Here is a 55,254-nt window from a genome sequence, read left to right on the forward strand (position 1 = left end):
CAATAGTTGTTGTCCTAGCTCTCCTTTATTAAAATTTATCCTCTTAAAGAATCAACCTCTAAAGTTCATCTGAGACATTTGCTAAATCATCCCAAAACCCTTTAAGGTCCGCTATCAATTAATCATTCATTCAAAGAACGTGTTAGTAATTTGCCCTTCACAAGGCTGCTACTAAATGTGGTTTTAAAAGCTGTTTATTTTAGAACCAAGTTTTCAATTTTTGTGCCCCGTTCCTTCTGAATGGGACGGCAAAAGTAGGAGAAGAGGTTGGACTGTGCAAGTGCTGTCAAGAAATATTTCAATATTTCTTTAAAAAGTTTTCCACATTGTCATAATGTGCTGATAATCATGAGGGGAAAAGTGAAGAAATAACTAAAAAAATTTAACCGAAAAGGTTGGTTAGTGAATAGATGGGATAAAGTATCTGGTGTGTTGGGGAAATTGCCTGGATCAGGGTGGGTGGGATTTTAGGATTGACAGGATCCGCTAACGACAAGAATATCATAGCCGTAGTTATTGGTGAATGATCTGGCACAATTGGATTGTGTTGCCAGTTTAAGAATGCCTTTTATAATACGAAAGGAATTAGTTCATGAAGACATAAAACAAGATGGCGGAAACTTTGAGCACATTGTCTGAATCAGGATGAATCGGATTTTAGGATGGGCAGGATGAGGTATTAGAAAATATCAAAAGGATGATAATGGTAATCGGTGAATAAGTATGTGAATTGATAACATGCTGCTGCGTGAGGGATAGCAGCGGAAAGTCTGCTTTAATAAACTTTTCAATCGACTACAATATGTAATGGCAGACTTGCAGCGTATAGCCCGACCCGTTGCGTGGTTTGTGTGCAGGCAGGGGCACGCCCGGATCAGGATCAGGATTAACAAGATTTTAGGATTAACAGGATTAGTGAGGGTCTAGTTTATTTAAAACGTAAAAGAAACTATACACTCATCGTCTGGATCAGGATGGGCAGGATGTAAGGATTAACAGGATTAGTGAGTGTTTAGCTTGTTTACAGCGTACAAGAAACTACTCACTCATCGCCTTGATCAGGATGGGCCGGATGTGAGGATTAACAGGATGTGTTAAATACAAAAGTATTTACCAAACTTATTATCGATGAATGGTTTCTGTGCGGTCAGGGCCTGTTGAAACTAAGGTGATGGGTACATTCAGTTCTTTTTCAAGGAAATGAATGTAGTCATTTAGCTCTTTGGGCATGTCTTGCTTTAGGATACCCTTGACGTTGCAAGCCCATCCTTTCATCTCTGTATAGATGGGTGTGATCTGCTCGTTAACCAGTTCGTATGGAAGTGTATCGGAGATGCTGCCATCTCTAAGTTTGTAGTGTGTACAAATTTTTATGGTTGAGAAGATGCTAAGTACGTCTGCTTTCATCATGAGTAGCTGCGTGACGCCATTAATCATGATGGAATATTTTAATGATGGCAGGTCGATCCAACCACAACGTCTTGGGCGGCCTGTCGTAGAACCAAATTCATTTCCTTCTTTACGCATGCGTTCACCCTCTTCGTCCATAAGTTCTGTAGGAAAGGGGCCGCTGCCAACGCGTGTGCTATACGCTTTGAAGATACCGTAAACTTCGCCAATCTTGCTTGGTGCCACACCTAAGCCTGTGCAGGCGCCTGCTGAAACGGTGTTGGAACTTGTGACAAAGGGATAAGAACCAAAATCAATATCGAGTAAAGAGCCTTGTGCTCCTTCTGCCAGAATTGTTTTACCAGCATTGAGTTCGTTGTTGATTACGTATTCACTTTCGATGAGCTTGAATTGCTTTATGAACTCAACTGCTTCGAAGAAGCTGGCTTCGAGTTCCTGCCAGTTATACTCGATACTATGTTCTTTAAGAATGGCAAAGTGTATGTCGGCAAGTTTCTTAAATTTTTCCTTGAATTTATCGGAAAGTATATCGCCTACCCTAAGCCCCTGACGACCGATCTTATCCTGATAAGTAGGGCCGATGCCCTTAAGTGTTGAACCTATCTTATCTACGCCTTTTGCTGTTTCATAGGCCTGATCTAACAGCCGGTGGGTTGGGATAATAAGTTGCGCCTTTTTGGAGATATATAAATTCTCTTTGAGGTTGAGATTGAACTTAGCGGTAACACCTTCAATTTCTCTTTTGAGGACAATAGGGTCTAAGACCACACCATTGCCTATGATGTTCTTAGTTTTTTCGCGAAAAATGCCAGAAGGGATTTGGTGCAGTACATGTTTTTTGCCGTCAAACTCAAGGGTGTGACCTGCATTAGGACCACCCTGGAAACGTGCGACTACATCGTACTTAGGTGCTAACACATCTACAATTTTACCTTTACCTTCATCGCCCCATTGGAGACCTAAAAGAACATCTACTTTTGTCATTTGCCTCACCCCCAGCCCCTCACCTTCAGAAAGGGGAGTTAGGGAATTTAAATTAATACTAGTGAATCTATTATAAACCTTATCGTCATTGATCAAACAAAGACTAAAGAAACTATTTAATTTCTGCTTCTGATTGAATGATGGTGAAAATTGCATTCAATTTTGTGATCACCAACAGCTTTTGAACGCTGTCGGAGGGCTTCATTAAATACAGTTCACCACTTTTGTTTCTGAATTTTGTCAGCAGCGTAATTAACACACCTATACCACTACTATTGATATAGCGCAGGTCTGAAATATCGACCAAACACTTTTTTATTCCATTTGCAATTGATTGGTTGGCCACTTCAAGTATAGCGGTGCCCCCAGTTTCGCCAATCAAGTCACCTGAAAGGTTAAGGGTTAATAAATCGCTTTTCTGTGTATGTGTAAAATTGATCATGATGCTTTTCGGTTTTCGCAGTTCTCTTTTTTGCAGGCTGCATACAGAATTAAAGAATGGTGCATAACCTGGAACTGTAGTAAATCTTGTACTGTGTTTTGAATATTTTGTATGCGTGGATCGCAAAATTCTATAACCTTGTGGCAATCGGTACAAATCAGGTGATCGTGTTGCTTGTAACCATACGATTTTTCGTATTGCGCCAGGTTTTGACCAAACTGGTGCTTACTAACTAGATCGCACTCTACTAAAAGGTCCAAGGTATTATAAACTGTGGCGCGACTTACACGATAGTTTTTATTTTTCATGCTGATGTAGAGTGATTCTACATCAAAATGACCATCGCGTGTATAGATTTCTTCGAGTATAGCGTAGCGTTCGGGCGTCTTGCGAAGCTCTTTGCTTTCCACATAGGCTGTGAAAATTTTCTTTACTTCCTCATAAATCTTTGGATTTAGCGCCATAAGAGGTGGCAAATGTAATGACAATTTGAAGATTCGAAAATATGAGTGCTGTATAAACTGTAAAACTTTTGTAAGCCACAGATGTGTGGAGATAGAGTCAACTAAAAGAATCGATTTTAGCTACTAGCTTCTGGCTGCGAGCCCCTAGAAATGTGGGCAACCAGGTTCAATGGCGGTAGCGTTTAGGCTAAAGGGTGACTACAGTTCTCTGGGTTCTGTTTCTTTAGAATCGAAACGACTGACTTTCACAACGCCCTCGACTTGTTCCAGTTTCGCAATAAGGTGCTCTAAATGTCTGGTGTCGTTTACATATAACATGATTTCGCCTTCGAATATACCTGTATCTGTATGTATTGACATGGAGCTCATGTTTACTTTAAGCTCTTCTGAAATAACCTTTGTTACGCCATTAATAAGCCCTACCCTATCTGTACCCTTAATTTTTAAACCAGTTAAGAAGGCTACTTCGTGCTGGGAAGTCCATTTGGCTTTAACCACCCTGTTGCCATGGTTGGCCATAAGTTCCGCTGAGTTGGGACAATTGGTTCTGTGTATTTTAATGCCCTCGTTGACCGTAACAAAGCCAAATACTTCATCGCCCGGAATGGGTGTGCAGCATTTTGCAAGCTTATAATCAACCACATCCATGTCCTCGCCAATAAGGAGCATGTCTTCATACCTGTTTTTGAGTGCTGTTATCTCCTTCTCAATCAGCTTAGCATCGCTGATGGGTGTAGTTGGTTTAGATCTTATGGGTGAAGTCGGTTTAAACTCTGTAAAGCGCTTGATATCAGCTGTTCCGATAATATTGCGCCCCACACGATAATACAGATCAAAGTGTGTTTTAGCATTGAAGTATTCGCGCATGTGCTCGAATGTATCTTGTGAGGCCTCCACCTTAAGCTGCTTAAGCTTGCGCATGATAATCTCCTTACCTTCTTGCGCAGCCTGCTTTTTTTCTTCTTTTAGAGAATCTTTGATATGCCCTTTAGCTTTTGAGCTGACTACAAACCGCAGCCAGTCTTCATTTGGTTTTTGTTTAGATGAAGTCAGTATTTCAACCTGGTCGCCATTTTTTAAAACATGGCTTATGGGTACAAGCCTGTTATTGATTTTGGCTCCAATACATTTGGACCCAATCTGGCTATGGATTTCGTATGCAAAATCGAGCGCGGTTGCCCCAGATGGCAAGGTTTTTAATTCGCCTTTGGGCGTAAAGGCAAAGACTTCTTCTGTAAAAAGATTACCCCTGAAATCGTCAACGAAGTCGAGTGCAGTGTGGTCATTGTGTTCAAGCGTATCGCGCACGCGTGCCAACCATTTCTCGAGGTTAGACTCGTTGATTCCGCTGGATTCTTTATACTTCCAATGAGCGGCATAGCCCTTCTCGGCAATATCATCCATACGTTCAGTGCGAATCTGCACTTCCACCCACTGACCATTTTTAGCCATAACGGTTGTATGTAAAGATTCATATCCGTTTGACTTGGGCGTGCTGATCCAATCGCGCAGGCGATCAGGATTGGGGGTATAAAAATCAGTAACAATAGAATACACTTGCCAGCAAAGTGCTTTTTCTTGTTCCTGTGGAGCATCGATGATAATGCGAATGGCAAACAAATCATAAACCTCTTCAAAAGGTATGTTTTGGCGCTTCATCTTATTCCAAATGCTATAGATGGATTTAGGTCTTCCTTTTACCTCACAGCGAATGTTTTGCTTATTAAGCTCTTCTACAATCGGCTGCATGAAGGCCTTTATGAATTTGTTTCGGGTAGCCCGGGTGTCATCAATTTTAGAAGCGATCGAGTTATAAATCGGACGGTCGGTAAAGCGTAGGTAAAGATCTTCCAATTCCGTTTTAATGGCATTGAGACCTAAACGATGCGCCAGCGGTGCGTAGAGGTAAATTGTTTCGGAAGATATTTTCAGCTGCTTGTTACGCGGCATGCTTTCTAGTGTGCGCATGTTGTGTAAGCGATCTGCAAGTTTGATCAGGATTACACGTACATCTTCCGAAAGGGTGAAGAGCATTTTTCGGAAGTTCTCTGCCTGCTGAGAAGTACCATACTCAAAAACACCCGCAATTTTTGTGAGGCCATCGATAATGCGAGCCACTTTTTTCCCGAATATTTTTTCAATATCGACCAGCTCCATGTCGGTATCCTCTACCACATCGTGCATTAGTGCTGCGAGTATCGAGGTTGTACCCAAGCCTATTTCTTCAACGCATATTTCAGCAACGGCCAATGGGTGTAAAATATAAGGCTCACCCGATTTTCTGCGCATATCCTTATGCGCTTCTGCAGCTATGGTAAATGCTTTTTTTATGAGTTTGGCATCACCATCTTTTAGAACCGGCTTAGCTTTGCGCAGCAGTTTGCGGTAATGATTGATTATTTCTTTCTTCTCCTTTTCTACGTCTATTGCCACCATTAATCGGGAACGATCTAAAAATTGACACTTTGCTTCAATATACTACCTCGTTTTCTAATTTAAGAAGAACTTATCAAGCGCTTTTCGATATTTTAACGGATATATTTTCGTCATCACATTTCTAATTTCGTAATAATTTCTACATTTGCGCTCCCAATTCCAGCCATTGGGGGTGTTGAAGCGCTGAATAAGCTGAGAATCAGCATCTTTTAAAAAATGCGCATGTGGCGTAATTGGTAGCCGTGCCAGACTTAGGATCTGGTGCCGCAAGGCGTGGGGGTTCGAGTCCCTCCATGCGCACAACCGAACCCTTAATGCCCGCAAGAAAAAACGGGTATTGAGGGTTCTTACTTTATAAGCAATAAAGAAAAAATGGAAATCACACTCAACAAACAGAAAGGCACAGAAGGTAGCATCAAAATCAAGCTTGCAGAAGCTGATTACCAGACGCAGGTAGAGAAGAAACTTGGCGATTATGCCAAAAAGGCAAGTATCAAGGGTTTTCGCCCTGGTAAGGTGCCGGCAGGTGTTGTTAAGAAAATGTTTGGTAAGTCAATTCTTGTTGAAGAAATCAACCACATTCTTTCGCACAAGCTTAACGATTATATAAAAGAGCAAAACCTGAAGATTTTAGGTGAGCCTCTGCCCAACTTAGAGAAAAGCCGCTTGATCGACTGGGATAACCAGAAAGATTTTGAATTCGAGTATGAGATTGGCATCGTTGAGGACTTTAAATATGAGTTGTCGGATAAGGTAAAAGTGAAATCTTACCCTATTGAATTAGATAAGAAGATCGTTGATGACACACTTGAAGATTTGCGCAAGCGATTTGGTAAGGTGGAATACCCGGAGACTTCTGCCATTGGCGATAATGTATATGGCGATTTACGTGAGAAGGGCGGAGCATTTAAACGTGAGTATGGTTTTATTGCTACCGATAAAGTTGCCAAAAAAGAACAAAAGACTTTCCTCGGTTTAAAGAAAGAGGATGAGGTAGAATTTGATATCACCAAAATCTTTGATGAGATCTCACTAACTGCCAATTTATTAGGTGTTAGCGAGGATGAGGCCAAGAAAATGAAGGGCACTTTTGTATTGAAAATCAATACCATTAGCCGCACTGAGCCTGCCGAAGTAAATCAGGAGTTGTTTGATCGTGTATTCGGTAAGGATACAGTGAAGAACGAAGAAGAATTCATTAATAAGATTAAAGAAACTGTTGGTGAAAATTACAAGCGCGAAACGCAACATTTCTTAGAGCATCATATTGAAGATTACTACATCAAAAACACTAATATCAATCTACCGGAAGCATTTTTAAAGAAATGGCTGCAGGCAACCAGCGAAGGCAAGGTTACTGAAGAGATGATTGAAAAGGAATTTGATCAGTATAAGCGCAGTATTGTATGGGATTTAGTACGCAATAAAATAGCTGAAGACCATAAAATAGTTGTTGATGGTAATGAGGTGAAGAGCCGTGCGAAGGAGATGATTATTTCTCAGTTTGGAGGCCCTGCGATTGCAGAACAATTGGGAGATCGCCTGGATGCCATTGCTGACAATTACCTGCAGAACGAAAACGGCAAAAACTTTATGAATCTTTACAGTCAGTTACGTAACGATAAGATTATGAAGCTGATACGCGAAACCATCAAAGTTGATGAGAAAAAGGTTAGTGTAGAAGAGTTTAAAAAGGTTGTTGAGGAACACACGCACTAGAAGCTAGAAGCTCGAGGCTCGATGTTAGAGATTCGAGTTTAGCAGTCCTCAAATCTTTTCAACAATAAAGGCTTGATTTTTACGACTATGGTTTTGGTAGGAAATTTATTCCAATCAAAACCATTTTTTATTTACAATGGTTTAATTGAAATTCATGCCGGACTTGTTCCCGTATCTTTTGAGGCGCGGTTCTTAGTCTTGATTACAGAAATAGTTTAAACAAACACCTTTTATGCAAAACAACAATGAATTCAGAAAGTATGCCGTGCATCACCTGGGTATGAGCGGTAACACCGTTGATAGCTATGCTCAAAAAATTGAGAATATGACACAATACGTTATCGAGGAACGCCCCGGTAACTTTCGTGCTATTGACGTATTTACGCGCTTAATCTCAGACCGTATTATCTTTTTAGGCATGGGGGTAGACGACCAAATCGCTAACCTTTTACAAGCGCAGCTTTTGTTTTTGGAGTCTGCCGATCCTAAAAAAGACATCATTATGTACATTAACAGCCCGGGTGGACAAGTGTATGCAGGGTTAGGTATTTATGATACCATGCAATACATCAATCCGGATGTAGCCACCATTTGTACAGGTTTGGCCGCATCGATGGCGGCAGTATTATTGGCAGCTGGTGCCAATAAAAAGCGTTCTGCACTTCCTCACTCCCGCATCATGATTCACCAACCTTCATCCGGTGCGCAAGGAACTTTGAAAGACATGGAAATTTCGTTGAAACAAACCATTGAAATTCGCGAAGACCTGTATAAAATCCTGGCAAAACACACAGGAAAAGACTTTGCCACGATTGAGAGAGACAGCGACAGAGATTATTGGATGCGTGCTTCTGAGGCTAAAGAGTACGGAATGATCGATGAAGTGCTGGAAAGGAAGAAGTAATGCTCAATGTGCCAATTAGCCAATATGCCGGGGGAATTGTATCTTTGTAGGTCTATTGGCTGATTGGCTTATTTACTAATTTATTTATTAACATGGCGGAAGTAACTTGTTCATTTTGCGGGAGAAATAAGAAAGATGTGGACCTGATGATTTCAGGTATACATGCCCATATTTGTGACAAGTGTGTAACACAAGCCACGCAGATTCTTCAGGAAGAGAAAAAAAGCAAAGTTGAATCTGGTACTGCCCCCAACTTTAAGCTGATTAAACCACGTGATATCAAGAAATACCTTGATGAATATGTAATCGGGCAAGATGAGGCTAAAAAAGTACTTTCTGTTGCTGTTTACAATCACTATAAGCGCTTGATGCAACGCAAAGTTGAGAGCGATGTAACCATTGAAAAGTCTAACATTATCATGGCCGGTGAAACCGGTACCGGTAAAACTTACCTAGCCCGTACTTTAGCCAAGCTTTTACAAGTTCCTTTCTGCATTGCAGATGCTACAGTATTAACCGAAGCCGGTTATGTAGGTGAAGATGTTGAAAGTATTTTAACACGTTTATTACAAGCAGCTGATTACAACGTAGAGGCGGCTGAACGTGGTATCGTTTATATTGATGAAATAGATAAGATTGCCCGTAAATCTGATAACCCTTCTATCACGCGCGATGTGAGTGGTGAGGGCGTGCAGCAGGCATTGCTTAAATTGTTAGAAGGTACTTCTGTTAACGTTCCGCCTCAAGGTGGAAGGAAACATCCTGATCAGAAAATGATTACAGTTAACACAGAGAATATTTTATTTATCTGTGGCGGTGCTTTCGAAGGTATTGACAGATTTATTGCCGGCAGGTTAAATACAAGACCTTTGGGTTTTGTTACCAATGTAGATGGCTTGCATCCTGCTGATGTAGAGAAAAATCTATTGCAATTTATCTCTGCTCAGGATTTAAAAAGTTTCGGATTGATTCCTGAATTAATAGGTCGTTTACCCGTTGTTTCTTATCTGAATCCCTTGGATAAAGAAGCGTTGAAGAAAATACTATCTGAGCCTAAGAATGCGCTGATCAAGCAATACAGCAAGTTATTTGAGATGGAAAGTATAGAACTTGAATTTAAAGATGGCGCGCTAGACTTTATTGTTGAAAAAGCAGCTGAATTTAAATTAGGTGCACGTGGTTTGCGCAGCATCTGCGAAGCCATCATTAACGATGCGATGTTTGACCTTCCTTCTGAGAAAACTACAGACCGGTTAGTGATTACACGTGCTTATGCTGAAGAGAAATTTAATGGTTCTCAGTACAGCAAACTCAAGGTTGCTTAATTAGCTTTCTCTGTTAAGTATTTCACCATTAATCTTCCGGCATTGGATGAGGCCGAGCCTATATCCAATATTCTATAGACTTCCTGGTTTCCTGCTAAGACAAAACGTCTTCTTTCAGTATCATTCACCAACTGAGTGAGTTCGGCAGACACCGTCTGTGCTGTACAAAGCTCTTGAATCATTTCTTTAACCACTTCACGATCTGCTATGAGGTTTACCAAAGAAATAAAGGGCACCTGAATAACACGTTTAGCAATAAAATAATTGAGTGCGCTTGTTTTGTACACCACAATCTGAGGCACGTTAAATAAGGTTGTTTCTAAAGTCGCTGTGCCTGATGTAACAATGGCAGCCTTTGCATAGGTGAGCAAATCATAGGTAGCCTCTTCCACAAAGGTTACATTCGGAAATCCTTCAAAAGCTTTATACGATTTACGGTCCAGGTTTGAAACTGTGGCTACTGCAAAATGATAGACTGGATTCATTTTTACCACTTCAGCCATTACAGGAATAATGTATTTCAACTCCTGTGCGCGACTGCCGGGCAAAAGTGCGATAAGTTCTTTACCGGCTGGCCAATTGTATTTGTTTTTAAAATCTGTTGATGGCTTAAAATCTTTTACGGCATCTAAAACCGGATTGCCCACATAATCAACATCCCAGTCGACCTTGCGTTTAAAAAATGCTTTTTCAAAAGGAAGAATGACAAACATTTTATCGATGCTTGCTTTTAACGACCAAGCCCTGTTCTGCCGCCATGCCCAGACCTTGGGTGATATATAATAATAAACTGTGATGCCGTTCTCTTTACAAAATTTACCGATCCGTCTGTTGAAGCCTGCATAATCGATCAGGATTACCACATCGGGTTTCCAGCTTGTAATTTCGGATTTACAATGCTTAATGTAGTTGGCAATAGTATTCAGGTTGGTCAGAAATTCAATAAAGCCCATGAAGGCCATGTCCTTGTAATGAACAGACAAATCAAGTCCGGCTTGCTGCATGTAATCACCACCGAAACCTTTAAAGGCTGCATGCGCATCATGCAGCTTAATGGCTTTGATCAGATTACTTCCATGTAAATCTCCAGAGCGTTCACCGGCTACTATATAATATTTCACTAGGCTTGAATAGATTAGTCCTTCGTACGTAAGATTTACTCACCAAAATATTCAACGTAATTACGAGGTGTCTCGTAAAGTTTAATACTGTGTAATTCACCGTACTTTGTAATAGACGAAAGTTTGGGTGATAATATTTTCCAGAATTCGATAACAAGGTTTTCGGTGCTGGCAAGCTTGTTAGTCATAAAATCCACGTCCACATTCAGGTTTTTATGATCTACCTTATCCACAATCTCTGTACGGATCAGCACGCTTAGTTTTTTAAGGTCGACCACAAAGCCTGTGTCCGGGTCAGGTTTTCCTTTGACTGTTACTATTAATTCAAAATTATGGCCATGCCAATTAGCATTAGCGCAAGGGCCAAAAACCACCTCATTTTTTTCCTTCGACCAGGCAGGATTATAGAGTTTATGCGCAGCATTAAAATGCTCTTTGCGACTTACATACACCATGCTGCAAATATACGATGTGCAAATGGTTTCTCACTTCTGCACTTAATAATGTGCAATTAGGAGTTTTTCAAGTTTGACAGTGCCGTTGGGGTAGGTCATTTTGACAAAATAAAGTCCGTTTGGCAGGTCTTTTACATACACAGGCCTTGTTAAGTCGATATAGCTTATCAATTGTCCGAGATTATTAAGTAAGAGAGCCATCCCCTCTGGCGCCTCTCCAGTAAGGGCATCAATCGAGAAGTATTCGCTAGCCGGATTAGGGAAAATATGATGCGGAGTCAGACTTTCCGTAATTTCAGAAATTAGGTAAGGTGCAGACAAGCGATTACAAGTTTCGTTTGATATTAACACTTCGTACAGACCGGGCTGCAGGTTTTCGCTGAATTCACGTGAGAGTGCATTCTCTACAAGTTGCCTGTTTAAATACCATTGATATTGATTTGTTGAGATCAAGCTCACCAGTTTGCCTGTTGAACTTACTAGAATCTCGTTTGGAGGCAGGTCATTTTCTTTTATCAGTATTTCTTTAGTAAAAGAATGACTTTGCTGATTATTGCTTACAACAAGTGTTACGCTGTATAATCCTATTGTTTCAAAAGTTCGTACTACGCTTTGTGTGTTGAAGTTACTTGTATTGTTTAAAGGATCTGTAAAAGACCATTGCCAGGCAGTTGGATTACCTAGAGAACTATCCGCAAAAGCTGTTAATCCATTAACACAGGTAAAATATGAATCAAAATCGGAGAACAAGACCTCATCGCATGGCAGTGTAAGCCAACGATCAGCATTTTCAACCTGGCTCAGTGGACCTGCATTTACCACTGCTAAACCTGTAGCATCTACGTTGCTAACGTTCAGGTTTTCAAAACAAAGTTTTTTATGTTCTGTAAAGTTAATAGTAGCTCCTTCTTCACTTTTAATCAGGCAGGGTAACAATGCTGAGGTGTTTACCAGCAAAGTGTGAACTTGTGATGTAGTTCCATTGGTGAGTACCCATTGAGCACCATTGTTTAACTGTAGTGTATCAAAGGCAAGCGAGCCGTTGGTAGTTAGACTTCCTGCGCATATTAGTTTTGTTATTCTGCCTTCCCCATTCAGTCGTGCATTGTCACTTGTTATTCGAATCTCTCCATCAAAATTATTGTTGCCCAATGCTAACTGAACATCATTCTCTGAAACCAAAAGCAAGGTTTTAACCGCAGAAAATGTAATTGTAGCTCCAAGATTCATCGCTTCGCGGATACTTAGCTCAACATTTGAGATATCTAAGGTGACCGTGTTTGTTGCATTGAGGCTATTGATATTCGCCTTGGGCATATTACAATGCAGCACACCATTGATAAGCTCAACATCGCCAGCATTAAACGAACCATCTACAGACCATTCACCTGATTGGAAATGAAGATCAGTATCATTCAAAGCAGTGTTACTAAAGTGAATAGCACCTTGCTGACTTGTTGAAAAATTAAAAATACCATCTCCAATGACAACTGTGCTATCTGAAGCAAGCGTTAGCCCTTTACTAATGGCTAGGGTATTACTCTTTAAATCCAAAAAAGCTTTTTTATTACACAGCCACTTTATCTGACCAATATTTGCATTAGTTGTTAAACGTATGGTGTCTTCTCTGTTCATAGACAGTTCGTCAATGATTACTATATCGTTAACAGCAGGCAATTCATTTGCAACACTACCACCAGATGTAAAGGACCAGTTGCTTGCCTCCTGCCAATTACCAGTTCCTCCAGTCCAATAAAATATTTTTGAGTCTGCATTTTGCGATTCATATGAAATTACCAAGGAAAAATCCTGGTAACCTTGTCTGAGCTCACCTTTATGACGAACTAAAATTTTATAGTTTTTATTTAAAGGATTAGCCAATTCAATTTTCTCAATGTTATCTCTATTGTTATCTGCCTGAATGGCTTGTGCTTGTGGCACACTTGGATTTAATGACCAGGGTAATGTAACCAGTCCATCTTCATCGATAAGCCTTACATCAAGGTCATTCACAAGCATTTTATCAAGCGGATCAAGCGAAGCGCTTACAGGGGTTCCTTCGGGATCTGTCCAGCTAAGTGTTATAGTGATTTTTTTATTTGCGCGCGGTTGAATCGTCAATTCGTAGGTTGCATTATTCAACAGTCTTTCCTCAGTAAGTAATTGGTCTGTATTGTTTTCAGCAACCAGGAAATCTGCTCCTGCTTTAACATCCAACAGACCCCATCCAAATTGATAATCGGGGCCAGGCTTTGGTCCTGCTTCTTTTGCCGTATGGATGGCCAAAGCTTTTAGTGTTGCAGCTTTCATGAATTTACCGGCATGCAGTTTTGCATAAAGTTCTTGCAATAACATTAATGAGCCGGTTACACTCGGTGTAGCCATCGAAGTACCTGTTGAAAATTCATATCCATTTACACCATTGGCATTTGTGGAGAATATATCGACCCCGGCTGCAACGATATCTGGTTTTATCCGCCCATCATCGGTAGGCCCCCAACTACTGAAGTGACTCATCTGCACACTGGCTGGCGAGGTGTAGTTTATCACTTTTTGTACTGCACCTACGGTAATAATATTTTTACCAACAGCATCTGAGATGATACAATCATAACCTGTGCCTCTGTTGCAATCTGCCGGGCGCGTACCATTTCCAGTGTCGAAGCGATCGTTACCTGCAGCCCATACAATTGTGTAGTAAGGCGATAGATAAGCGAGTGCGTCAATATTTTTTGTTCGTTGGCTATAAAAGCCATGTCGATAATCTTCCTCAGTGCTGATTTCAGGATTGCCATACCAGGTCCATGTTCCATTACGTAGCGACCAACCAGTAACTGCTCCGTAAGAGTGGTTAGAAAAAAGTAATGGTTTATCAGCATTGGCAGCCACACTCATTTCTGAAAGGTCGTTATTGAAATAGTAAGTGTAGGCGTTTGCCTGGGGAGCCATTCCTTTCGCCAGCGGATTAACACCTGCAGCCAATAGGGTACCCGTTACATGGGTGGCGTGAGATTGAAAATCACTTCCTTCTTTTGAAAGAATTCTGTTTCCAAATTCAATATGTTCTTTTACCAGGCCATCATCCCATACGCCACAATTAATACCCTTGCCTGCCAGCTGAAAAGAACCCAGTGGGTTTATCAAACTGAAAGCACCTGTTGTTCTAGCCGCACCATCGTTTAATGGGGCTCGATAGGAGAATTGAAAATTTTCGTCCATTACTAGCAGCCACTTTTGCTGTTTGATGCTGTCTACTAAAACTGAAGGAATGTTTTCGGCTTGCGCCTTTTTTATTGCCAGGATGTGAAGTGTACTGTCTTCCGCTTTTCGTGCTTTGGCAAAAGTCCTTAGGGAATACTCCTGCGCCAGGCTCAGCGAAGAAGTCAGGATTAAATATAGAAGCAGGAGTTTTTGCATAACTTGTATGCAAAGGTAAAATAAAAGTTCAGTTGATTTAAATGTAAATAATGCCTGCCCATGCTTTGTTCAGGACAGGCATTATTACAATGCCTATTTTGCCTTGATCAGGTGCGATACGCCCTGGTCGGTTGTTATCAGAAATTTTAATCCTTCAACTTTATTAGAAAAATTATAGATTTTACTGTATTGCTTGTCTAAGCTTTCCTTGTGTTCATGCAGCAATTTGTCATTTTGATCTGTGATTCTAACTGTGAAACTTTTCGCCTTTTCGTCAGCAACCGTTAGCAAAAACGATCCTTCTTTTTTCATCCTAATCACATTTGACAATAATGGCGCTTTGCGATCGCTTGTATTTATTTTTTCAACAAACTTCTCAGTGCCATCACTCACCACAACGGTATATTCACCACCTTTCATGGCAGACAAGTCATAGGGTCTTATAAATCCATCTGACTTTCTGATGACCTCCGTGAAAAGAAGCTTGTTTTCTGTATCATAAATAGATACTTCAATCGTTGCTGTTTTTGTGTTTTTGTAAAAGAGCTGAATATGATCTGCATCTTTTTGCATAATAGCAATCTTAGAGGAAGCTTTTGGATTATCAATCCCACCGGCAAGCGCAACACTACTCACAATTGTGAGCATGACGAAAATTGAGAAGGTCTTTTTCATGCGTCTTTGTTATTTATTATGACTTGAAGACGAGGTGCAGCAAGGGATAGTTGCAGAATTCATGTTAAGAATAGTTAAAGAAATCTTAAGGTCTATTAACACATACTACGATCTGGGTTAGGGAATTTGCTTTTTTTAATGCCCTGTATTTTAGTTTCGGCTTATCTCCTTCTCCTTATGAAATGATTAAAGGTTCAAACATTATTGTCTAAAGTTGAATCCCACAAATTGCGTTAGTAAATGCTTGTATTAATACTGTCAATAATTTACCTTCAAGATCTCGTTAAACTAAACACAACCCATGAAACGATTATTAATGAATTCGCTGCTACTCATAATGATAGCAGTTTCACCGCTTCTGGCACAAAAGAAGGGGAAAGAAAAATCAAGTAGTGCCAAAACACCTCCACCCGCAATGGAGCAGGCAAAACCTGCACTTGCGGCTCCTGTTAAGTTTACCTCAGTAGAGGGAATTACTGAATACAGATTAACCAATGGACTGCGTGTATTACTTTTTCCCGATCAATCGAAGCAAACCATTACGGTAAACATAACCTACATGGTTGGTTCTAAACATGAGAACTATGGTGAGACCGGTATGGCTCACTTATTGGAGCACTTAGTGTTTAAAGGAACACCCAAGCATCCAAACATTCCGCAAGAATTAACAGAGCACGGTGCCAGTCCGAATGGAACAACCTGGGTTGATCGCACCAATTATTTTGAAACATTTAATGCCACTGAAGAAAATTTAAAGTGGGCTTTAGATCTGGAAGCTGACCGCATGGTTAACTCTTACATTGCTAAAAAAGATTTGGACAGTGAGATGACCGTTGTAAGAAACGAATTTGAATCAGGTGAGAATGATCCGTTTAGAATTTTACTTGAACGTGTTACTTCCACTGCCTTCTTATGGCATAACTATGGTAAGTCAACTATTGGTTCAAAGGCTGATTTGGAGAATGTTCCTATCGATCGCTTACAAGCTTTCTATAAGCGCTATTACCAGCCTGACAATGCTGTTTTAGTGGTAGCCGGAAAAATTGATGAGGCTAAGACCTTAGAGATGATTAATCAATACTTTGGTGTTATCCCTAAACCGGAACGCGAATTACCAAAGCTATATACACTCGATCCCACACAAGATGGTGAGCGTACTGTTACCTTAAAACGTGTTGGTGATGTACAGGTAGCGATAAGTGCTTATCATATTCCTGCGGGCTCTCATGTGGATTATGCAGCGATTACTATTTTATCACGCATACTTGGAAGTGCCCCTGCCGGTAGATTATACAAAGAATTAGTTGATACAAAAAAGGCAAGCAATGCTGGTGCCTTTGCCAGAGGATATAAGGAACCGTCTTTACTCTTTACATATGCTCAAGTGTTAAAAGAGAAGTCGATGGACGATGCAAAAAATGTAATGCTTAGTGTTACTGACAACTTTACAAAAACACCTCCGACAAAAGAAGATGTTGAACGTGCAAAAAATGAAGTGTTAAAACAAATAGAATTATCATTTAACTCCTCACAAGCTATTTCTCTCCAGCTAACTGAATATATTGGTATGGGCGACTGGCGTTTACTATTTTTATATAGAGACCGTATCAAAGCGGTTACCCCGGAAGACGTTCAGCGTGTGGCGCTGCAATACCTGAAACCCGATAACAGAACGGTGGGTGTATTTGTACCAACTGAAAAACCTGAGCGCGCTGAAATACCAGGTATTCCCGATGTTGATGCTCTTGTGAAGGATTACAAAGGCAACCAGGCAGTAGCTGCGGGCGAAGCTTTTGATCCAGCTCCGGCTAACATTGAATCAAGAACAGCACGCACTGATCTGGCAAATGGTATGAAGCTTGCCATGCTCAGCAAGAAAACAAGGGGCGAAGCCGTTGAAGTAAGATTGACACTTCGTTTTGGAGATGAAAAATCATTGCAAAACAAATCTACTGCTGCACGTTACGCAGCCAGTATGCTGAACAAGGGAACGTCAAAAATGACACGTCAGCAAATCAAAGATGAGTTTGATCGTTTGAAAGCCAATGTATTTATTGGTGGTGGTGCTTCACAGGCTTTTGTTACCATCTCTACTACACGACCAAATCTTGTGGAGACATTAAAGCTTGTTAAAGAAGTTTTACGCGATCCCGCCTTCCCTGTCGATGAGTTCGAGAAAGCCATCAGTGAAGAGATTGCCGGCATTGAATCACAACGCAGCGAGCCACAAGCTATTGCTTTCAACAGGATTCAACAACATACTTCTCCTTATCCGAAAGGAGACCCTCGTTATTCTGAAAGCTTTGATGAGTCTACCGCTTCATTAAAGGCATTGAAAATTGATGAGGTGAAGAAGTTTTATAAAGATTTCTTCGGTGCCAATAATGCCACCATGTCTATTGTTGGGGACTTTGATGCCAATGAAATCAAAACACTTGCTGCAACACTATTTGGTGACTGGAAAAGCAGCATGCCTTATACACGTATTCCTAGTAAAGCAATACCTGTTAAGACTATTAACGAATCTATTGAAGCACCTGATAAGGCTAATGCATTTTTTGTGGCCAGCTATAACTTCGAGATGCGCGATGACAATGCAGATTATCCTGCTTTAGTATTGGGTAATTACATGTTAGGTGGTGGATTCTTAAATTCAAGATTAGCTACACGCATTCGTCAGAAAGACGGACTTAGCTACGGTGTTGGTTCACAATTCAGTGCTGGTTCTTTGGATCCGGTTGGTAGTTTCTTCGCATATGCTATTTATGCACCTGAGAACGTAGAGAAACTGGAAGCAGCTTTCAAAGAAGAAATTCAGAAAGTAATTACTGAAGGGTTTACAGCTGAAGAAATTGCTGCTGCTAAATCTGGTTGGACACAATCCAGAACCGTATCACGCTCGCAAGATGGTGGTTTAGCCGGAACATTAAACAACTACTTATTCATTGGACGCAACATGACTTGGGATGAAGCTTATGAGAAGAAGGTAGCAGAGTTGACTCCAGAGCAGATTAATGCAGCCATGAAGAGACATTTGAAGCCTGAAATGATTAACATTATTAAGGCAGGTGATTTTGCTAAAGCAAAAGCGAAGGCAGAGGGTAAATAATTATTTTTAAATAACTGAAAAGCCACGGATAGTTAAGTATCCGTGGCTTTTTCGTGTGACCATCTACACAGAATCTTAAATGGCTTGTTAAATAATGAATAGAATCGATCGTCTCTTAGGCATTTTAACAACATTACAATCCAGAAAAGTAGTTTCTGCCAATTTTATTGCAAATAAATATGAAATAAGTTTACGCACTGTTTATAGAGATATTAAAGCACTGAATGAAATTGGCATCCCTATTGGTTTTGAGAATCAACAAGGTTATTACATTGTCAAAGGGTTTTTTTTGCCTCCTGTGTCATTCACGTGCGAAGAGGCCAATGCACTAATTCTTTTGGTTTCGCTTTCTGAAAAATTTACTGACAAAAAAATTCAGAGAAGTACCGACAGTGCATTAGATAAAATAAAATCAACTCTTAAATCAGTCGATAAAGAGAAAGCTGATTTTATGCAATCGCAAATAAAAATTTATAATCCTAAAATAGAAGACAGTAGCAAAGATTGGCTTGTTGATATTCAGCATGCGATTATCAATAAACAGATATTGGCTATAGATTATTTAAACAATGAGGGCAAAGAAAGTCAAAGAGAAATAGAGCCAATAGGCCTAACTTTTTACTCTAATCAATGGCATTTGATTGCCTGGTGCTGGATTCGTAAAGCATATAGGGATTTTAAGACCAAGCAAATCACCCAATTGATAAATACTCATAAAAGTTTTAATAAAGCGGCACATCTTGATATTAACGCCTATATAAAATCAATATCATAAAAGTATTTTTGAACTGACTGCCATAGGGTTGTCAGTGGGTAAGCCTCTTTTTGCATAAAAACCTAAAATCATGAAAAAGATTGGCAAAATTTTACTCTTCGGGGTTCTCATCTGGCTTTCCATATTTATTCTGGCGATGCCATTTTTTATGTTTTACGAAAATCAAAGGGCTCTTTTCGAAACAATAATTAGTATTATTACAACATTCGTTATCACATTATTCACCGTATTTAGTTTCAAAAAAGTAGATGCTAATTTTATCAAAGCTGGGTTTCAGCTCGGATTAAGCTGGATGCTCGTTTGTCTATTAATAGACATCCCCATGTTTTCTTTTGGCCCAATGGCCAGATCACTGTGGGGCTACTTTAAAGACATCGGTTTCATATATATCAATATCCCAATAATTACTTTAAGCGTGGGTACTTTACTTGATCATAAATTAAGCAAATGACAATACTAAATAAATTAGCCTCCTCCCTAAACAGAAGAGATGACGAACCCAATCAAAAACTGGCAACGGTTATTGCTGACAAAAGTGACAAAAATGCTGTAAAAGAGCTGGTTGATAATTTAAACAATGTCGATAAAAGTATACAACATGATTGTATAAAGGTATTGTATGAAATTGGTGCTCTTAAGCCTAACCTTATTGCGCTTTACGCTAAAAATTTTGTTGCCTTGCTTAATAGCACAAATAACAGGCTTCAGTGGGGTGCCATGATAGCACTGAACATGATTACCATTGAAAAACCAAAAGAAATTTATGATGCATTATCAAAAATTATCGCAGTTGCTGATAAGGGTTCTGTGATTACAAATGATCATTGCGTTAACATTCTAGTAAAGTTGTGCTCTTTAAAAGCGTATCACGAGGATGCCTCCACTTTGCTTTTAGAACGTTTAGAAAAAAGCCCTACCAATCAATTGCCAATGTATGCAGAAAGTGCAATGCAGGTAATAGGTGATAAGAAAACCAGTTTTATTAAATTGCTGACTCAGCGAATGAAGGAAATGGATAAGGAGTCTAAACGTGTTAGGTTAGAAAAAGTGATAAAAAGATTACAGAAATAGTAATGGCCTTTTATGATTTAACCAAAGAGGAACGCCTCAAAGTTGTTGCAACTGTAAGCAAACACATCCTGCATGATCTGGAAAATAGTAAGAACCTAAAAATACGGACTTATTTTGGAGATAGTGATACTTACATAAGAAAGACAGCGTACCTGGCTATGGGGCGTACTTATTTTCATCATGCAAAACTTCAAACTACGATTATAGCAGCACTTAATATGCTTCAACAGCATACCAGTTATAGCATTCGTCAGACAGTGATTAACTCAGCTGGCGAAATTGGAAAGAAAGATTTCAGCATTGTTCAACACATCTTCGACAAAGGCTTATTCGATAATCACCATGCGCCCCGCAATGCAGTTATCGGCTCTGTGAAAAAAATGGGGGAGGTAAATCCAAAACCAGTATTGAGTTGGGCAAAAAAATACCTTCACCACCCCGACAAGGAAATCAGGAGAGAGATATGTCATGGTATTGAACTTCGTGGACGTAAACATCCTCAGGATATTTTACCTTTGCTTGAGGAACTACAAAATGATAAAACGGCAAGGGTGCGCAATACTTTAGTGCATGTGCTCGGACAAATTGCTTATAAAAATGGTTGTCTGGAAACAGTAGTGGCACATTTAAAAGACTGGGATAATCAGGAACTGGTCAATGATGCGCTTTTAGAAATCATTGATGTACACCACAGATACCGGAATTTTACAGCACTCACACAAGCAGAGGCTAAAAAATATATACAAAAAAATTTTACAAAAAGACTCTTGAAATAATTCTACTTCAGATTTTATCTACTGAAGCCTTAATCTTTGCGACTAAAAAATGGTGAAAGACTAATTCAAATGAAAAACATCCTTACTCTTCTCCTCGTGTTCGAGCAGTTGCAAATGGTAGGATACTTTGCTTTTTAAAAATCGCTGCTGCTTGTCTTCCTGTAGCGTTACGAATTTATAGCGGTCTGCAAAGTCAAGGCTAAGTTCATTGGCAATTTCAAAAATTGAACAGCTTCTTTCTTGGCTCGCAATACCACGCATCATGCGGTAAGTATTGTATTGAAGATACAAATCTTCGTCAGGGAATGTACTTAGATTAACTTCCCAATGCTCCACTTCTCCCCCTGGATACAATTTTCCAGGATAGGTTCTTTTTTGTTCGTGTAAAAAGAAAATATCCTCACACTTAACAATGATGTCAAGTTCTCCATTGGGATATCGCTTGGTTACAGTCTCGAGCCGCATTAAGGAACCTATCCTCAAATCGTTGAGTGGATGATCGAAATAGATACCAAAGCGTATATCTCTCGATTCCACATCCTGCAAAAGCTGTTTATACCTTGGCTCAAAAATGTGCAAAGGAACCAGTTCTGCCGGAAGGGGTAGAATACGAAGTGGGAATAAGGGTATAAGAACAGAACGCTCCATTGTTAATTAAACAAAGAAATCCCCGAAGGGTTAATAACTTATTAAATAATTCGGTTTAACGCCAAATTCATTAAAAAGGATATTGTCGCCCTTTAAAAAGGAAAGATTGATTAAAAAGGAAAAGGCAGTAGCCTCTGCGCCAAGCTTACGCACCAAGCGCGCTGCAGCTGCGGCAGTACCGCCTGTGGCCAGCAAATCATCATGAATCAATACACGACTGCCCGGTTTCAGCGCGTCCTGATGTATTTCAATCGTTGCCTTCCCGTATTCAAGTTCATAGGATTCGGACAAAGTATGAAAGGGGAGCTTTCCTGCTTTGCGCACCGGTATAAAGGGAATTTCAAGTTCGTAGGCCAATAAGGAGCCGAAAATAAAGCCTCGTGACTCTATACCTATGATAGCGTCAAAGCCACCGGGCTTAAAATCACTCACCAATTCCTGTACAATCTCATGTACCAGGTCAGTATTGGCCAAAACAGGAGTAATGTCTTTGAATAGGATGCCAGGTTTGGGAAAATCGGGCACATCACGAATAACTGATTTTACTTTTTCGCTAACTGACATCTATCGGATTTTTGCTGAAAAATAGAGAAATAATATACTAAAAGGCCAATTATTACTTATCAAGAACCACTTTTCCGTTCAAAATTACCTTTTCGACCACTTGGCTGCCAAAGGCATATGGCATAAAAGCATAAGAAGGTATGGCTTGGGTAATGAATACATTGGCGTGTTTGCCCTCTGTAATGCTACCGTGTGTTGCACCCAATTCAAGCGCAGCCGCTGTGTTGATAGTGGCAGCATTTATGGCCTCTTCAGGAGTCAGTTTCATTTTAATACAAGCCAATGCCATCATCAGCGACATATTGCCACTGGGGGCACTGCCGGGATTATAGTCCGAAGCAATGGCTAAGGGCAAACCAGCTTCAATCATAGCTCTACCAGGGGGAAAGGGAAGGTTAAGGAAAAATGCAGCACCTGGTAAAGCTGTTGGCATGACTGAACTTTCTCGTAGTACTGCAATTTCTTCAGCACCTATGTTCTCCAAATGATCTACACTGAGTGCTCCCGTTTTAACACCTACTTGTACACCACCCGAATTATATAATTGATTGGCGTGCACTCGCGGCTTCATGCCGTAAGTTTTACCAGCCTCTACAATTTTCTCTGTTTCGTCTGGCGTAAAAAAACCCTGCTCACAAAACACATCAATATAGTCAGCCAGTTTTTCTTCGGCTACAGCCGGTATCATTTCCTGAATGATGACTTGTATGTAATTGTCCTTTGTTATACCTGCGGGTACAGCGTGTGCTCCTAAAAAAGTTGTCTTTACAGTTAATGGTGTTTGCTGTGCAATGCGTTTTGCTACACGCAACATTTTAACCTCATCTTTGACTGTGAGACCATAGCCGCTTTTAATTTCGACCGCCCCCGTTCCTGATGTTATAATCTCCCAGGCCCTGGGTAGGGATCGCTCCAGTAATTCATCCTCCGAAAGTGCCTGTAACTTTCTGGCTGAATTTAAAATGCCGCCACCAGCGGCTGCAATATCCTGATAAGTAGCGCCCTTTATTTTCATCACAAATTCTTCTTCGCGGCTGGCCGCAAAAACTAAATGTGTGTGCGAATCAACGAAGGATGGGAATACAAAACGACCTGTGCAATCAATGGTCTGCAAACTTTTCCAGTTAGCTGGCATTGAAGACATAGAGCCAAAAGAAATTATTTTGTCTTGATGAATAAATAAATATGCATTGCTAAGCACAGGCAATTCTGCCATGGCCTTGCCCGATGCACGGGTAAAACCTGCACTGCGTACCTGCACCAAACCTTTAATGTTGGTGAGTAATAAATCGCACGTCATGGGATTATTTACCGAAGGACTCGACTTTATAATCGAGTTGCGTTCCAAATACAGGGAAGCTTATTTTCAGCAGCGCAAAGAAACCTCTGCCTGTTAAGCTTGGGCGGTAACCTACTTCGCCACCATAAGCCCAACCCAATTGTCTGTTGAATTTCCCTTCAACACCAGCTCTGAAGCCAAGTGATTGCGTACTTACAGCTTTTACGGAATATGTGTTGGTACTACCTGGTATTAAGGTTCCATTCACGTCACGGTGTGTGTATACGATATCATCTACCTTTGTTGCTGGCGCAAAAAGTACGTCTACGTATGTCGTCAAAATCAAATCGTCAATACCCTCTTCAAATTTGTCGAAGTTTACGGCAATGTTTCTGATCCAGGTGTAAGAGCCGCCAATGTAAATGGCTTGAGAAGCTATATTGGTAAATGGATTTACATTGCGCTGACGGTTAGGATTTTCAGGATCTGTTTCTGTAATGGGCAATGTTGGGTATTGTGTATCTGCGGTATTGATATTGGTTAAGTCTGCATTTGTGAGGTCTTGGGCGACTAAAGCTCTTCCTAGGTCTGTTGAGCTATCCCATATTATGGCACCAAGACGTGCACCGTATACAATGCGTACTTTACATGGTACTTCTGCCTGTAAGGGAACACGGGCAGCCCACTTATTACCAGCATAGCTCTTCTTATAGAGCGTCATGTTTGTCTTAGAGCTTTTCTCAAAATCCTTGATGTGGTATGTACCCCCAAACTCGAAGTAATTGTACACTTCAATATCATTATCTACGCTGCTATTATTCGCAGCCAGGTCTCTTGACAAATCAAAGAAACGCTGTGAATATGTTTTACGCAAAGCCACTTTAAAGTCAGCTTTGTCTCTCATGTAATAAGAAGCCTCAATACCATAACCTGCATTGACATTGGTTGCAAATAGCTCACCGTACAGGGGTTGGAAATGAACAAAGAGCTTATTGATGGAGTAGGGCTCATCATAAATCTCTTCAAAAGTAACGGCCTGCTTATCCTTCCGTTCGCCTTGTGCAAAAAGTAAAGCCGGTGCTGCAAAAAGTAAGGCAAGCACTGCGGTACATATGGCTTTGTTCATGGTGCGCATAGTTTGAACTGTAAAGGTAAGAAATATCGGTGAAAATGAATACGGGATTTACCGCCTAACAATCAGACTACGTGGCATTAAGTAACCCCTTGTTTTCAGTCCTTTTTAGAAGGGTCTGAAAATTGAGCCCTCTGGCTTGTTTTCCTTGGAGTTTCTGTCATCAAACCCGTTATCTGGCACTATCCAATGAAGCATTTTCACCTAACCAGGCAGCCAGAAAACCCTATAGCTTTGCTCATCATGCAGCGTGTTATTTAATAAAACCCCAGGTCAGCATTCATTCTTCCTACTCCACTTGTTTATGAATTTGCACTGGCATTTGACTTAGCTCTTTCCTGCTCTAGTAAATCCTGTAAATGTTTTTCTTTCCTGCGCATCTCCTCCTGGGTGGCTTCCAGCTCTTCCATATTCTGGCGCATTTCTTCTTCCTGTGCCCGCATTTCTTCTGTTTGTTGTTGTGTTTTTTCCAAGAGTATGCGTGTGCTTTCGTTAGTCCTTACAGTTGCAATTGTAGATGCAATGCTTTCTGCCAGTTTCTCTACCAATTCAATTTCGTAGTCCTCATATTTTTTGAAGGATGCAATTTCAATAACTCCATACAACTTCTCGTTCACTTTCATAGGCACCAGTAATAGTGCTGAAGGATTAGCGCCACCGAGGCCTGAGGTTATTGTAATGTATTCTTCAGGTACATCCAGTAAATAAATTCTTTCGCCTTCTACAAAGCATTGACCTACGAGCCCCTCACCAATACCTACTTTTTTAGTCAGATACTTTTTCCTTTCGAATGCATAGCAGGCAACAAGCTCTAAATAATGATCACCTTCATTTTCTTCATTAAAAACAAATAAACCACCTTGATTACTTTCTGTATATTTTACGACAAAGCGAATAATGTTGTCGTACAATTCAGCCGTGGATGTATTACTGGCGCGAAGAATGTCGCCAACCTGTGCCAGACCAGTAGTGGACCAGTTGCGTCTTCTGTCTGTCTCCGCATTGAGGCTCAGCTTATTCCGCATATTAACGAGGGTGGCACCAAGCCCTTCTGTTTCGCTCATGCCCGATAACTGAATATTATAATTACCAGAAGATACTCCTTCAATGAAACCTGCTATCGCGTCCATTCTTGTTGTCTCTTCGGCCAACTTCAAATTATTTTCTTTAATAAGTTTTTCGTTGCTGAAACACATTCTATAGATAAGCGTGCATATAAAAACAAAAGCTGCGATAACAATTAAAATTGTAACCCACGACATGCTATTGAGGAAACCTGAATCATTTGCTACACGCTGGCCAATATGACTGATCAACCGGTCCATTGTTTCCTGAAACTCTTCATAGGATGCATCAAACTCTTGATCCAGTTTGCCGCCCGCTGCCTCTCCTGTTGAGGACATGATGACATTGCCTAAACTATCTGTTTCAACATTTGCCTCTGCTTGTTTCTTAAAATCGTAGCGTTGTTTGGCGGAGTTAGTTAAATTTTCGATGTCACCAATCGCTTCTTTCAAAATCACGTAGGTTTCTTCGTCATCAAGCTTTTTAAATGTGCCAAGCTCTGTCTCGGTGGCGTTATATGCACCTTCCAGTATTTCTTTTGATGAGTTGAATAAGGCAAGCACATCCTTTTCGAAATTTAGTGTTGCATCACCTGCCATTAATTCTTCAAACCAAAGATGGGCCTTTGTTGATTTGTTTTTAATGTGGTCACCCAAACTGATATAGGGTAGGTTGCGATCGTACACGGCTATTGTATTGCGCTGCACGTAAGCAATAAGTATGGACACAACGATACCGATAATGGCAAATGCAAAGGTGTACCTGAAAGTACGTGACTGTGTGAATTTCATAAAGGGGAGGGTTATATTTGATTACTTAATATACAGCTCTATTCCCATAATAAAAACAGAAATCAGCAATTACATTGAAAACACTTGTGTTAATTAATGACGGCACTGGGGAAAATACGCAAAATCAATACTTACCAATTTCTAAAATTAGCCTTCCATCCAAGTCTAAAAGAAACTATTACTGCACAAAAGCTTTACAAACTTACACAACTACGTCTAATATTACTTAGTATAATCTGGCTCAATTGAAAGATAAACAAAGCCTCCTGTATTTTGAAATTTATTATCTGAAAAGTAAAGTGGAACACCTAAACCAGGAACAATTTGCACTTTTCCAATACTAAATGCGCATCTGAATCCGGGATTAATAATCGAAGATGTGACATTCTCTTTCTGTCCTACACCCACTAATTCTTTTTCAAAGCTGGAAGTGTACTCCAACATTAGGTTAACAGAGTTACTCACTATGTAAATGCCACTTAAACCAAGGTTATAACTATTGGTATTACTTTCCTCAAGCAACTGTGTTCCTGCTCCGATGTCACCATATAGATCCCTCTTAAAAAGATTTGTAAAACCTGCATTCCAGTGTGTAGTTAGTTTTCTATTGAGTCTCTTGGTAACAGCTAAGTTAAATTGCGATCCCCAGGCTCCGTCACCAAAACCAGCTTTAGAATCACCTGTAGGAATAATAAGTGTAAATCTTGGAATTACGATTGCCCAATCTGATTTATCCATTAACATGGGTCTAAAATTAAGCAGCATGTCACCAAACCCTCCTCTTTTATCTGTAGTTGCAGCACTACTCATGACAGGATAATTGAGCGTAAAACTGAATTGAAACTTATCTCCCATCATGGGTATTTCTTGTGTATAACCGTATAAGAAATTACCTCCATTTAAATCATCCCAAATAAAATTTGAAATGTGTTGAATAATTGCTTTCTCCTGATTGAAAGCCTCTTCAATGAACATGGAGTTATCTTCAATATTTGGTTGACCGAAATAAAGATAACTCCCTTTTTTGTATGTGTCTTTTTCTTCTTGTGCAGACAGATCTGTAAGATAAAGAAGCGAAAAGAGAATAATTAAAAGTCTTGAAGTAAAAAATAATAATTTCATAGGGAGAAGGTCTTCCGAGTGTTTATTAAATGTATCGAATAAAAGTTAAAACTCAAAGATGCAATTTACTTACATGCCCTTAAAACTACTTCTACTAGCTTCCAAAATCTGTGTAACCAATCTGTTGTCCAATGCATTAGAAATAAACATAGCCTCAAATTGTGATGGTGCCATATATATACCCTGCTCAAGCATGCTTTGAAAGTAAGCTCCAAACAATGTTGTATCTGATTTTTTTGCTGAATCATAATCTACAACCTTTTCATCGGTAAAGAATAAGGTAAACATTGAGCCGATTTGATTGACTGATGCTTTAATGCCAAATTCTTTCACCTGAGCGCGCAGTCCTTCAGCCAGGTTTGCGCCTGACTGATTAATATTGATATACACCGAAGGATTTTCCTTTAGATAAGTCAGTAAAGCCTTACCAGCAGCCATCGCTAAAGGATTGCCTGACAAGGTTCCTGCCTGATAGACTGGGCCGGCAGGTGATACACAACTCATAATTTCTTTCTTACCACCGTAGGCACCTACAGGCAAACCTCCGCCAACAATTTTACCAAGAGTAGTCATGTCGGGTACGACACCAAACAATTGCTGGGCTCCGCCTAATGCTAAACGGAAGCCTGTCATTACCTCATCAAAAATTAACACCACACTATGTTGTGTGCATAGTTTGCGCAAACCTTGAAGATAATTTTCATTAGGCAGTACACAACCCATGTTGCCTACTACTGGCTCAAGAATAAGTGCAGCTACTTTATCTTTATTCTCATTCAGTATTTTTTCCACTGCGCCCAGGTTATTGAATGGCGCTGTGAGTGTATCATTGGCTACACCCTTTGTTACCCCAGGACTGTCAGGCACACCGAAAGTCATGGCACCACTACCTGCTGCAATTAAAAATGAATCGGCATGACCATGATAACAGCCTTCCATCTTTATTATTTTATCACGACCTGTATAGCCACGTGCAACACGTATGGCCGCCATGGTTGCTTCTGTTCCTGAGTTGACCATGCGCACTTGTTCTATCGAGGGAACTAAGGAGCATACTAACTCAGCCATTTCTACTTCACGTCTTGTGGGCGCACCAAAAGAAGGTGAACCCTCCAATGCTTTTTTTACAGCTTCTTCTACCACTTCGTGTGCATGACCTAAAATCATAGGGCCCCATGAATTGATCATATCAATAAACTGGTTGCCATCCTCATCAAAAAGGTAAGCGCCTTTAGCATGATGCATAAAAAGTGGATTACCCCCCACTGCGCGAAAAGCACGCACAGGCGAATTTACACCACCGGGTATAACTTGTTTTGCTCTATCGAAAAGTGATTTACTTGTTTCGCGGTTCATAGTGCTGAAATAAAAAATTAGTAACTCCTCGTTTAATTCAATTGCTCGACTAATAAGTTGCAATTACTTCGAGTGATCCATACTGGAATTTCACAAACGGGACTGTTTGATTAAAGTTGCTGTACCGAAAATCAAAGCCAGTCATCATATAAGGTGTTTGGGGCTCTTTATTAAAACCATCCTGAAGATAAACACCATATTTATGGAGGCCATGCCCTAGCACAAGCATCATTTCATAACCTGTTCTTGCATAGTTCAGTGAAAGACTGGAAGGAGTACGACCAAATTTTCTGATAAACTGACGATTAAATTCAGCATAGGCTTTACTGTTTGAGGAAACAAAGTTTGGTGCGTATAAAATAAAATTCATACGCTGAAATTTTGCTAGGTCTATCGAACCATTTTCCAGCCACACCTCACTTCCGATAATCAATGTATTGTCTTTACGTGTTTCAACAGCACTCACTACTTTGGTATAAATAACAGGATCATCTGAGGCTACAAAAATAGCCCCGATACTGTCTTTCGGAATGGTGAATTGCGATGGTGCTTTCCACTCGTCAAACTCAGTGGCGGTTGCCAGCACTTCTGTAATTTTATTTGATTCTTCTTTGAAGACTTCTTGCTTCAAAACTATTTTAATACCGGCTTCTTCTGCTTTGGCAATAAAATTCCAAGCCAATACAGAGTCGCGCACATTGGATCCGTAAAATACAAGGCACTTCTTCTTGCTGCTTTCTGTATCTGTTGTTAAATATTTTGCTGCTTTCTGGCCTATCACTTCGTAAGAAGGCTGAAATAAAAAACCAAAAGGATTACCCTTTACCATGTCATAGTCGTTTGACAAGGGATTGAAGGTGTTTACTTTATTGGCTGCTGAAAATTCCTGCATCAGGGCATTGTCTTCACGCAAGAGTGGCCCGATTACTAGATCAGCATTTTTCAATTCATCCTTCTCTAAAATAAATTTCAATTTCTCCTGACTGCGTTCGGTATCATAGGCACGCAGGCTGATTTTTATCCCTTGCTTCTCCAGGGTGTCTTTTGCCAACAGAATACCCTGGTACATGTCCAGCACAAACTGATTTGGTTTTTTTGCCGGGCTGGGGTCCAGTCTGTTTACAACAAAAGGAAAAACAAGTGCTACCGAGTAAGTCTCTTTGAAGAAAGATTTTGGCGCCTCGGTAATGTATGCTTTGCGATCAAGATTAAAATCATCGATTAATTTTTCCAACTCCTCACGATCGGCTACGGATGCAATATTTTTTGATAACACTGAGGCCAATGATGCTGCGATAACCTGATCTTTAGGATGTTCCTCGGCCAACATTCTCAGTGTTTCGGCATCGGAAATCTTACGGATATAGTTTTCTTTCGTGAGTGTAGCCTGTGCCTGTAGTTTCTTGTCTTTTAAAGCATTAATTTCCTTAATACCCTGAAAAATATCACCTGTTTCAAGTAGGTTCAGTGCCAGCCAGTAATTAACCTCATCGATTTTTTCCCAAGTAGGATATAATATTTTGATCTGATTCAGCATATCTTTTGATACGCTGTAGTAACGTTGTTTAAAAGCAGCTACTGCATAATAAAAAGAGGCATACTGTGCGTAATCGTTGGCCTGATCGTAGGGAATAACTTTCTTAAAGTTTTCCATTGCCAGGTTGTACTTACCTTCCTGAAAAAGAAGTTTAGCATTTTTATACTCTTGCTGGTAATTTACTTGTGCAAACGAAGAATTGACAATTGACAATTGACAATTGACAATTATAAAAAACACTAATATCGAAAGTCTTAAATCTCTTTGTCTCATAAGCAATTGTACATTGTTAATTATCCATTGTCAATTGATTTACTCCCATTCAATAGTAGCCGGTGGTTTTGAGCTGATGTCGTAGACCACGCGGTTTACACCTTTTACTCTGTTGATAATTTCGTTCGACATTTCCGCAAGGAACTCATAAGGCAAATGAACCCAGTCTGCCGTCATGCCGTCAATAGAACTTACTGCTCTCAAGGCCACTACACGCTCATAGGTTCTTTCATCGCCCATTACCCCTACCGATTGTATTGGTAATAGCATGGCACCTGCCTGCCACACTTTATCGTACAAACCATGTTTACGCAAGCCGCCAATAAAGATAGCATCTACTTCCTGTAATACACTTACTTTTTCGGCAGTGATATCGCCTAATATGCGAATGCCTAGACCTGGTCCCGGAAAGGGATGTCTGCCTAAAATAGCAGGATCTATGCCTAATGTTTTACCAACCAGGCGTACTTCATCTTTAAACAAAGTATTCAGCGGCTCAACTATTTTTAGTTTCATCTTTTCGGGCAAGCCACCCACATTGTGATGGGACTTAATCGTTTGCGATGGTCCCATGACCGGTGCTGACTCAATCACATCTGGATAAATAGTGCCTTGTCCTAACCACTTTACATCTTTAATTTGATGCGATTCCTCATCAAATACATCAATAAAGGTTTTACCAATAGCCTTACGTTTGGCTTCGGGCTCTGTTAATCCATTCAGGGCAGCATAAAATTTATCTTTAGCATCAACTCCTTTTATGTTCAGTCCCATGCCTTTGTAGGATTCCAATACCTGCGCGAATTCACCTTTACGTAGCAAACCATTATCCACAAAAATGCAATGCAGGTTTTTGCCAATGGCTTTATGCACCAATATAGCAGCAACGGTAGAATCCACACCACCTGATAAAGCCATTACCACCTGATCATTACCCAGCTTCTGTTTTAAATCAGCAATGGTAGTTTCAATAAATTGATCGGGAGTCCAGTCTTGTGCGCAGTTACAGATGTGCACCACAAAATTTCTTAGCAGGTTTTTGCCCTCGGTGGAGTGGGTTACTTCAGGGTGAAACTGTATACCGAAAGTTTTTTCCTTTTTAATCTGAAATGCCGCTACCCGCACGGATGAGGTGCTGGCAATCAGCTCGAAATTATCAGGTACAACCTCTATGGTGTCTCCATGCGACATCCACACCTGGCTGTCGAGGGAGATCTCTTTCAGTAATTCATTGTGATGATCAACAGTGCTTAGCTTGGCGCGACCATATTCGCGGATTTTGGAGGGTGTAACACTTCCACCCAATTGCTGGGCCATTAGTTGGGCGCCATAACAAACACCCAGCACTGGAACCTTGCCTCTGAAAAGGCTAAGATCAACACTAGGGGCATTTTCCTGACGTACCGAGCAGGGGCTACCTGATAAAATTACCCCCTTAATGTCGGGAGTAAGTGCGGGAACCTTGTTAAAGGGGTGAATTTCACAATAAACATTGAGTTCGCGTACCCTGCGGGCAATCAACTGGGTATACTGGGAACCAAAATCAAGGATAAGAATCTGTTGTGCCATCCGCAAAAATAACAAGTATTTCTACTGCACAACTCTTATTTTCTATTTTGACCAAAAGCCCTGAAAAAGTATCCTATTTGAAACAAAAATAAGTCGTTGGCGCGGCTATCATTATCAAATTGATAGGCGAAATACAGGGGTAAGTTATGACCCTTTTCTAAGGGATAGGCTACCACACCCATGGCTAGACCAAAACCCTCGCCTGACCCTTGGAAATAATCTGCTACAAACTCAATATAATTGTTAAAGCGGTGCTCCAGCCCACCAATTAATCCGAAGCTGGTTTCTTTTTGCCCAAACTCAGGACCAGCCGTCCAATGTTTACCATAAGCACCAAACATCAAACGGGTATAGGCCTGTTTTCCCTCTTCATGGTTTACTCCGAAGAAATTATAGGCTATGTTTTTCATGGAGGTACCATTGAAGTAGACGCTGCTCCAGTTTCCGGGAGACATGGTAATATTAAAATGCCCCTTTTGAAAAATTTTTACTTTCCACTTGGTGGCCAATACAATTCTGTTAGGATCAGCAGGATCATCACTATTCCACCACGTATTGGCACCTACTTCCAAAAAAGATGTAACCTGAGTTGAGAACCGAAAAACAGATGCATTGACGGCTGCATTATCTTTGAAGGATTGATATCTGTCGTATTCAACATAGGCATACCCCACATCTGGAAGCATGTCTGGATTAGGCATGTTGAAAAAAGAAATTTGAGCCAATAAGCCTCGGCTAATCAGGCATAAAGAAAAACCGATAATATATTTCACAATTGGACTTTTGAACAAGATACAAGTTTTAGTTTATTTCAGGTATGGCTCAAAGAAAACATCAAGTACTGTACGGCTTACTTTTCATGTTTAGTCCAGGTATATTAATTGCTCAAGTAGTGAATACTGCCACAATGGATACGTTGGAATCTACCGTTATTGGCCATGTGGGCTTTGGTGGATATGTGGACAGTTACTACACATACAATCTATTGCGTCCCGTTAATAACCAAACACCATTTCTGGTTTCCTCTTCATCTCATAATGAAGTTAGTATTAATCTTGCATACATAGATGTACGCTACCGTTCTCAGCGCGTGCGTGCCCGCTTTGTACCCGGCTTTGGTACTTATGTGAATAAAAATTATGTACAGGAGAGTGGTTCCTTAAAAAATATTATTGAGGGTTATGTGGGAATAAAACCTTTCCCTAAAAAAAACATTTGGGTAGACATGGGTGTGCTTGGCTCCCCGTACACCAATGAAAGTGCTATTTCCAAGGATCATCTTATGTACACGCGTTCTTTTGCTCCGGAATATGTTCCCTATTATTTGTCAGGTATTAAAATTTCCACACCCCTGAGTCAAAAGATAAACCTCTCAATCTTCTTACTCAATGGATGGCAGGTAATTGAAGATAATAATAAGGGCAAGTCAATAGGCACTCAAATTGAGTATCGGCCGGGTAAAAATATCCTGTTTAACTGGAACACTTATGCGGGCGATGAGCGTAGTGTATTAAATCCTGATTACCGTATGCGGTATTTCAGCGATGTATTTATCATATGGCAAGCACATACCAAATTCCTGGTAACAACTTGCTTGTACGCGGGTGAGCAACATAAAGTCAACGCCTCTACAGCACAATGGTGGCAGGCTAACCTAAATGGTAGGTATCAGTTTTCAAAAACTATTTCGCTATCAGGCAGAATAGAATATTTTAATGATAAAGAGAATACAATCGTTCAACCTGGCAGCCTACTGCCCTTCTCTGTTTCAAGTGCAGGACTTTGTCTGAATATTAAAATCAGTGACAATGCCTTACTTAGATTTGAACAACGAAGCTTCTTTTCAGAGAGGTTAATCTTTGAAGATGAGAATAATGACTTTTATCGTAACAGCACCCTGTTAAGTAGCAACTTAACTGTCTGGTTTTAATTCCATATCCTGAGCCAACTACTCCCCTGTAGTTTTCGGATGGGAACTCTGAAGCTACACTACTTATGGTATCAACTTAATTCTTAGCATCCTTATGGTCATGCCTACCCACTTTTCAAGAGAATCTGAGGAGGAATAAAAAATACCCGGACTAGCCGGGTACTTTACACCTAAAACAACCTATTTAAACTCTACTCATTCAAAATAACCAGGCTACTCTTACTCCATAAGTTTCTACCTGACCATTACCGGTTCCGGTTTTGTAAATATTTTTTGTGCCTTTTGTATACAAAGCCTGCACCTGAAACACACAAGATTGTGCTGCATCAATATCTACACCCAATGACGCCTGATAAGCTAAATCATTTGATATATACTCATTGGTTACATCCGCAACTACATGGAATCCATCTTCCGGCACATGAAAGAAATTTTTCACGTAATCATTTTTTATATACACTACACCGACAGAGCCACTTAAGCGAACACCTTTTATAATGTCTTTCGGAGTTCTTAGCAACAGCGTAAGTGGAACTTCAATGGTATTCATTCGAAGTCGTTCGCGATAGGTTGAGTCCGGATCGTTGGGTCCTTCCCACGGGTGGGTGAATGATCCACCCGATAAATCCGGATTAATGATACCAGCACCTCTTTGCTGAACACCAAAACCTGCTCCAATGCCGATAAACGAAAGTGGATAATACTCAACGCGTAAGCTTGCGCCCACACAAGGTTTAGCAAAATACGTTTCTGGTAAGTCGCGACCCTTTATAGTTCCCCAGTATTGATTCCAGCTTAAACCAAATCTAAGCTTCTTATCAAAACTACCGGATTCTTTGCGTTCAGCCAGAATTGTTTCTCTGGTTGTTGTCTCAGTGGTATGCTGAGCAAAGCTTGGTGATGATAGCAACATGCATACCATCAGGCTAATAGAATAAATTATACTTTTCATAAATTTCAAATTATCCTTCGTAATCTTCATAATCAGTTTCTTCATCTGCGAATATTTTTCGTGTAGTCCTGTTTCTGTTCCATAGGTAATAGATAGCAGGAAGTGTTATTAAAGTGAGTATTGTTGCTGAAATCAGTCCGCATATAACCACAACTGCCAGTGGCTTTTGCGTTTCAGAGCCTATACCTGTAGATAGTGCAGCCGGCATCAGGCCTAAACCAGCCATCAGTGCTGTCATCACAACCGGGCGCACGCGGCTCATTGCACCTTGTACGATGGCTTGCGCCAAGGGTACACCCATCAATAAGTACTTATTGAATACTGAAACCAGAATAACTCCATTTTGCACACAGACACCAAACAGTGCAATAAAACCAACACCTGCTGATATACTGAAATTGATGTTGGCAAAGTATAAACCAAGTATACCACCTATTAATGCGAAGGGTACATTCAGTAAAACAATCGTGGCATCTTTTGCAGAGTTAAACATAAAATAAAGCCACATAAAAATCAGGAGAATAGAGATAGGCACTACAACCTTCAATTGATTAGTAGCTCGTACCTGATTTTCAAATTCTCCATTCCAGGTCATGGAGTATCCTTTTGGAAGTTGTATCTGCTCACCCACTTTCGCTTGTGCTTCCGCAATTGTACTGCCCAAGTCGCGGCCCCGCACTGAAAATTTGATGGGGATAAAACGCAGGTTCCCTTCTCTGTAGACAAAAGCTGGACCGTTTTGTGTTTTAATATCTGCAATCTGCCTTAAGGGAATTTTTGTTCCATTAGCACAGGGCACCATCAGTTTACCTATTTCTTTTTCTCCTCTTCTGAATTCTGGTGAATACCTGACGCGAATGTCAAACCTACGCTCTCCTTCATAGAAAGTTGAAACCTTCTTACCACCGATGGCCATCTCTACTATATTGTTCGCCTCTGAAACGCTGGCGCCATAACGTGCCATTTTCTCGCGGTCAAGTTCAACACGCAATTCAGGTTGTCCGAGACTTTTAAAAATCCCCAGGTCCTGCACGCCATTAATGCTTTGCATAATAGCGCGAACGCTATCTGCCATCTGCTCTAACTTTGCCAGATCATCACCAAAAATTTTGATGGCCATTTCACCCTTAACACCCGACACTGCTTCCTGTACATTGTCTGATATAGGCTGAGAGAAACCAAAGACTACACCCGTAAACTTACTATTAAGCTCGTCCTGCATTTCGCCAATCAATTCATCTTTACTGATATCGCGCTGCCAATCTTCTTTTTTGTAGAGATCGACAAAGAACTCAACATTAAAAAAGCCTGTGGGATCAGTACCATCGTTGGGGCGGCCATTTTGAGAAATCACACCACGTACTTCTGGGTATTTCTCAAACACCTTTCTCATTTTAGTAGATATCTCATTTGCCTGTGAGAAGGCAATACTTTGTGGCATACTTGCCCGTACGTAAACGGAACCTTCATTCAGCTGAGGCAGAAACTCTGTACCCAACCGAGTGCCTACCAGTAAACTCACTACTAGTATTGAAACAGCTATTATTACACTTTGCTTCGGTTTGGCTAATGACCAATGGAGGGTGGGCTTATAAATTTTTTCAAGCCCTGTTACCAATTTGTTCTCTCGCTCGCGTACATCTTTATTTAACAACAACTTACATAGCAAGGGCACCAGTGTTAGCGTAAAAATGAGTGCCCCCAATAGCGCAAAGCTCATGGTATATGCTAGTGGCGAAAACATTTTACCTTCAACCTTTTGAAAAGCAAAAATGGGAATGAGTGCCGTAATAATAATCAGTTTGGAGAACAGTATTGGCTTACCCATTTCTACTGAAACCTCTTTAATCATTGCATACTTGGGAGCTTTCTTAAACTTTGCAAAGCCCATCTCATGTTGTTTGTGTGCGAGATAGACGAATACACCTTCCACCATTACCACGGCACCATCTACAATAATGCCAAAGTCGATTGCACCAATAGACAGAAGGTTAGCTGACATACCTTTTATCTTCATACAAATGAAGGCAAAGAGCAATGCTAAAGGAATAATGATGGCCACAATTACTGTAGTACGCCAGTCTAGCAAGAAGATAGCCAGGATTAGTGTTACCAGCAACATACCCACCACCAGATTCTCCATTACGGTGTGCATGGTGAGATCTACCAGGTTAGTTCTGTCATAAAAAACCTTGATCTTAATACCATCCGGCAATACACGGTTATTCAAATCATCGATGGTTTCATTAAGGAGTTTTAATACTTCGCTTGGATTTTCACCCTTACGCAATAACACAATCCCTTCTACTACATCCTCATCTGTTCCTCGTCCAACTTTACCCATGCGTGGCCTAAAGGATTCTACTACGGTTGCAACATCCTTAATCTTGATCGGTGTACCATTTACATTGCGGATAATGATTGATTCTATATCTTTGGCATTCGCTACTAAACCCAGACCCCTAACTAGGTAAGTTTGAGAGCCCTCCTCAATTACATCTCCACCAACATTACTGTTATTGGATTCAAGTGCATCGAAAACATCTTTAGGACCAAAGTTGTAAGACGAGAGCAGGTTAGGGTTAAGCGTTACCTCTAATGTTTTTACCTCGCCCCCAAAGCTGATAACATCGGCTATTCCGGGTACTGCCTTTAAGCGTTTATCAATTATCCAATCCTGTACCTCCTTTAACTGCCTGACTGTTTTTCCTGTGGCCTCCAAAGTATATCGATAAATTTCACCCGTTGGACCAGAGGGAGGTTGAATTTCTGCAACAGCTCCTTCAGGAAAGTTGACGTTTTCAATTTGGTTATAGGCAACCTGACGTGCATAGAAATCGTCTACATCATCATCAAAAAATACTGTAACCACAGATAAACCAAAAAGTGAAATAGAACGAAGACTTGTTTTCTTCGGCACTACATTCATTTCGGTTTCGATTGGAATCGTTACAAATTTTTCGAGTTCTTCAGCACTACGACCAGGCCATTGTGTAATAATAACTACGCGCGTATTGATTACATCAGGAAAGGCCTCAATCGGTGTTAACAAAAAACTCCGTATACCTGCTGCTATAATTACAACAGTACCTAAAAACACCAGCGCCTTATTCTTCAGCGAAAAGCTTATGATTGCTTTTATAAGATTATTCATACAATTAAATGAATGGCTGATTAATTTTTCTGATTAAAAGCTGTAAGCGCAAACAGGGAGCCCTTTACAACTATTTTATCACCTTCCGCCAAACCTTCAGTAACCTCTGCATAGTCATTGAATTTTCGTCCGACATTTACCAATACCTTTTCAAAAGCACCGGCTGAAATCTCTTTCATTACATAGTGACGATTGTTTTCAAGCACAATAGCACCTTGTGGTATAGCTAAAACTTTTTCGGTAGTTTTAGAAGTAATCAATACGGTGGCGAACATTTCAGGTTTTAATAAACCATTTTCATTACTCAATTCTGTTCTTACGCGAATTACTCTTGACGCAGGATCAAGCATCGTACCGATTTTAGTAATCGTTCCTCTGAATTGTTTGTCCGGATATGCAATGGTGGTTACCGTTACATAATCGCCCTCGCTCACTTTTGCTAAATCACTTTCGTGTACGTTCGCCCATATCCAAACTGTTTTTAAATCAGAGATTGTAAAAATGTTTGTGCCATTGTCGGTTCGGATTTGGGTTCCGGCATTTACATTTCTTTCCACAATGTAACCTGAGCGTGGTGCTAATACCCTAAAGGTTGCATCAAGGCGCTCAGAAGAACCTCCGTACAATTCCAGAATTTGTTTTTTCTCATTGAACTCAGAATTGGCGTTGGTAAATTCTTTTTTAGCTTCTGCGAAATCTTTTTCTGACATCATGCCACTATTGTAGAGTTCTTGTGCCCTCGACATATTTTTATCTGCTACCTCAAGATCTGCCTTCGCTACATTATAGTCGCGTTGAAAAACACTTATATCAGTACTTAAAATTGTTGCCAGTAATTGTCCTTTTTTCACATAATCCCCCAAAGAGACATTTACTTCCTCCACGCTACCGCTTACGATAGGGTAAATACGAACAACATTATCTTCGTCAAAGCTAACCTCTCCCACTGCTGTGAAAGATTCCGCCATTGGTACGTTGTCTACTTCCTCCAACTGCATTTCTTTCATTTGCTCAGCTGTGAGTATTAACTGATTTTTTACATTAGCTGATTCAACAGTTGTTACTTCCTTTTTCTTTGAGCAGCCCGCTAATAGGATCATCAGGCTTATTGCTAAATGTATGTTCTTCATAATATTTTTAGTATTCAATAAGGTTAGTACCCACTACAAAATTCAGTTCGTTTACATTATTCAAAAACTGTTGTCTCAGTTCAATCAATTGAATATTAGTCAAAACAAAAATTCTTTGCTGATCAATAAATTCAAGCAAACTGATGTTTCGCTTTTGAAAATTTTCATTTGTGCTTTTGTTCAAAGCTTTTAGCTGATCAATAAATTCCAACTTGTAGTTCGCCAGTCCGGTATTTGAGCTTTTATATCTGTTATATGCCGCACTGACTTCATTTCTGATTTCGATCTCCACTTGAAGTGCATTTAAATTCGCTTTCTTCACACCAAACTCAGCCGCCTTAATATCACCCTGGTTTCTATCAAAAAGCGGAACAGAAAATTCCACATTGAATCCCTGGTAAGGTCGAACATAGTTACTTCCTCTATCACGGGGTTGATAGGCTAACTTAACATCCGGTACCGCCAACGACCGCTGCAGCCGGAGGTTTCTGCTTTGATAATCCTGCTCAAGTTTTTTAATTAATACATCTGGTCTTGTTGAAATAGCCTGATCTGTTAATACCTGAAGATCGAATTCTTCTGCAATCATTGGTAGTTTCTGTTCGACTATAAATGTTGTGTCAGCTGAATAGCGTAACAACACCCTTAATTCCGATAAGACCTTCTCCTTTTCATTAAAATTTTGAAGCGCTTCTGTTTTTACTGCCACATATTCTGATTCCAGACGCAAAGCTTCGGTAAGTGAGATAGACCCCACTTCTAACTGCTTACGTGTAGCAGCCATCAGTTTATCGTAGTTAGTAATTACTTGTTGATAAAGGAACTGTTTTTCCTGCAGAGCCGATAGATCGCTATAAGTATTGGCCATCTCAAATAAGAGGCTCCTCAATACATCTTCTAACTGCTTTTCTGCAACTTCAGCATTTATTTTTGCGAGCTTAACAGTGTTTGTGTGCCTACCAGCTATTGAAAAGGTCTGCTCTAATTGAAGAAGATGTTGATTTCGAAAATGGAAATATTCGTTTGTCTCATTTGAATATAAATCGCCATTAAAAACGAAGTAGGGATTATTCCAAACTTTAGCTTGTATAATACCCGCTCGTGCAATGTCCACATCATAGTAGGCGGCAAGCAAGCTTAAGTTGAGATTCATAAGCCTGCTCTTGGCATCAGTGAAAGTAACTATAGTATCTTTCGACTGTGCATATAGGAGATTTGACCAAAATAATATTGGCAAAAAGTATATGTACTTTTTCATTTGATAAATAAATAATAGATGACAGCGTCAGGTGGCGAAGTGCCAATGACTGCGAATAGAAAAGATTAAAAAATTAAGCTGTTATCAAATGATCAGCGACCGATAGACGAGAAAGAGTTCTGGTGCCGGTTTTTTACAGATGGCGTGTTGCCTGAATGAATAAAATTGAACTGAACTAAGAAGGCCTTCAACTTCGGGACTAATGGTGATGAAATCTGCATCGAGTACGAAGAAGTTTTCGTTGGAAAGAGAAATGTTAGAGGAGCCTCTGTACTCTTGCGTATTATCTTGTGCTGACTGATCAAAGTGAATATCTTCTGATATTTCACTAAGATCTTGGTTTTTTTCAGCATAAGCCTCAAAGAAAAGTGCGCTATAGTAACCAATGGCCGAGGCCACCAGAACTATTAGCAGATTAAAGGCTATGAGACGCTTTCTTTTCACAAAACAAAAGTAATCACTTTTTTACGTCTCTATCCAAAACTGAGTGAAGATTTTCTGTATTTAAAATTACAACGTTTGTTTTAGGGTAAAAAAGCATCTTATCAGACATCAAGATCCCCTCTAAGGTCTTGTCTTATCGATTTTACAACGCATCCTCTACTAAAAAATATCTCTAAACCCCTTCGGATGATTCCTAAACTTTTACAGCCTTCGATTGCCATGCGAAGGCTAAGAAACATTATGGTCAATCGAACACACTTTTATTAAGTTCCTCTACACGTGCTTCAATCAGAAATTCAAGGGCTTCTTTCTCACTTTCAAATGCCCTGAAATCGGTGCCCATAAAAAAATTAAATGCTTTCAGAATTATCTTCTTTGGTTCGTTCAAACCGATAAGTGCATTCTTCTTCAGGAATGGCTTCACTTCGTTGGTTTCATTTTCAAAAAAACGAACAAAGCGTGGCGTGATATACATATTAGTGTAGCGTGAAATCACCAGCTTAAGAGTACCCTCAGCTTTAACAGCCGCTTTCGCCATGGCTGCCAGCGCCAGCATTTCATCTTCTTTGCAGCCTGCATAGTCAACCACAATGATAGATTTACCCTGAAGTACTATGCTTTTGATTCTACTCATGTTATCAATACTAAAAACCGGGGGCTTACTTGTACCTAGTTGAGAACAATCTTACTCATTCATCTTAACCAATAGACTATCCGTTATTTAAAGGAGACATTAATGACGACAATTTCCTTTAAAAAACAAAAGGATGCAGCTATAAGCTGCATCCTTTAATATTATAAAACAATAAGCTTAGCTCTTGCTGTAACGCTTACGTTCGTTTTCTGTTAAATAGATTTTACGAATACGGATTGATTTAGGCGTTACCTCTACGTATTCGTCACCTTGAATATATTCCAATGCTTCTTCCAATGTGTGTTTCAACGGAGGAGCGATTTTCATCTTCTCATCTGAACCAGAAGCACGCATGTTGGTAAGCTTCTTCGTCTTGGTTACGTTAATTACCAAGTCACCTGCGCGGCTGTGTTCACCGATTACCTGACCTTCGTATACTTCTTCACCATCATTGATAAAGAATTTACCACGGTCTTGTAAGTTGTGCAAGCTGTAAGCGATGGCTTCACCTTGTTCCATTACAATCAATGAACCATTGATACGACCAGGGATTTCACCTTTGTAAGGCTGGTATTCTTTAAAGCGGTGTGTTACGATGGCTTCACCAGCTGTTACGTTTAGCAAATAATTTCTCAGGCCCATGATACCACGTGAAGGAATCAAAAACTTCAGAATCATACGCTCGCCTTTAGGTTCCATGTTTAACATTTCACCTTTACGCTGTGATACTGTTTCAATGGCTTTACCTGCTACTGTTTCTGGTAAGTCGATAGTTAATTCTTCTACTGGCTCACACTTCATTCCATCAATTTCACGGAAGATAACTTGTGGCTGACCGATCTGCAATTCGTAACCCTCTCTGCGCATGGTTTCGATCAATACAGACAAGTGTAGTACACCACGTCCGAATACCATGAAACTATCTGCAGAACCTGTATCGCCTAAACGAAGCGCGAGGTTTTTCTCTAATTCTTTTTCCAGGCGTTCACGAATGTGGCGTGAAGTAACAAACTTACCTTCTTTGGCATAGAAAGGTGAGTTGTTGATGGTGAAGAGCATACTCATGGTAGGCTCATCGATAGAAATGGCTTTTAATGCTTCAGGCTTTTCAACATCGGCAACTGTATCACCTATTTCAAATCCCTCTATACCAACTAATGCACATATTTCACCGGCAGATACCTGCTCTACTTTTTCTTTTCCAAAACCTTCGAATACGTAAACTTCTTTTACACGGGTCTTTACAATTTTACCATCGCGTTTTACCAAAGCAATCGGTTGACCAGCCTTAATGGTACCGCGTTGTACGCGGCCAATGGCTACACGACCAATATAGGCCGAGTACTCAAGTGAAGTAATCATTAATTGCGTTGCGCCTTCATCAACTTTAGGTGCCGGAATGTGTTCTATAACACCTTCGATAAGGGGAGAAATATCTTCGGTTGGTTTTCTCCAGTCTGTGCTCATCCAACCATTTTTGGCTGAACCGTAGAAAGTAGGGAAGTTTAATTGGTCTTCAGTTGCATCCAGGGAGAACATGAGTTCAAAAACCTGCTCATGCACTTCATCAGGTGTACAGTTTTTCTTGTCCACCTTGTTAATTACTACGATAGGTTTTAAACCCATCTGTAATGCCTTTTGTAATACGAAACGTGTTTGAGGCATAGGGCCTTCGAAAGCATCTACCAATAGTAAACAACCATCGGCCATGTTCAATACACGTTCCACTTCACCACCAAAGTCAGAGTGACCTGGTGTATCAATTACGTTGATTTTATAATCTTTATAGCGAACAGAAACGTTTTTCGCCAAAATTGTAATACCGCGCTCGCGTTCCAGGTCATTGCTGTCCATGATTAGCTCGCCAGGGGTCTCGTGGTCTTTAAAAAGTTTACCGGCCATGAGAAGTTTGTCAACAAGGGTAGTTTTACCGTGGTCAACGTGTGCGATAATCGCAATGTTCCTGATTTTATTTACTTCCATATTGTTTGCTTCCGCCCCTGTTTGGACGGTCTTTGCTTGAATTTAAGGCCGCAAAGATAGCTGAAAGTTATGGATTTGCCTGAGCGATTTTGAAAATCTAATGAAACGATAAAATCAAAACGGGTATCCGAATAAAATTTGTCTGGATAAGCCTATGCCTTGTTTAAGTACTCTAAATGGTTAAAAACCATGCGAATCTCCCCGTAAGTATAGTCATCACCCAATTTTTCCTTGATGAGCGTTAAGGTTGGCGCTTCGGTTTCTTTAAATGCCTGTTGAATTACAGCGAGTTTTTCTGCGCTTACCAGCCGATCGATGGCTATGGTTCCTGATTTTACATATTGGGCAATATGCCCTTGAATGGTGGATAGCACTAAGCCTCTTGATTCGGCAATTTCTTCCAACGACATGCCTTTGTCGAATAATATGCGTGATTCAATGGCACTACCACCTTTCGCTAGGGGTTTTAAGGGTGCAACTGTTTTGAAATAGCCGGGCTTGCCATCAAACATAATTTCATCTTCTAAAAAGATATTGCACAAGCGTTGGGCATGCGAACGGACAATCAAGAGAAGTTGCTGCACTTCCTGCACTTTCTGCTTCACTTTTTTCTTCGCCCTGAAACTCTCTTCATGTGCCAACAGCGGAAGGTAGAAATCGTTGTGGAGTAATTCGTAAAAATGTTCAATTGATTTTCTTAAGCCTTGTTCAAAAACCTGCTCTGCCTCCACACTTGACACATCCTCGCTCTTACGCTCCAACCAGGATCTTGTTTTTAATGCAAGTTCATCCAGACTGATCGCCTTTGCCATTAACTTTCCACTTAAGTGGATCGCATTCATGTCTGGCGATTTCTGCTCACCGACTGCGGCAGCCCATTCTGAAATGGCGTCTTTAATTTTTGAAAAGGTGAAGGAGCGTGCAATCTGTAATTTCGTATGAATAGCCTTTTCTGTTTCCAGCAATTCATTGAGCTCGGTGACTGTTTTTAAATTATTGGAATAGCGAATCACCTGCGGATCGGTCATGATCTGCTTCGATGCAATGGGTGTTTGCAGGATTAAACCTTCGAGTGATGTACAACGGCTTAAAGCCACATACACCTGGCCGGGCGCAAATGAGCTACCTGCGTCAATCATGGCTTTTTCAAAAGTTAAGCCTTGACTTTTGTGTATGGTAATGGCCCAGGCTAAGCGTATAGGGTATTGCGTAAAGGTACCCAACTCCTCTTCATCTATTTCATCAGCTTCCGCTTGATATTTATAACGAATGTTGCGCCACGTTTCTCTGGTCAGGTCAAAAGTAAATCCATCGTCAAACTGCACTTCTACAGCATCTTCATCAACAAAAGTGACAGTAGCCATTTTACCGTTGTAGTACCTGCGCTCTTCCCCCGAATCATTTTTAATGAACATGATCCGCGCACCTTTTTTCAAAACCAATATCTCATCCGTTGGATAGCTTCTGTCAGCAAATTCTCCGGTTATGATTGCCTTAAAGCGATAGGCCTGTCCCGTAAGCGTGCTTAATTCATACTCGTTAATGCTATCTGCTTTTTGGTTGTGTGTTGTTAGTGTAATGGCACCTTCAATTTTCTGGTTCTGCAAACGGGAGTCCAATAAGTTTAGATCATCATGGGTCACTTTACCCTGCCTGATATTATTGAGCAAGTCTATAAAGGTTTGCTCATTCTGGCGGTAGATTTTTGTTAACTCGATGTTGAGAGGTTTTGCCTCCTCCATTACCTTAGCATGAAAGAAGAATGGGCTTTCGTAATGCTCCTGCAGGATGGCCCATTCATCGGGCTTGGCAACAGGCGAGAGCTGATACAAATCGCCAATGAATAATAATTGTACCCCACCAAAGGGTTGTTGGCTTCTTCGTACTACTTTCAGAATGGTATCAACTGCATCCAGCATATCGCAACGCACCATGCTGATCTCATCGATGATCAGCAGCTCCAGCTCTTGCAACACATCTCTTTTTGTTTTGCTCAGGTGAAGGTTTTTGAAGAGACTGTTTCTATTGGTAATCTGAACCGAAGTGTTGGCCGTATGATAGCCCGGCAGGTAAACACCGAAAGGTAATTGAAACAATGAGTGGAGCGTCATGCCACCGGCATTGATGGCAGCAACACCTGTTGGCGCAGCAATGGCTAAATTCTTTTTAGTGGTAGCTGCAATGTGACGAAGAAAGGTAGTTTTACCAGTACCTGCCTTACCTGTTAAAAAAACAGAGCGTGAAGTGTGCTGAATAAAATCTGCTGCCAGTGCAAATAAAGTATTACTTGAATCGCGCATAACGAGTTAACTAATATTATGAAACGATCCCTTCAAATAAATATAATGCGCCTTTATATTACACATTAAACCTCAAAAAAGTACCCATGGGTAAGTCGCGGTTGTTCTTCGATTTTAAAAAGAACTCCCCAAACGCTGGCGTTACCTGAAAATGCGATTTAACCACATTTACACTCACCAAAGATGATAGGCCAACTGCATAGGTGCTCAAAATAAAGAAGGCGTTTTTCTTTTCAAGCAATTCACTCGCCTGTTGCACCAACTCATCTAACTTCTCTTGCAAGGTCCACTTTTCTCCATCGGGTCCGCGTCCGTAAGGGGGCGGATCCATGATGATGCCATCATATTTATTGCCACGTTTCACTTCTCTTTTTACAAACTTGAGTGCATCTTCATACACCCAACGAATGTCGGCAAGATCGTTTAATTGCATATTTTGATTAGCCCAATTTATACCAGGTCTTGAGGCATCTACGTGGGTAACATCTGCACCGGCAGCTTTTGCAATTACACTGGCTGCACCTGTATAAGCAAAGAGGTTTAATATGCGAGGTTTCGATATATTCCAGGTTTTAATCGTATTATAGATAAAGTTCCAGTTTTCGCCTTGTTCCGGAAAAATGCCCACATGCCCAAAGCTTGTTAGTGCCAGGCGAAGCGTGATACTTTTATCAGGTAAGGGATAGACAACATTCCAACTCTCCGGCATATCCTTGCCACGTTGCCAGCCGCCTTTCACGTCATCGCTAAAACGGAATTTATCCTTTTGTTCGCGATCAAAACGAGCATGTGCCAATTTATGCCACTCATCATCACTCAATACTTTTTTCCAAATGGCCTGTGGTTCCGGGCGGATAAGTGTGTATTTGCCGAAACGCTCCAACTTTTCTCCTTCTCCGGAATCAATCAGTTGGTAATCTTGCCAGGAAGCGGGGTGTAGTAAATTCAAGATTTCAGATTTTAAAGTTCAAAATTAGGAAATACCTCGATTCTTTGATTTTAAATTTTGAATGCTGAATATTGAATTAAATTATGCATTTCCGAATTACCAGTACTCAAAACCCTAAAGTCAAAAGCCTGCTTGCCCTGGAAAAACCACGTGAGCGAAGAAAGCAGCAGCTTTTTATCATCGAGGGCAGAAAGGAAATCAGTATGGCGATAGAAGCTGGTTATAAAATTGGCAACTTGTTTTTTTGTGATGAGATTGTTGATGCCGCTGATATTCCTGCTCAGCTAAAGGATGAAAAATTACTCATCCCTGTTTCGAAAGAAGTGTTTGATAAAATTGCTGTACGCGAAGGTACTGGTGGTATGATTGCCGTAGCTGAAATGCGTTTGCACGCACTTGACCAGGTTCAACTCAGTAAAAATCCCTTGATCCTTATTTTAGAAGGTGTTGAAAAACCGGGTAACCTGGGGGCTATTCTACGCACTGCTGATGCTGCCAATGTTGATGCCGTTATCATTTGCGATACCCAAACAGATTTTTATAATCCCAACGTGATCCGTTCCAGTTTAGGTTGTGTGTTTACCAAGCAAGTGGCTGCGTCCACTTCTGAAGAAACCATAGCATGGCTTAGAAAAAATAACATCGATATCTACTGCACTTATCTCCAGGCTTCTCAGCCTTATCATACCATCGATTACCAAAAACCCTCCGCTATTGTGATGGGCACTGAAGCCACCGGACTTACCGATGTATGGGTAAAGCAAGCCAATGCCAACATTATCATTCCTATGCTGGGCAAGATTGACTCCATGAATGTGTCTACAGCCGCAGCGGTGGTGGTGTTTGAGGCAAGAAGACAAAGAGGATTTTGATTTGTTGATGATTAATGAGTTGATGTGCTGATGATTAATCTTTAAATCATCCAATCTTCAATTATCCATCAGCACATCAACGAATCAGCACATCAACGAATCAGCACATCACCCAACCGCTTCCCACAATTCAATCTTATTTCCTTCCGGATCGTACACCCAGGCGAATTTGCCATAGGGTTCATTCATTCGCTTCTCATCGATTTTTACGCCTGCTGTTTTCAGCTTTTCAATAAAGCCATCTAAATCCTGCACCCGAAAATTAATCATGAACATTTGTTCTTTACTACCAAAGTAGTCGGTATCTTGTTTGAAAGGAGCAAATACAGTTGGACCCTGTTCAGTTATCCACATCTCATTACTTTGTGAGTCGTTAATGCCAAAGTGTATACGATACCATTCACTTAAAGCTTTATGATCTTTAGCACGGAAAAATAATCCGCCAATACCGAGCACATGTTTTGTAGTTTCCATTGGTGATTTATTATTTGTATTAATCTCTATTATTAAAACTAGTTTCAAAAAGGTAGATATCTGACAAAAGGAAGCATCCGTCAGACCGCTGAAAGCGGAAGTAAACAGCGGTCAGACGGATTTTATATAAGATGCGGATTAGCAATTTATTATTTGCCAGGAGCAGATGCTGCCAGCCATTTCGTAATAATTTCTTTTAACTGAATTTCTTTTGCCTTAATCTCTTTCATGTCTTTAAAGCTGATTACGGCACGATCATTCCCCTTCCATACCAGCATACCTGAATCATCTTTTATCAGTTTTTCTTTAGGTTGCTTTTGCACTTTAGCTCCACGATGTAAAATCAGTTGAAGATGTGGTGGCGGATGAATGCGAAGGGTAATTTTGTCAATGCCCTGATGATAAAAATTAGGTCCATTCCATTTAATGTTCTCACCAATCGTTGGATCAGTTTTTAGTATCAGTGTCCTCAAAGCTTCTATTTCTTTTATCAGTGGATGCTTCAAAGTTTTAAGGAAAGTTGTTACTTCATTTTCCATACTATCTTTTTACCTCGCTTTCATAATATGCAATCCATTGCTTTGGTGTTACTTTCGAAACCAGCTCTCCGAGCAAATCCACAGGAATATCTTCCGGTTTTTTAAAACGTATACAACACTTACCCATATCTAATTTCTTTGCAGATACTTCTTTCCATTGATCCCTAAACCAATCCAGCAACTCCCCTTCATACAAGCCCATGTGGTAGAAGGAAATGTAATTTTTCTGAGAAGCGATGTTAATGAATGGCAAGGGCAGTGCAGGATCGCAATGATAACCGGATGGATACATTTTATGGGGTACCACATAGCCGATCATGCCGTAGCTCATCACTTCCTCAAAACCTTTTGGTATATTTTTCCTGATTTGCTTTCGTAAGGCTTCAATAGCTTTTCGCCTGTTATCAGGAAGACTGGCGATGTATTCATCAACAGTAGCAGCTTTTGATTGCATGGTTAATAAATTATGCGGGTAGCACTTCTTTTTTTCTTAGTAAGCCTGCACTCAGTAAAGTAATAATTAACCCTACCGGAAAAATTTCCATTAAGGTCATGCTAAAGCGCATCAAAGGGTTTTTATACATCGTAGCCATGCTGTCCAGACTTGTTTTCATTTCGGCTATAGCGGCTTCGCTGGCGCCTTCCTGAGCCAGCTTATCCATCTGCGCTTTTGTGTACCATGCTACAAAATCAGAACCTGCTGTGTTAAAATAGATTTCCCAGGTGGTGGCATACATAAAGGAGGCTATCACGGCTATCAGTATACCGATCTGAAAAGCCTTACCGAAAGTAATAACGCCATTTTGATGGCGATCGCGATAGGTTTTAACAGCCACAAAAATGAGGGACAAGGAAATGATCATGGTGCTGAAACCGATCAGCATGCCATAATCCAGCGTGGTGCCATTGGCTCTGAAAATGTACTGGGTTATTAACAGCATGAGCGAAACCAGTGCACCTGCAATGAGTCCGTTGATTATAATTATCTTCTTCATAAATTTTGTTTTATGCCTCAAACAAAGCGACAAAGGCTGTTTTATCCTTCACCCGAAAGGGTGATTGTCTATAAACTTACAGAAATCACCTGAAAGTTGGAGGTAGGCAATTCAAAATTTCAGATTCCAGATTTCAGATTTTAGACATTAGACTTTAGACTTTAGATTTTAGATTTTAGATTTGGAATTGTGAGTAGGCTTACGCCACAAGAAACATCTCGAATTTAAATTTTACCAAAGAAAACGCTGGCGGCTCATCCGCTCAACCAATTTGAAATTTGAAATTTTGAATTATTTGATCAGGCTTAAGGCTTTCGCCTTTTGTATGGCCTGGGTTCTTCGATTGACCTCTAGCTTCAGGAATAAATTGGAAGAATGCGTTTTAATGGTATTCAGCGATACAAATAGTTTATCGGCTATTTCCTGATTAGAGAAACCCTGCGCCATCAAAGTTAGTACCTCTAACTCTCTTTTGCTGATGCCCAGTCGGTTCAGTTCTGTTTCGTTAAAGGTGAAGTCACTCTGGATAATCACCTTGGTTTTGGTGCGGGTAAGTTTTAGCCCCGTCCAGATACCCACTGCGGTAAAAATTACAGCCACCACTCCCAGGTAAAACTCAATGGTTAAGTCCTTGACCATAAAACTAAACTGCAGCCATTGCAACAGAAAAAGCAGAATGGCCAAGGCCAGGCTGTAGAGAAGAATGGTGCGTTTCATTGGGTGTTAAAATTACGAGAGCCTTAGAAGGAAGCAAATCGGAGGAATAGAAAGTTTGCTGACTAAGTGGTTGTTAACACCTCTCGGCAACTGACTTGCTGAGTTTTAGCTGTTTAACAACTACTTGGGATTCACCTTCAAAATTTTGGCGATTTCATAAAGGCGCGGAAGCGTAGGTTGGCGATTATTATTAACATACCGGGTAATCGTTTGAAAATCCATATCCAATTGTTCTGCCAGCCAGGTTTGTGATTTACCCCGATCTTCCAATACCTCCCTAAGGCGATTGTATACAATTTTCTCTTTACGTTTAGCCAAATCGGATATATATCCAAATTGGAAGTACAGCCATCTTTATAGCATGGGTATATTGCATTTATAAAACAACCTTATTACTAATAGCATCATTATGAATACTGAATATCCATTGGTGCGGTTTCCCGGAAAAACCGAGCAAATAATTGCGCTTTTGCGAGAAGAATTAAAGGCGAATTACTTTTTTAACAAACTTACTAAAGTCGGACTGAGTGATTGTTCTCATCAACCTTATTTAGGTTCAATTATACTTGAACTCATGGGATTCAGAGATTGCTCTGACGAGCTCTTGAATTTTTATGCTCATCGTTTAGATCACTATACTTCAAAACTAAAGCCTGACAAAGGAAACAGACAACTCGCAAAAAAAGCGTTACATTTTTATGGTGACTTGCGGCAAAAGAAAAAAGGTAAGAACAACTGAACTGTTAGAGATGAGAATATGCTCTACCATGGATTTTGTCTTTAGTCGTTGTTCTCATCTACTAACTGATTCATTTTAGCAGGAGCTCCTTCCGCTCGGTGTCGAATCCTTAATCGTCTTTATTGAGTTCATAAATTCTGTAAGATGCATGGCTGCACACTTCCAAAGCGCCTATCTATTTAACTTTTCACCTATTTTTGCGCCAATTTTGTTTTAAGCAATACATATGGCCTCTGGTATTTTTTCAATTTTAGATGATGTCGCTGCTTTAATGGATGATGTTGCTGTTGCGAGTAAAATTGCTACGCGCAAAACGGCTGGCATATTAGGTGATGATCTGGCTGTTAACGCAGAAAAAGCTACAGGCTTTCTGGCTACCAGAGAGTTGCCCGTACTTTGGGCAATTACCAAAGGATCATTTATTAACAAGCTCATCATTGTTCCCATTGCCTTGCTCCTGACGGCATTCTTTCCTGTAGTCATAAAAATCATTTTGGTATTAGGCGGGCTCTACCTGGCGTATGAGGGGGCCGAAAAGATTATAGAATTTCTTTTTCACCGTCCGAAAAAAGGCCAGCAGGTATTTGAGCAGGCAAAAGATGACAATCGTGACGGAGAGAAAACTAAAGTAAAATCTGCCATCACCACCGACTTCATTCTCTCCATAGAAATAGTGATCATCGCGCTGGGCACAGTCATCGAGGAAAAACTTGTCATTCAAATTCTCACGGTTTCTGTAGTGGCTATGCTTGCCACCGCTGGCGTCTATGGTTTGGTTGCACTGATCATCAGGATGGACGACATTGGCTTCAGGTTCATTAAGCGGTCAGAAGGGAAGGGCGTGTTGCTCATGTCAGGCAATGTGCTCGTGAAGTCGCTGCCCTGGGTTATCAAATCATTTAACGTGATAGGCACCATAGCGCTACTGCTCGTTTCCGGTGGAATCTTCATTCACAACTTCACTTATTTACATCACAGTTTTCCACAAGTGCCTTTGATACTAAAAGAATTTATCATAGGTCTGGTAGCAGGACTTATTGTGGTTAGCATTGTTAGTGGTGTAAAGAAAATATTTGGGAGGAAGTAAGCGTTTGTCCTTGCTTAGTATTCCCAATATATTAAGAGTAATCCAATTACCTCAGCGTCCACTACTTTGCTTTTGCCAATGCTAGAGAGACACTGAGGGGAAAACACTAGCATTGTCAATTGTCAATTTCCTCATTAGCCTGTGGTCGGTGTTCTCACCGACCAACTGATCTCTTTTACAAGTGTTCCTCGTAGTGAGTGATAAACCCCCAATCGTCTTTATTAAGCTCATAAAATTTGCACGAGGAGTATTTATAATCTTCTGGCAAATTAATCAAACCGGCCTTCACAGGATTATAGTGCATGTAGTCAATTTTTTGTGAGGCTACTTTCCGACTGTACATGGTAGCCTTATAAGGCCGCCTCTCCCAAAAGTGATAGATGCGATCGTGTTGGGTGCTGCGGTATTGTTCTAGTTCCATTGGTGCAGATTTTAAAAGTTTAAACTTAATCTGCTGAGCGGTGAACTTGAGAAAAATCTGTTCGGTGCTTTTGCTAACCCATGCATCTTGTCTGCGCCACATGAGGTGTATGTGATTTGGCATGATGACAAAACCGTAAAGCCATATACGGTTATCATTCACCATGAACTTAAGGCTTTCAATCAAGATATCTTTCCGCTCATCAGATAATAAAAGTGGCTGCCAGTTGAGACAGGTGGCGGTGAAGAACTCTATTCCATGAAGCATATACTAAGCTACAGAAAAAATAGTACGACAATGTGGTGTTAAGAGCGGTCAGTAAAAACACTGATTGTAGGTTAAGCTTTTAACCTTAAGTTTTGAACTTGTCATGATAAACATTGAGCCAGTAACCTCTCCTAAGGGAGTGGTCGGTGAAAACACCGACCACAGGAAAAACGGCATTCTTTCCTGTAGTCATAAAAATCATTTTGGTATTAGGCGGGCTCTACCTGGCGTATGAGGGAGCCGAGAAAATTGTAGAATTTCTCTTTCATCGCCCGAAAAAAGGTCATCGGGTATCTGAGCATGCAAAAGATGACAATCGAGATGTAGAGAAAACTAAAGTAAAATCTGCCATCAACACCGACGTCATTCTCTCTGTGGAAATTGTGATCGTGGCGCTGGGCACAGTCATCGAGGAAAAATTTGTCATTCAAATTCTCACGGTTTCTGTAGTGGCTATGCTTGCCACCGCTGGCGTCTATGGTTTGGTTGCACTGATCATCAGGATGGACGACATCGGCTTCAGGCTCATCAAGCGATCGCAAGGCAAAGGTGCATGGTTTGCGTTGGGTAATGTGTTGGTGAAGTCGCTTCCGTGGGTTATCAAGTCTTTTGCCATTATAGGCACCATAGCGCTACTGCTCGTTTCCGGTGGAATCTTCATTCACAACTTCACTTATTTACATCACAGTTTTCCACAAGTGCCATTGATACTAAAAGAATTCATGATAGGTCTTGTAGCAGGACTTATTGTGGTTGGCATTGTTAGTGGTGTAAAGAAAATATTTGGATGGAAGTGATTGTTTGTCTTTACTTAGTATTCCCAACGTATAAAGGGTAATCGAATTACCTCAGTGTCCTCTGCTTTGCTTTTGCCAATGCTAGAGAGACACTGAGGAGTGAAAGCTTAAGAAAAATAGTACGACAATGTGGTGTTTAGAGCGATCAGTAAAAACCTTGATCTAAGGTTAAGCTTTTAACCTTGAGTTTTAAACTTATCATGATAAACATTGAGCCAGTAACCTCTCCTAAGGGAGTGGTCGGTGAAAACACCGACCACAGGAAAAAATCCTCAAGAGTTTAGCCCAAGCGAGACGCTTGCGCTTGACTGGGGGAAGGTTTTTAATTAGAATTTAATTTACCCCTCATAAAAACGTTCAACGCAATATTTGCTATAACCACGGTGCTGTGCGTTCTTTTTCCATCATTCCTCTCTAAATCAAACGGAGTAAGTACCGTATCATTTTTATTATCTCCCAAATTACCCATCAAAATAATTTTAGAATTGAAAAGAGAGCAATCATCATTTTCTAGAACCTGAATGATATTAAAAAAATTAAATCCTTCAAGCTCTCGATAAAATATGATTGGTATGGGATCTTCACTATGTTTAACAAAAAAACGGGAGCCAATCTCTGGAGAATGTGCAAAAACTAGACTATAAGAAAAACAAGGGTTTATAGTATTTTGATTCTGAATATGAGGTCTAAAACCAACAACCACATCGTTCTCATCAATCAAATATTCTTCCGAACTCGATCCCAAATAATTAATAGTAAAGATTGGATCTGGTAACAGAAATTTATCGTTTTCACTGTCTTCAATTAATACTACCTTCCCAGAATTAGCAATTGAAGATGATAGTGCAGAGTCCTCACTAAAGTTATGCTTAAAAGTCAATGATTCGTTTAATCCAATAATCACAGGATTACAATCATTAATTTTATTAATTAGTTGAGCTACTTGATAACGATTCAAATCTGAGGTGTTTATAAGAACAATGAGGCTGTCTTTGCCTTCTAGTTTTTGAATTAATTCTGATTTTTCTTTATTGCACGCAGTAATAAATACTCCTAAGAGGATTATCAAAATGATGTTTCCTTCTTTCATAGTATTAAAATTAATTATTTCTCTTAATTATATTCCTCAGCGTCCTCTGCATCGCACTCGCCAACGCTAGAGAGACACTAAGGGGGGGGGGGGGGGGGGGGGC

At 40.4% G+C, this 55,254-nt stretch carries 48 protein-coding genes and 1 tRNA gene; 14 read left to right on the forward strand and 35 right to left on the reverse strand.

The window, feature by feature from the left end:
* Positions 1 to 1,122: 1,122 nt before the first annotated feature.
* The 4 genes from ACO1XM_RS19065 to ACO1XM_RS19080 form a co-directional block, all read right to left on the reverse strand.
* Complete coding sequence (locus tag ACO1XM_RS19065) at positions 1,123 to 2,394, reverse strand: adenylosuccinate synthase (protein WP_486231975.1); 1,272 nt, start codon at positions 2,392 to 2,394, stop codon at positions 1,123 to 1,125.
* Positions 2,395 to 2,506: 112 nt separating this feature from the next.
* Positions 2,507 to 2,836, reverse strand: coding sequence for an STAS domain-containing protein (locus ACO1XM_RS19070; protein ID WP_486231977.1), 330 nt, complete (start codon positions 2,834 to 2,836; stop codon positions 2,507 to 2,509).
* A complete protein-coding gene (locus tag ACO1XM_RS19075; RefSeq protein ID WP_486231979.1) occupies positions 2,833 to 3,300 on the reverse strand; it encodes a Fur family transcriptional regulator in 468 nt (155 codons plus the stop codon). The genes ACO1XM_RS19070 and ACO1XM_RS19075 overlap by 4 nt, the downstream gene beginning before the upstream one ends.
* A gap of 198 nt (positions 3,301 to 3,498) precedes the next feature.
* Positions 3,499 to 5,736, reverse strand: coding sequence for a RelA/SpoT family protein (locus tag ACO1XM_RS19080; RefSeq protein ID WP_486231981.1), 2,238 nt, complete (start codon positions 5,734 to 5,736; stop codon positions 3,499 to 3,501).
* Between the two features lie 218 nt (positions 5,737 to 5,954).
* Between ACO1XM_RS19080 and ACO1XM_RS19085 the strand changes: the two genes are divergently transcribed.
* The 4 genes from ACO1XM_RS19085 to clpX all read left to right on the forward strand — a co-directional run bounded on the left by ACO1XM_RS19085 (position 5,955) and on the right by clpX (position 9,684).
* Positions 5,955 to 6,036, forward strand: a tRNA-Leu gene (locus ACO1XM_RS19085).
* Positions 6,037 to 6,108: 72 nt separating this feature from the next.
* A complete protein-coding gene (gene tig / locus ACO1XM_RS19090) occupies positions 6,109 to 7,455 on the forward strand; it encodes a trigger factor (RefSeq protein ID WP_486231983.1) in 1,347 nt (448 codons plus the stop codon).
* A 232-nt stretch (positions 7,456 to 7,687) separates the two neighbouring features.
* Positions 7,688 to 8,359, forward strand: coding sequence for a ClpP family protease (locus tag ACO1XM_RS19095; protein ID WP_486231985.1), 672 nt, complete (start codon positions 7,688 to 7,690; stop codon positions 8,357 to 8,359).
* 92 nt (positions 8,360 to 8,451) lie between these two features.
* Positions 8,452 to 9,684, forward strand: a complete 1,233-nt coding sequence (gene clpX, locus ACO1XM_RS19100) for an ATP-dependent Clp protease ATP-binding subunit ClpX (RefSeq protein WP_486231987.1) — start codon at positions 8,452 to 8,454, stop codon at positions 9,682 to 9,684.
* On the opposite strand, the gene lpxB is transcribed toward clpX, so the two are convergent.
* The 4 genes from lpxB to ACO1XM_RS19120 all read right to left on the reverse strand — a co-directional run bounded on the left by lpxB (position 9,681) and on the right by ACO1XM_RS19120 (position 15,352).
* A complete protein-coding gene (gene lpxB / locus ACO1XM_RS19105) occupies positions 9,681 to 10,805 on the reverse strand; it encodes a lipid-A-disaccharide synthase (protein ID WP_486231989.1) in 1,125 nt (374 codons plus the stop codon). The two genes, clpX and lpxB, sit on opposite strands and share 4 nt — an antisense overlap.
* Positions 10,806 to 10,840: 35 nt before the next feature.
* Positions 10,841 to 11,260, reverse strand: a complete 420-nt coding sequence (locus tag ACO1XM_RS19110) for a 6-pyruvoyl trahydropterin synthase family protein (protein ID WP_486231991.1) — start codon at positions 11,258 to 11,260, stop codon at positions 10,841 to 10,843.
* A gap of 42 nt (positions 11,261 to 11,302) precedes the next feature.
* Entirely contained in the window at positions 11,303 to 14,677 is a 3,375-nt protein-coding gene (locus ACO1XM_RS19115) for a S8 family serine peptidase (protein WP_486231993.1), read from the reverse strand.
* Between the two features lie 93 nt (positions 14,678 to 14,770).
* On the reverse strand, positions 14,771 to 15,352 hold the full coding sequence (locus ACO1XM_RS19120) for a hypothetical protein (RefSeq protein ID WP_486231995.1): 582 nt from the start codon (positions 15,350 to 15,352) through the stop codon (positions 14,771 to 14,773).
* A gap of 415 nt (positions 15,353 to 15,767) precedes the next feature.
* Between ACO1XM_RS19120 and ACO1XM_RS19125 the strand changes: the two genes are divergently transcribed.
* From ACO1XM_RS19125 to ACO1XM_RS19145, 5 genes are all read left to right on the forward strand, one after another.
* A complete protein-coding gene (locus ACO1XM_RS19125; RefSeq protein WP_486232068.1) occupies positions 15,768 to 18,461 on the forward strand; it encodes a M16 family metallopeptidase in 2,694 nt (897 codons plus the stop codon).
* Between the two features lie 94 nt (positions 18,462 to 18,555).
* Entirely contained in the window at positions 18,556 to 19,236 is a 681-nt protein-coding gene (locus ACO1XM_RS19130) for a helix-turn-helix transcriptional regulator (protein WP_486231997.1), read from the forward strand.
* Positions 19,237 to 19,306: 70 nt separating this feature from the next.
* Complete coding sequence (locus ACO1XM_RS19135) at positions 19,307 to 19,687, forward strand: hypothetical protein (protein WP_486231999.1); 381 nt, start codon at positions 19,307 to 19,309, stop codon at positions 19,685 to 19,687.
* Positions 19,684 to 20,307, forward strand: a complete 624-nt coding sequence (locus ACO1XM_RS19140) for a hypothetical protein (protein ID WP_486232001.1) — start codon at positions 19,684 to 19,686, stop codon at positions 20,305 to 20,307. Before ACO1XM_RS19135 ends, ACO1XM_RS19140 begins: the two co-directional genes overlap by 4 nt.
* A gap of 2 nt (positions 20,308 to 20,309) precedes the next feature.
* Positions 20,310 to 21,083, forward strand: a complete 774-nt coding sequence (locus ACO1XM_RS19145) for a HEAT repeat domain-containing protein (protein WP_486232003.1) — start codon at positions 20,310 to 20,312, stop codon at positions 21,081 to 21,083.
* Positions 21,084 to 21,143: 60 nt separating this feature from the next.
* On the opposite strand, the gene ACO1XM_RS19150 is transcribed toward ACO1XM_RS19145, so the two are convergent.
* The 10 genes from ACO1XM_RS19150 to ACO1XM_RS19195 all read right to left on the reverse strand — a co-directional run bounded on the left by ACO1XM_RS19150 (position 21,144) and on the right by ACO1XM_RS19195 (position 33,192).
* Complete coding sequence (locus ACO1XM_RS19150) at positions 21,144 to 21,731, reverse strand: hypothetical protein (RefSeq protein ID WP_486232005.1); 588 nt, start codon at positions 21,729 to 21,731, stop codon at positions 21,144 to 21,146.
* Positions 21,732 to 21,761: 30 nt separating this feature from the next.
* Positions 21,762 to 22,295: an adenine phosphoribosyltransferase gene (locus tag ACO1XM_RS19155; protein ID WP_486232007.1), complete on the reverse strand. Its 534-nt coding sequence runs from the start codon at positions 22,293 to 22,295 to the stop codon at positions 21,762 to 21,764.
* Between the two features lie 52 nt (positions 22,296 to 22,347).
* Positions 22,348 to 23,643 carry an imidazolonepropionase gene (gene hutI, locus ACO1XM_RS19160; protein ID WP_486232008.1) on the reverse strand — a complete coding sequence of 432 codons (1,296 nt, stop codon included), beginning with the start codon at positions 23,641 to 23,643 and terminating at the stop codon, positions 22,348 to 22,350.
* The gene (locus ACO1XM_RS19165; RefSeq protein ID WP_486232010.1) at positions 23,600 to 24,700 is read right to left on the reverse strand and encodes a hypothetical protein; all 1,101 of its coding nucleotides are present in this window, start codon (positions 24,698 to 24,700) and stop codon (positions 23,600 to 23,602) included. The genes hutI and ACO1XM_RS19165 overlap by 44 nt, the downstream gene beginning before the upstream one ends.
* Before the next feature lie 308 nt (positions 24,701 to 25,008).
* Complete coding sequence (locus ACO1XM_RS19170; RefSeq protein WP_486232012.1) at positions 25,009 to 26,562, reverse strand: GAF domain-containing protein; 1,554 nt, start codon at positions 26,560 to 26,562, stop codon at positions 25,009 to 25,011.
* 222 nt (positions 26,563 to 26,784) lie between these two features.
* Positions 26,785 to 27,684 carry a hypothetical protein gene (locus tag ACO1XM_RS19175; RefSeq protein WP_486232014.1) on the reverse strand — a complete coding sequence of 300 codons (900 nt, stop codon included), beginning with the start codon at positions 27,682 to 27,684 and terminating at the stop codon, positions 26,785 to 26,787.
* Positions 27,685 to 27,753: 69 nt separating this feature from the next.
* Positions 27,754 to 29,040: a glutamate-1-semialdehyde 2,1-aminomutase gene (gene hemL / locus ACO1XM_RS19180; RefSeq protein WP_486232016.1), complete on the reverse strand. Its 1,287-nt coding sequence runs from the start codon at positions 29,038 to 29,040 to the stop codon at positions 27,754 to 27,756.
* A gap of 49 nt (positions 29,041 to 29,089) precedes the next feature.
* Positions 29,090 to 30,850, reverse strand: a complete 1,761-nt coding sequence (locus ACO1XM_RS19185; RefSeq protein ID WP_486232018.1) for a hypothetical protein — start codon at positions 30,848 to 30,850, stop codon at positions 29,090 to 29,092.
* Between the two features lie 39 nt (positions 30,851 to 30,889).
* Entirely contained in the window at positions 30,890 to 32,419 is a 1,530-nt protein-coding gene (guaA, locus tag ACO1XM_RS19190; protein WP_486232019.1) for a glutamine-hydrolyzing GMP synthase, read from the reverse strand.
* A 35-nt stretch (positions 32,420 to 32,454) separates the two neighbouring features.
* The gene (locus ACO1XM_RS19195) at positions 32,455 to 33,192 is read right to left on the reverse strand and encodes a hypothetical protein (RefSeq protein WP_486232022.1); all 738 of its coding nucleotides are present in this window, start codon (positions 33,190 to 33,192) and stop codon (positions 32,455 to 32,457) included.
* Between the two features lie 44 nt (positions 33,193 to 33,236).
* Between ACO1XM_RS19195 and ACO1XM_RS19200 the strand changes: the two genes are divergently transcribed.
* Positions 33,237 to 34,349 carry an outer membrane beta-barrel protein gene (locus ACO1XM_RS19200; protein ID WP_486232024.1) on the forward strand — a complete coding sequence of 371 codons (1,113 nt, stop codon included), beginning with the start codon at positions 33,237 to 33,239 and terminating at the stop codon, positions 34,347 to 34,349.
* A gap of 199 nt (positions 34,350 to 34,548) precedes the next feature.
* Here the strand turns inward: ACO1XM_RS19200 and ACO1XM_RS19205 are convergent, their stop codons facing one another.
* From ACO1XM_RS19205 to ACO1XM_RS19245, 9 genes are all read right to left on the reverse strand, one after another.
* Complete coding sequence (locus tag ACO1XM_RS19205) at positions 34,549 to 35,301, reverse strand: hypothetical protein (RefSeq protein WP_486232026.1); 753 nt, start codon at positions 35,299 to 35,301, stop codon at positions 34,549 to 34,551.
* 10 nt (positions 35,302 to 35,311) lie between these two features.
* Positions 35,312 to 38,455 carry an efflux RND transporter permease subunit gene (locus ACO1XM_RS19210; RefSeq protein ID WP_486232028.1) on the reverse strand — a complete coding sequence of 1,048 codons (3,144 nt, stop codon included), beginning with the start codon at positions 38,453 to 38,455 and terminating at the stop codon, positions 35,312 to 35,314.
* A gap of 20 nt (positions 38,456 to 38,475) precedes the next feature.
* A complete protein-coding gene (locus tag ACO1XM_RS19215; RefSeq protein ID WP_486232030.1) occupies positions 38,476 to 39,585 on the reverse strand; it encodes an efflux RND transporter periplasmic adaptor subunit in 1,110 nt (369 codons plus the stop codon).
* Positions 39,586 to 39,592: 7 nt separating this feature from the next.
* The gene (locus ACO1XM_RS19220; RefSeq protein WP_486232032.1) at positions 39,593 to 40,843 is read right to left on the reverse strand and encodes a TolC family protein; all 1,251 of its coding nucleotides are present in this window, start codon (positions 40,841 to 40,843) and stop codon (positions 39,593 to 39,595) included.
* Between the two features lie 84 nt (positions 40,844 to 40,927).
* Entirely contained in the window at positions 40,928 to 41,287 is a 360-nt protein-coding gene (locus ACO1XM_RS19225) for a hypothetical protein (protein WP_486232034.1), read from the reverse strand.
* Positions 41,288 to 41,531: 244 nt separating this feature from the next.
* Positions 41,532 to 41,921: a hypothetical protein gene (locus ACO1XM_RS19230; protein ID WP_486232036.1), complete on the reverse strand. Its 390-nt coding sequence runs from the start codon at positions 41,919 to 41,921 to the stop codon at positions 41,532 to 41,534.
* A 177-nt stretch (positions 41,922 to 42,098) separates the two neighbouring features.
* Positions 42,099 to 43,904, reverse strand: a complete 1,806-nt coding sequence (gene typA / locus ACO1XM_RS19235; RefSeq protein WP_486232038.1) for a translational GTPase TypA — start codon at positions 43,902 to 43,904, stop codon at positions 42,099 to 42,101.
* A gap of 152 nt (positions 43,905 to 44,056) precedes the next feature.
* On the reverse strand, positions 44,057 to 46,204 hold the full coding sequence (locus ACO1XM_RS19240; protein WP_486232040.1) for a helix-turn-helix domain-containing protein: 2,148 nt from the start codon (positions 46,202 to 46,204) through the stop codon (positions 44,057 to 44,059).
* Positions 46,205 to 46,262: 58 nt separating this feature from the next.
* Positions 46,263 to 47,153 (reverse strand): class I SAM-dependent methyltransferase, encoded by an 891-nt coding sequence (locus ACO1XM_RS19245; protein ID WP_486232042.1) that lies wholly within the window; start codon positions 47,151 to 47,153, stop codon positions 46,263 to 46,265.
* Positions 47,154 to 47,236: 83 nt separating this feature from the next.
* On the opposite strand from ACO1XM_RS19245, the gene ACO1XM_RS19250 reads away from it, so the two are divergent.
* The gene (locus tag ACO1XM_RS19250; protein WP_486232044.1) at positions 47,237 to 48,025 is read left to right on the forward strand and encodes a TrmH family RNA methyltransferase; all 789 of its coding nucleotides are present in this window, start codon (positions 47,237 to 47,239) and stop codon (positions 48,023 to 48,025) included.
* A 108-nt stretch (positions 48,026 to 48,133) separates the two neighbouring features.
* On the opposite strand, the gene ACO1XM_RS19255 is transcribed toward ACO1XM_RS19250, so the two are convergent.
* From ACO1XM_RS19255 to ACO1XM_RS19280, 6 genes are all read right to left on the reverse strand, one after another.
* On the reverse strand, positions 48,134 to 48,499 hold the full coding sequence (locus ACO1XM_RS19255; RefSeq protein WP_486232046.1) for a VOC family protein: 366 nt from the start codon (positions 48,497 to 48,499) through the stop codon (positions 48,134 to 48,136).
* Between the two features lie 149 nt (positions 48,500 to 48,648).
* Positions 48,649 to 49,038 (reverse strand): DUF1801 domain-containing protein, encoded by a 390-nt coding sequence (locus ACO1XM_RS19260; protein ID WP_486232048.1) that lies wholly within the window; start codon positions 49,036 to 49,038, stop codon positions 48,649 to 48,651.
* 1 nt (position 49,039) lies between these two features.
* On the reverse strand, positions 49,040 to 49,492 hold the full coding sequence (locus ACO1XM_RS19265) for a DUF1801 domain-containing protein (RefSeq protein ID WP_486232050.1): 453 nt from the start codon (positions 49,490 to 49,492) through the stop codon (positions 49,040 to 49,042).
* 10 nt (positions 49,493 to 49,502) lie between these two features.
* Entirely contained in the window at positions 49,503 to 50,033 is a 531-nt protein-coding gene (locus ACO1XM_RS19270) for a DUF4199 domain-containing protein (protein WP_486232052.1), read from the reverse strand.
* A gap of 291 nt (positions 50,034 to 50,324) precedes the next feature.
* Positions 50,325 to 50,750: a response regulator transcription factor gene (locus ACO1XM_RS19275; RefSeq protein ID WP_486232054.1), complete on the reverse strand. Its 426-nt coding sequence runs from the start codon at positions 50,748 to 50,750 to the stop codon at positions 50,325 to 50,327.
* Positions 50,751 to 50,870: 120 nt separating this feature from the next.
* A complete protein-coding gene (locus ACO1XM_RS19280) occupies positions 50,871 to 51,068 on the reverse strand; it encodes a helix-turn-helix domain-containing protein (RefSeq protein ID WP_486232056.1) in 198 nt (65 codons plus the stop codon).
* Between the two features lie 91 nt (positions 51,069 to 51,159).
* On the opposite strand from ACO1XM_RS19280, the gene ACO1XM_RS19285 reads away from it, so the two are divergent.
* Positions 51,160 to 51,489, forward strand: coding sequence for a hypothetical protein (locus tag ACO1XM_RS19285; RefSeq protein WP_486232058.1), 330 nt, complete (start codon positions 51,160 to 51,162; stop codon positions 51,487 to 51,489).
* A 226-nt stretch (positions 51,490 to 51,715) separates the two neighbouring features.
* The gene (locus tag ACO1XM_RS19290) at positions 51,716 to 52,576 is read left to right on the forward strand and encodes a DUF808 domain-containing protein (protein WP_486232060.1); all 861 of its coding nucleotides are present in this window, start codon (positions 51,716 to 51,718) and stop codon (positions 52,574 to 52,576) included.
* A gap of 175 nt (positions 52,577 to 52,751) precedes the next feature.
* Here ACO1XM_RS19290 and ACO1XM_RS19295 read toward each other — a convergent pair whose 3' ends face one another.
* The gene (locus ACO1XM_RS19295; RefSeq protein WP_486232062.1) at positions 52,752 to 53,264 is read right to left on the reverse strand and encodes an REP-associated tyrosine transposase; all 513 of its coding nucleotides are present in this window, start codon (positions 53,262 to 53,264) and stop codon (positions 52,752 to 52,754) included.
* 146 nt (positions 53,265 to 53,410) lie between these two features.
* Here ACO1XM_RS19295 and ACO1XM_RS19300 point away from each other — a divergent pair, with 146 nt between their 5' ends.
* Positions 53,411 to 54,061: a DUF808 family protein gene (locus tag ACO1XM_RS19300; RefSeq protein WP_486232064.1), complete on the forward strand. Its 651-nt coding sequence runs from the start codon at positions 53,411 to 53,413 to the stop codon at positions 54,059 to 54,061.
* Positions 54,062 to 54,383: 322 nt separating this feature from the next.
* Here ACO1XM_RS19300 and ACO1XM_RS19305 read toward each other — a convergent pair whose 3' ends face one another.
* Positions 54,384 to 55,151, reverse strand: coding sequence for a CHASE2 domain-containing protein (locus ACO1XM_RS19305; protein ID WP_486232066.1), 768 nt, complete (start codon positions 55,149 to 55,151; stop codon positions 54,384 to 54,386).
* Positions 55,152 to 55,254: the final 103 nt, after the last annotated feature.

It is taken from the genome of Chryseotalea sp. (genome assembly GCF_057350905.1).

Bases quoted from the DNA above. Each gene is read 5' to 3' on its own strand.
- ACO1XM_RS19065 (WP_486231975.1), bottom strand. From the start codon at position 2,394: ATGACAAAAGTAGATGTTCTTTTAGGTCTCCAATGGGGCGATGAAGGT.
- ACO1XM_RS19070 (WP_486231977.1), bottom strand. From the start codon at position 2,836: ATGATCAATTTTACACATACACAGAAAAGCGATTTATTAACCCTTAAC.
- ACO1XM_RS19075 (WP_486231979.1), bottom strand. From the start codon at position 3,300: ATGGCGCTAAATCCAAAGATTTATGAGGAAGTAAAGAAAATTTTCACA.
- ACO1XM_RS19080 (WP_486231981.1), bottom strand. From the start codon at position 5,736: ATGGTGGCAATAGACGTAGAAAAGGAGAAGAAAGAAATAATCAATCAT.
- tig (WP_486231983.1), top strand. From the start codon at position 6,109: ATGGAAATCACACTCAACAAACAGAAAGGCACAGAAGGTAGCATCAAA.
- ACO1XM_RS19095 (WP_486231985.1), top strand. From the start codon at position 7,688: ATGCAAAACAACAATGAATTCAGAAAGTATGCCGTGCATCACCTGGGT.
- clpX (WP_486231987.1), top strand. From the start codon at position 8,452: ATGGCGGAAGTAACTTGTTCATTTTGCGGGAGAAATAAGAAAGATGTG.
- ACO1XM_RS19110 (WP_486231991.1), bottom strand. From the start codon at position 11,260: ATGGTGTATGTAAGTCGCAAAGAGCATTTTAATGCTGCGCATAAACTC.
- ACO1XM_RS19115 (WP_486231993.1), bottom strand. From the start codon at position 14,677: ATGCAAAAACTCCTGCTTCTATATTTAATCCTGACTTCTTCGCTGAGC.
- ACO1XM_RS19120 (WP_486231995.1), bottom strand. From the start codon at position 15,352: ATGAAAAAGACCTTCTCAATTTTCGTCATGCTCACAATTGTGAGTAGT.
- ACO1XM_RS19125 (WP_486232068.1), top strand. From the start codon at position 15,768: ATGGAGCAGGCAAAACCTGCACTTGCGGCTCCTGTTAAGTTTACCTCA.
- ACO1XM_RS19130 (WP_486231997.1), top strand. From the start codon at position 18,556: ATGAATAGAATCGATCGTCTCTTAGGCATTTTAACAACATTACAATCC.
- ACO1XM_RS19135 (WP_486231999.1), top strand. From the start codon at position 19,307: ATGAAAAAGATTGGCAAAATTTTACTCTTCGGGGTTCTCATCTGGCTT.
- ACO1XM_RS19140 (WP_486232001.1), top strand. From the start codon at position 19,684: ATGACAATACTAAATAAATTAGCCTCCTCCCTAAACAGAAGAGATGAC.
- ACO1XM_RS19145 (WP_486232003.1), top strand. From the start codon at position 20,310: ATGGCCTTTTATGATTTAACCAAAGAGGAACGCCTCAAAGTTGTTGCA.
- ACO1XM_RS19150 (WP_486232005.1), bottom strand. From the start codon at position 21,731: ATGGAGCGTTCTGTTCTTATACCCTTATTCCCACTTCGTATTCTACCC.
- ACO1XM_RS19155 (WP_486232007.1), bottom strand. From the start codon at position 22,295: ATGTCAGTTAGCGAAAAAGTAAAATCAGTTATTCGTGATGTGCCCGAT.
- ACO1XM_RS19165 (WP_486232010.1), bottom strand. From the start codon at position 24,700: ATGAACAAAGCCATATGTACCGCAGTGCTTGCCTTACTTTTTGCAGCA.
- ACO1XM_RS19170 (WP_486232012.1), bottom strand. From the start codon at position 26,562: ATGAAATTCACACAGTCACGTACTTTCAGGTACACCTTTGCATTTGCC.
- ACO1XM_RS19175 (WP_486232014.1), bottom strand. From the start codon at position 27,684: ATGAAATTATTATTTTTTACTTCAAGACTTTTAATTATTCTCTTTTCG.
- hemL (WP_486232016.1), bottom strand. From the start codon at position 29,040: ATGAACCGCGAAACAAGTAAATCACTTTTCGATAGAGCAAAACAAGTT.
- ACO1XM_RS19185 (WP_486232018.1), bottom strand. From the start codon at position 30,850: ATGAGACAAAGAGATTTAAGACTTTCGATATTAGTGTTTTTTATAATT.
- guaA (WP_486232019.1), bottom strand. From the start codon at position 32,419: ATGGCACAACAGATTCTTATCCTTGATTTTGGTTCCCAGTATACCCAG.
- ACO1XM_RS19200 (WP_486232024.1), top strand. From the start codon at position 33,237: ATGGCTCAAAGAAAACATCAAGTACTGTACGGCTTACTTTTCATGTTT.
- ACO1XM_RS19205 (WP_486232026.1), bottom strand. From the start codon at position 35,301: ATGAAAAGTATAATTTATTCTATTAGCCTGATGGTATGCATGTTGCTA.
- ACO1XM_RS19210 (WP_486232028.1), bottom strand. From the start codon at position 38,455: ATGAATAATCTTATAAAAGCAATCATAAGCTTTTCGCTGAAGAATAAG.
- ACO1XM_RS19215 (WP_486232030.1), bottom strand. From the start codon at position 39,585: ATGAAGAACATACATTTAGCAATAAGCCTGATGATCCTATTAGCGGGC.
- ACO1XM_RS19220 (WP_486232032.1), bottom strand. From the start codon at position 40,843: ATGAAAAAGTACATATACTTTTTGCCAATATTATTTTGGTCAAATCTC.
- ACO1XM_RS19230 (WP_486232036.1), bottom strand. From the start codon at position 41,921: ATGAGTAGAATCAAAAGCATAGTACTTCAGGGTAAATCTATCATTGTG.
- typA (WP_486232038.1), bottom strand. From the start codon at position 43,904: ATGGAAGTAAATAAAATCAGGAACATTGCGATTATCGCACACGTTGAC.
- ACO1XM_RS19240 (WP_486232040.1), bottom strand. From the start codon at position 46,204: ATGCGCGATTCAAGTAATACTTTATTTGCACTGGCAGCAGATTTTATT.
- ACO1XM_RS19250 (WP_486232044.1), top strand. From the start codon at position 47,237: ATGCATTTCCGAATTACCAGTACTCAAAACCCTAAAGTCAAAAGCCTG.
- ACO1XM_RS19255 (WP_486232046.1), bottom strand. From the start codon at position 48,499: ATGGAAACTACAAAACATGTGCTCGGTATTGGCGGATTATTTTTCCGT.
- ACO1XM_RS19260 (WP_486232048.1), bottom strand. From the start codon at position 49,038: ATGGAAAATGAAGTAACAACTTTCCTTAAAACTTTGAAGCATCCACTG.
- ACO1XM_RS19265 (WP_486232050.1), bottom strand. From the start codon at position 49,492: ATGCAATCAAAAGCTGCTACTGTTGATGAATACATCGCCAGTCTTCCT.
- ACO1XM_RS19270 (WP_486232052.1), bottom strand. From the start codon at position 50,033: ATGAAGAAGATAATTATAATCAACGGACTCATTGCAGGTGCACTGGTT.
- ACO1XM_RS19275 (WP_486232054.1), bottom strand. From the start codon at position 50,750: ATGAAACGCACCATTCTTCTCTACAGCCTGGCCTTGGCCATTCTGCTT.
- ACO1XM_RS19285 (WP_486232058.1), top strand. From the start codon at position 51,160: ATGAATACTGAATATCCATTGGTGCGGTTTCCCGGAAAAACCGAGCAA.
- ACO1XM_RS19290 (WP_486232060.1), top strand. From the start codon at position 51,716: ATGGCCTCTGGTATTTTTTCAATTTTAGATGATGTCGCTGCTTTAATG.
- ACO1XM_RS19295 (WP_486232062.1), bottom strand. From the start codon at position 53,264: ATGCTTCATGGAATAGAGTTCTTCACCGCCACCTGTCTCAACTGGCAG.
- ACO1XM_RS19305 (WP_486232066.1), bottom strand. From the start codon at position 55,151: ATGAAAGAAGGAAACATCATTTTGATAATCCTCTTAGGAGTATTTATT.